Origin of the sequence: Streptomyces sp. NPDC001339, assembly GCF_042895955.1 — a bacterium.
In the GTDB taxonomy this organism is placed as follows: domain Bacteria; phylum Actinomycetota; class Actinomycetes; order Streptomycetales; family Streptomycetaceae; genus Streptomyces.
In genome coordinates this window covers 1-56,622 of the sequence record NZ_JBIAWT010000008.1, presented here as the reverse complement: position 1 = coordinate 56,622, position 56,622 = coordinate 1, and the positions used below count along the sequence as shown (strand labels likewise).

At 68.2% G+C, this 56,622-nt stretch carries 54 protein-coding genes, 1 tRNA gene, 1 other RNA gene and 1 pseudogene (1 of these 57 only partly in view); 40 read left to right on the top strand and 17 right to left on the bottom strand.

The window, feature by feature from the left end; translation table 11 throughout:
• Together ACFY12_RS23935 and ACFY12_RS23930 are read left to right on the top strand one after the other, a co-directional pair.
• On the top strand, nt 1-689 hold the 3' portion of the coding sequence (locus ACFY12_RS23935) for a restriction endonuclease subunit S (RefSeq protein ID WP_390717923.1). 769 nt of this gene lie to the left of the window's left edge; the window shows 689 of its 1,458 coding nt (coding positions 770-1,458); its start codon lies beyond the left edge, outside the window; its stop codon occupies nt 687-689.
• The gene (locus ACFY12_RS23930; protein WP_390717922.1) at nt 686-2,254 is read left to right on the top strand and encodes an N-6 DNA methylase; all 1,569 of its coding nucleotides are present in this window, start codon (nt 686-688) and stop codon (nt 2,252-2,254) included. The genes ACFY12_RS23935 and ACFY12_RS23930 overlap by 4 nt, the downstream gene beginning before the upstream one ends.
• Nucleotides 2,255-2,261: 7 nt before the next feature.
• Here the strand turns inward: ACFY12_RS23930 and ACFY12_RS23925 are convergent, their stop codons facing one another.
• Both ACFY12_RS23925 and ACFY12_RS23920 read right to left on the bottom strand, forming a co-directional pair.
• Nucleotides 2,262-2,444, bottom strand: a complete 183-nt coding sequence (locus ACFY12_RS23925; RefSeq protein ID WP_390717921.1) for a DUF397 domain-containing protein — start codon at nt 2,442-2,444, stop codon at nt 2,262-2,264.
• Nucleotides 2,441-3,259, bottom strand: a complete 819-nt coding sequence (locus tag ACFY12_RS23920) for a helix-turn-helix domain-containing protein (protein ID WP_390717920.1) — start codon at nt 3,257-3,259, stop codon at nt 2,441-2,443. The genes ACFY12_RS23925 and ACFY12_RS23920 overlap by 4 nt, the downstream gene beginning before the upstream one ends.
• 82 nt (nt 3,260-3,341) lie before the next feature.
• Here ACFY12_RS23920 and ACFY12_RS23915 point away from each other — a divergent pair, with 82 nt between their 5' ends.
• From ACFY12_RS23915 to ACFY12_RS23905, 3 genes are all read left to right on the top strand, one after another.
• Nucleotides 3,342-3,800, top strand: a complete 459-nt coding sequence (locus ACFY12_RS23915) for a hypothetical protein (protein WP_390717919.1) — start codon at nt 3,342-3,344, stop codon at nt 3,798-3,800.
• Between the two features lie 89 nt (nt 3,801-3,889).
• Nucleotides 3,890-4,540 (top strand): hypothetical protein, encoded by a 651-nt coding sequence (locus tag ACFY12_RS23910; protein WP_390717918.1) that lies wholly within the window; start codon nt 3,890-3,892, stop codon nt 4,538-4,540.
• Nucleotides 4,541-4,580: 40 nt separating this feature from the next.
• Entirely contained in the window at nt 4,581-6,641 is a 2,061-nt protein-coding gene (locus ACFY12_RS23905) for an AIPR family protein (protein ID WP_390717917.1), read from the top strand.
• A 100-nt stretch (nt 6,642-6,741) separates the two neighbouring features.
• Here the strand turns inward: ACFY12_RS23905 and ACFY12_RS23900 are convergent, their stop codons facing one another.
• The 5 genes from ACFY12_RS23900 to ffs all read right to left on the bottom strand — a co-directional run bounded on the left by ACFY12_RS23900 (nt 6,742) and on the right by ffs (nt 11,358).
• Nucleotides 6,742-7,419, bottom strand: coding sequence for a DUF5063 domain-containing protein (locus tag ACFY12_RS23900; protein ID WP_390717916.1), 678 nt, complete (start codon nt 7,417-7,419; stop codon nt 6,742-6,744).
• The gene (gene recR, locus ACFY12_RS23895) at nt 7,412-8,011 is read right to left on the bottom strand and encodes a recombination mediator RecR (RefSeq protein WP_066931316.1); all 600 of its coding nucleotides are present in this window, start codon (nt 8,009-8,011) and stop codon (nt 7,412-7,414) included. The genes ACFY12_RS23900 and recR overlap by 8 nt, the downstream gene beginning before the upstream one ends.
• A gap of 51 nt (nt 8,012-8,062) precedes the next feature.
• On the bottom strand, nt 8,063-8,413 hold the full coding sequence (locus tag ACFY12_RS23890) for a YbaB/EbfC family nucleoid-associated protein (protein WP_093484352.1): 351 nt from the start codon (nt 8,411-8,413) through the stop codon (nt 8,063-8,065).
• A 231-nt stretch (nt 8,414-8,644) separates the two neighbouring features.
• Nucleotides 8,645-11,191 carry a DNA polymerase III subunit gamma and tau gene (locus tag ACFY12_RS23885; RefSeq protein WP_390717915.1) on the bottom strand — a complete coding sequence of 849 codons (2,547 nt, stop codon included), beginning with the start codon at nt 11,189-11,191 and terminating at the stop codon, nt 8,645-8,647.
• A 68-nt stretch (nt 11,192-11,259) separates the two neighbouring features.
• An RNA gene (ffs, locus tag ACFY12_RS23880) (signal recognition particle sRNA small type) lies at nt 11,260-11,358 on the bottom strand.
• Between the two features lie 164 nt (nt 11,359-11,522).
• On the opposite strand from ffs, the gene ACFY12_RS23875 reads away from it, so the two are divergent.
• The 4 genes from ACFY12_RS23875 to ACFY12_RS23860 all read left to right on the top strand — a co-directional run bounded on the left by ACFY12_RS23875 (nt 11,523) and on the right by ACFY12_RS23860 (nt 17,855).
• A tRNA-Ser gene (locus tag ACFY12_RS23875) sits at nt 11,523-11,607 on the top strand.
• A 379-nt stretch (nt 11,608-11,986) separates the two neighbouring features.
• Nucleotides 11,987-13,558, top strand: coding sequence for an N-6 DNA methylase (locus tag ACFY12_RS23870; protein ID WP_390717914.1), 1,572 nt, complete (start codon nt 11,987-11,989; stop codon nt 13,556-13,558).
• A gap of 88 nt (nt 13,559-13,646) precedes the next feature.
• Nucleotides 13,647-14,777: a restriction endonuclease subunit S gene (locus ACFY12_RS23865; RefSeq protein WP_390717913.1), complete on the top strand. Its 1,131-nt coding sequence runs from the start codon at nt 13,647-13,649 to the stop codon at nt 14,775-14,777.
• 3 nt (nt 14,778-14,780) lie between these two features.
• Complete coding sequence (locus tag ACFY12_RS23860; protein ID WP_390717912.1) at nt 14,781-17,855, top strand: type I restriction endonuclease subunit R; 3,075 nt, start codon at nt 14,781-14,783, stop codon at nt 17,853-17,855.
• An 81-nt stretch (nt 17,856-17,936) separates the two neighbouring features.
• On the opposite strand, the gene ACFY12_RS23855 is transcribed toward ACFY12_RS23860, so the two are convergent.
• From ACFY12_RS23855 to ACFY12_RS23845, 3 genes are all read right to left on the bottom strand, one after another.
• Nucleotides 17,937-19,709, bottom strand: a complete 1,773-nt coding sequence (locus ACFY12_RS23855; RefSeq protein ID WP_390717911.1) for a tyrosine-type recombinase/integrase — start codon at nt 19,707-19,709, stop codon at nt 17,937-17,939.
• Between the two features lie 10 nt (nt 19,710-19,719).
• On the bottom strand, nt 19,720-20,040 hold the full coding sequence (locus ACFY12_RS23850; RefSeq protein ID WP_390717910.1) for a helix-turn-helix domain-containing protein: 321 nt from the start codon (nt 20,038-20,040) through the stop codon (nt 19,720-19,722).
• A 149-nt stretch (nt 20,041-20,189) separates the two neighbouring features.
• Nucleotides 20,190-20,741: a helix-turn-helix transcriptional regulator gene (locus ACFY12_RS23845; RefSeq protein WP_390717909.1), complete on the bottom strand. Its 552-nt coding sequence runs from the start codon at nt 20,739-20,741 to the stop codon at nt 20,190-20,192.
• A 274-nt stretch (nt 20,742-21,015) separates the two neighbouring features.
• On the opposite strand from ACFY12_RS23845, the gene ACFY12_RS23840 reads away from it, so the two are divergent.
• The 8 genes and pseudogenes from ACFY12_RS23840 to ACFY12_RS23805 all read left to right on the top strand — a co-directional run bounded on the left by ACFY12_RS23840 (nt 21,016) and on the right by ACFY12_RS23805 (nt 28,669).
• Nucleotides 21,016-22,551, top strand: a complete 1,536-nt coding sequence (locus tag ACFY12_RS23840; RefSeq protein ID WP_390717908.1) for a DnaB-like helicase N-terminal domain-containing protein — start codon at nt 21,016-21,018, stop codon at nt 22,549-22,551.
• Nucleotides 22,552-22,799: 248 nt separating this feature from the next.
• On the top strand, nt 22,800-24,044 hold the full coding sequence (locus ACFY12_RS23835; protein ID WP_390717907.1) for a hypothetical protein: 1,245 nt from the start codon (nt 22,800-22,802) through the stop codon (nt 24,042-24,044).
• 52 nt (nt 24,045-24,096) lie between these two features.
• Entirely contained in the window at nt 24,097-24,531 is a 435-nt protein-coding gene (locus tag ACFY12_RS23830; protein ID WP_390717906.1) for a hypothetical protein, read from the top strand.
• A 41-nt stretch (nt 24,532-24,572) separates the two neighbouring features.
• The gene (locus ACFY12_RS23825; protein WP_390717905.1) at nt 24,573-25,244 is read left to right on the top strand and encodes a MobC family plasmid mobilization relaxosome protein; all 672 of its coding nucleotides are present in this window, start codon (nt 24,573-24,575) and stop codon (nt 25,242-25,244) included.
• Entirely contained in the window at nt 25,241-26,941 is a 1,701-nt protein-coding gene (locus ACFY12_RS23820) for a relaxase/mobilization nuclease domain-containing protein (RefSeq protein ID WP_390717904.1), read from the top strand. Before ACFY12_RS23825 ends, ACFY12_RS23820 begins: the two co-directional genes overlap by 4 nt.
• A gap of 295 nt (nt 26,942-27,236) precedes the next feature.
• On the top strand, nt 27,237-27,632 hold the full coding sequence (locus tag ACFY12_RS23815) for a hypothetical protein (protein WP_390718223.1): 396 nt from the start codon (nt 27,237-27,239) through the stop codon (nt 27,630-27,632).
• Nucleotides 27,633-27,672: 40 nt separating this feature from the next.
• Nucleotides 27,673-27,747: pseudogene (locus tag ACFY12_RS23810) on the top strand (relaxase); the annotation flags it as partial.
• A 319-nt stretch (nt 27,748-28,066) separates the two neighbouring features.
• Nucleotides 28,067-28,669: a hypothetical protein gene (locus ACFY12_RS23805; RefSeq protein ID WP_390717903.1), complete on the top strand. Its 603-nt coding sequence runs from the start codon at nt 28,067-28,069 to the stop codon at nt 28,667-28,669.
• A gap of 17 nt (nt 28,670-28,686) precedes the next feature.
• On the opposite strand, the gene ACFY12_RS23800 is transcribed toward ACFY12_RS23805, so the two are convergent.
• The 3 genes from ACFY12_RS23800 to ACFY12_RS23790 all read right to left on the bottom strand — a co-directional run bounded on the left by ACFY12_RS23800 (nt 28,687) and on the right by ACFY12_RS23790 (nt 30,791).
• Nucleotides 28,687-29,370, bottom strand: a complete 684-nt coding sequence (locus ACFY12_RS23800) for a hypothetical protein (protein WP_390717902.1) — start codon at nt 29,368-29,370, stop codon at nt 28,687-28,689.
• A gap of 89 nt (nt 29,371-29,459) precedes the next feature.
• Nucleotides 29,460-29,906: a hypothetical protein gene (locus ACFY12_RS23795; RefSeq protein ID WP_390717901.1), complete on the bottom strand. Its 447-nt coding sequence runs from the start codon at nt 29,904-29,906 to the stop codon at nt 29,460-29,462.
• A 93-nt stretch (nt 29,907-29,999) separates the two neighbouring features.
• Entirely contained in the window at nt 30,000-30,791 is a 792-nt protein-coding gene (locus ACFY12_RS23790; protein ID WP_390717900.1) for a DUF317 domain-containing protein, read from the bottom strand.
• A 246-nt stretch (nt 30,792-31,037) separates the two neighbouring features.
• Here ACFY12_RS23790 and ACFY12_RS23785 point away from each other — a divergent pair, with 246 nt between their 5' ends.
• Nucleotides 31,038-31,610 carry a hypothetical protein gene (locus tag ACFY12_RS23785; RefSeq protein ID WP_390717899.1) on the top strand — a complete coding sequence of 191 codons (573 nt, stop codon included), beginning with the start codon at nt 31,038-31,040 and terminating at the stop codon, nt 31,608-31,610.
• 93 nt (nt 31,611-31,703) lie between these two features.
• Nucleotides 31,704-32,009 (top strand): hypothetical protein, encoded by a 306-nt coding sequence (locus tag ACFY12_RS23780; RefSeq protein ID WP_390717898.1) that lies wholly within the window; start codon nt 31,704-31,706, stop codon nt 32,007-32,009.
• Between the two features lie 350 nt (nt 32,010-32,359).
• Here ACFY12_RS23780 and ACFY12_RS23775 read toward each other — a convergent pair whose 3' ends face one another.
• Nucleotides 32,360-33,316, bottom strand: coding sequence for a helix-turn-helix domain-containing protein (locus tag ACFY12_RS23775; RefSeq protein ID WP_390717897.1), 957 nt, complete (start codon nt 33,314-33,316; stop codon nt 32,360-32,362).
• Between the two features lie 398 nt (nt 33,317-33,714).
• Here ACFY12_RS23775 and ACFY12_RS23770 point away from each other — a divergent pair, with 398 nt between their 5' ends.
• The 12 genes from ACFY12_RS23770 (at nt 33,715) to ACFY12_RS23715 (ending at nt 45,744) form a co-directional block, all read left to right on the top strand.
• Nucleotides 33,715-34,032 (top strand): WXG100 family type VII secretion target, encoded by a 318-nt coding sequence (locus ACFY12_RS23770; RefSeq protein WP_390717896.1) that lies wholly within the window; start codon nt 33,715-33,717, stop codon nt 34,030-34,032.
• Nucleotides 34,032-35,342 carry a hypothetical protein gene (locus ACFY12_RS23765; RefSeq protein ID WP_390717895.1) on the top strand — a complete coding sequence of 437 codons (1,311 nt, stop codon included), beginning with the start codon at nt 34,032-34,034 and terminating at the stop codon, nt 35,340-35,342. The genes ACFY12_RS23770 and ACFY12_RS23765 overlap by 1 nt, the downstream gene beginning before the upstream one ends.
• A gap of 23 nt (nt 35,343-35,365) precedes the next feature.
• Entirely contained in the window at nt 35,366-35,749 is a 384-nt protein-coding gene (locus ACFY12_RS23760; RefSeq protein WP_390717894.1) for a hypothetical protein, read from the top strand.
• A gap of 308 nt (nt 35,750-36,057) precedes the next feature.
• The gene (locus tag ACFY12_RS23755; protein WP_390717893.1) at nt 36,058-36,720 is read left to right on the top strand and encodes an HAD-IA family hydrolase; all 663 of its coding nucleotides are present in this window, start codon (nt 36,058-36,060) and stop codon (nt 36,718-36,720) included.
• A gap of 108 nt (nt 36,721-36,828) precedes the next feature.
• Entirely contained in the window at nt 36,829-38,031 is a 1,203-nt protein-coding gene (locus ACFY12_RS23750) for a helix-turn-helix domain-containing protein (protein WP_390717892.1), read from the top strand.
• A gap of 181 nt (nt 38,032-38,212) precedes the next feature.
• A complete protein-coding gene (locus ACFY12_RS23745) occupies nt 38,213-38,656 on the top strand; it encodes a hypothetical protein (RefSeq protein ID WP_390717891.1) in 444 nt (147 codons plus the stop codon).
• 335 nt (nt 38,657-38,991) lie between these two features.
• Nucleotides 38,992-39,894: a phosphotransferase gene (locus ACFY12_RS23740; RefSeq protein ID WP_390717890.1), complete on the top strand. Its 903-nt coding sequence runs from the start codon at nt 38,992-38,994 to the stop codon at nt 39,892-39,894.
• Between the two features lie 34 nt (nt 39,895-39,928).
• Nucleotides 39,929-40,924 carry a nucleotidyltransferase domain-containing protein gene (locus ACFY12_RS23735; RefSeq protein WP_390717889.1) on the top strand — a complete coding sequence of 332 codons (996 nt, stop codon included), beginning with the start codon at nt 39,929-39,931 and terminating at the stop codon, nt 40,922-40,924.
• A 13-nt stretch (nt 40,925-40,937) separates the two neighbouring features.
• Entirely contained in the window at nt 40,938-41,612 is a 675-nt protein-coding gene (locus ACFY12_RS23730) for a histidine phosphatase family protein (protein WP_390717888.1), read from the top strand.
• A 9-nt stretch (nt 41,613-41,621) separates the two neighbouring features.
• Nucleotides 41,622-42,785, top strand: coding sequence for a hypothetical protein (locus tag ACFY12_RS23725; protein ID WP_390717887.1), 1,164 nt, complete (start codon nt 41,622-41,624; stop codon nt 42,783-42,785).
• A gap of 69 nt (nt 42,786-42,854) precedes the next feature.
• Entirely contained in the window at nt 42,855-43,808 is a 954-nt protein-coding gene (locus ACFY12_RS23720; RefSeq protein ID WP_390717886.1) for a hypothetical protein, read from the top strand.
• A gap of 238 nt (nt 43,809-44,046) precedes the next feature.
• Nucleotides 44,047-45,744, top strand: a complete 1,698-nt coding sequence (locus ACFY12_RS23715) for a PE-PGRS family protein (protein WP_390717885.1) — start codon at nt 44,047-44,049, stop codon at nt 45,742-45,744.
• Here the strand turns inward: ACFY12_RS23715 and ACFY12_RS23710 are convergent.
• Nucleotides 45,674-46,516, bottom strand: coding sequence for a PE-PGRS family protein (locus ACFY12_RS23710; protein WP_390717884.1), 843 nt, complete (start codon nt 46,514-46,516; stop codon nt 45,674-45,676). The genes ACFY12_RS23715 and ACFY12_RS23710 overlap by 71 nt on opposite strands.
• 303 nt (nt 46,517-46,819) lie before the next feature.
• Here ACFY12_RS23710 and ACFY12_RS23705 point away from each other — a divergent pair, with 303 nt between their 5' ends.
• The 7 genes from ACFY12_RS23705 to ACFY12_RS23675 all read left to right on the top strand — a co-directional run bounded on the left by ACFY12_RS23705 (nt 46,820) and on the right by ACFY12_RS23675 (nt 53,024).
• Nucleotides 46,820-47,467: a hypothetical protein gene (locus tag ACFY12_RS23705; RefSeq protein WP_390717883.1), complete on the top strand. Its 648-nt coding sequence runs from the start codon at nt 46,820-46,822 to the stop codon at nt 47,465-47,467.
• Nucleotides 47,468-48,301: 834 nt separating this feature from the next.
• Nucleotides 48,302-49,069, top strand: a complete 768-nt coding sequence (locus ACFY12_RS23700; RefSeq protein ID WP_390718213.1) for a MerR family transcriptional regulator — start codon at nt 48,302-48,304, stop codon at nt 49,067-49,069.
• 97 nt (nt 49,070-49,166) lie between these two features.
• The gene (locus tag ACFY12_RS23695) at nt 49,167-49,868 is read left to right on the top strand and encodes an SDR family NAD(P)-dependent oxidoreductase (protein ID WP_390717882.1); all 702 of its coding nucleotides are present in this window, start codon (nt 49,167-49,169) and stop codon (nt 49,866-49,868) included.
• Nucleotides 49,861-50,514: a hypothetical protein gene (locus tag ACFY12_RS23690; protein WP_390717881.1), complete on the top strand. Its 654-nt coding sequence runs from the start codon at nt 49,861-49,863 to the stop codon at nt 50,512-50,514. The genes ACFY12_RS23695 and ACFY12_RS23690 overlap by 8 nt, the downstream gene beginning before the upstream one ends.
• A 160-nt stretch (nt 50,515-50,674) precedes the next feature.
• A complete protein-coding gene (locus tag ACFY12_RS23685; protein ID WP_390717880.1) occupies nt 50,675-51,094 on the top strand; it encodes a hypothetical protein in 420 nt (139 codons plus the stop codon).
• Nucleotides 51,025-52,080: an NACHT domain-containing protein gene (locus tag ACFY12_RS23680; protein WP_390717879.1), complete on the top strand. Its 1,056-nt coding sequence runs from the start codon at nt 51,025-51,027 to the stop codon at nt 52,078-52,080. The genes ACFY12_RS23685 and ACFY12_RS23680 overlap by 70 nt, the downstream gene beginning before the upstream one ends.
• A 374-nt stretch (nt 52,081-52,454) precedes the next feature.
• A complete protein-coding gene (locus tag ACFY12_RS23675) occupies nt 52,455-53,024 on the top strand; it encodes a hypothetical protein (RefSeq protein ID WP_390717878.1) in 570 nt (189 codons plus the stop codon).
• A gap of 49 nt (nt 53,025-53,073) precedes the next feature.
• Here ACFY12_RS23675 and ACFY12_RS23670 read toward each other — a convergent pair whose 3' ends face one another.
• Complete coding sequence (locus tag ACFY12_RS23670; RefSeq protein ID WP_390718212.1) at nt 53,074-54,003, bottom strand: LysR family transcriptional regulator; 930 nt, start codon at nt 54,001-54,003, stop codon at nt 53,074-53,076.
• 326 nt (nt 54,004-54,329) lie between these two features.
• Between ACFY12_RS23670 and ACFY12_RS23665 the strand changes: the two genes are divergently transcribed.
• Together ACFY12_RS23665 and ACFY12_RS23660 are read left to right on the top strand one after the other, a co-directional pair.
• Nucleotides 54,330-55,253, top strand: coding sequence for a ketopantoate reductase family protein (locus ACFY12_RS23665; RefSeq protein ID WP_390717877.1), 924 nt, complete (start codon nt 54,330-54,332; stop codon nt 55,251-55,253).
• 233 nt (nt 55,254-55,486) lie between these two features.
• Entirely contained in the window at nt 55,487-56,323 is an 837-nt protein-coding gene (locus ACFY12_RS23660) for an alpha/beta fold hydrolase (protein ID WP_390717876.1), read from the top strand.
• A gap of 170 nt (nt 56,324-56,493) precedes the next feature.
• Here the strand turns inward: ACFY12_RS23660 and ACFY12_RS23655 are convergent.
• Nucleotides 56,494-56,622, bottom strand: a 129-nt coding sequence (locus ACFY12_RS23655) for an ATP-binding protein (protein ID WP_390718211.1), incomplete at its 5' end; no start/stop codon positions are given.

Below are 56,622 nucleotides of genomic sequence, written 5' to 3'. Positions count from 1 at the left end.
GATACACGGGCATCGCGCCCGACGCGTCCGAGTTGCAACCACATCTGCTGCGTCGCGGCGACCTTCTCTTCACCCGCTACAACGGAAATCCTGAGTACGTCGGAGCTTGCGCCACTGTCGAGACTCAACAGCCCTTGACCTACCCGGACAAACTCATCCGCGTGGTGGTGGACGAGCAACGTGCAATCCCCGACTACGTTGCTCTCGCATGCTCAGCCGGCCCGTCCCGTCACTACATCCGTCAGCGCGTGAAAACCACGGCGGGGCAGGCCGGGATCTCCGGGAGAGAGCTCAAATCCGTGCCTCTCTCGATCCCGAGCCTCGACGAACAGCAGCGACGCATTGCACGTTATCGAGGCAGGGCCGAAGCACTCGATGCCCTGGATCGCGAACTCGAAAAGGCCGAGCTGCGGTCACGACACCTCCGCCAGGCCCTGCTGAACCACGCCTTCGCGGGGCGGCTCGTCTTCCAGGACCCCGACGACGAACCCGCCTCCGCACTGCTGGCCCGGATCCAAGCCGAGCGGGCCGCACGCGCCGCGCAGGCGAAGCCCAAGCGGGCGCGGCGGGCCGTGCCGAGGGCTCGAAGCGGCGCGGCGGCGGCAACCGACGCGCCGCCGCCCGAGCCATCCGCCCCCCTCCCCCGCGCAGCCGCCGTCCAGCAGACCTTCGAGGTATTCGACCAGTGACCACCCCCGACACCACCGCAACAGAGAACGCCACCGTCACCCCTCAGGCGCATTCGCAAACCAACACCCTCGTCGCCAAGCTCTGGAACTACTGCAACGTCCTGCGCGACAACGGCCTGTCCACCATCGAATACGTCGAGCAGCTCTCCTATCTCCTTTTCCTGAAGATGGCGGACGAGCTTTCGGACGACCCCTTCAACCCCAAGCGCATCGTCCCCAAGGACTACGACTGGCAGTCGCTGGCCTCCAAGAAGGGCGTGGCCCTCGAAGTCCATTACCGCAACATCCTCCAGGAACTCGCCGCCAAGCCCGGCACCACCCTCGGCACCATCTTCGCCAAGGCCCAGAACCGCATCACCGAGCCCGCCCTCCTCGAAAAGCTGGTCGTCGACCTGATCGGCAATCAGGACTGGACGATCGATGGCACGGACCTCAAGGGCGACGCCTACGAAGGTCTGCTGGCCAAGGGAGCGGAGGACACCAAGACCGGGGCCGGGCAGTACTTCACCCCGCGCCCCCTGATCGACGCCATCGTGGACGCCGTCCAACCGCGCCCCGACGACACCATCGCCGACCCGGCCTGCGGCACCGGCGGCTTCCTCATCGCCGCCCACAGCTACATCCGCAACCACCACATGCGGGACCTCACCCATGAGCAGCGGGTCGCCCTCAGCGAGGGCAAGGGCATGATCTTCGGCAACGAGCTGGTCACCGGTACCGCCCGGCTCGCCGCCATGAACATGCTGCTACACGGCATCGGGGACAGCGACGGCCCCAGCCTCATCGACGTCGGCGACGCGCTCGCCGAGAAGCCCAAGCGGCACGCGTCCTTGGTGCTGGCCAATCCGCCCTTCGGCCGCAAGTCCGCGATCACCGTCATCGGCACCGATGGCACGGCGGAAAAGGAGGAGATCTCCTACGCCCGCGACGACTTCCGCGCCACCACCACCAACAAGCAGCTGAACTTCCTCCAGCACATCATGTCGCTGCTGGCGATCGACGGCCGTGGCGCGGTCGTCCTCCCCGACAACGTGCTCTTCGAGGGCGGCGCCGGGGAGAAGATCCGCACCCGGCTGCTCCAGGACTTCGATCTCCACACGATGCTGCGCCTGCCCACCGGCATCTTCTACGCGGGCGGCGTCAAGGCGAACGTCCTGTTCTTCGACAAGAAGACCCCGCGCGCCGACGGCAAGCCGCACACCACCAAAATGTGGGTCTACGACTTCCGCACCGGCCTGCACTTCACCCTCAAGCAGCGCCAGTTGCGCCGCGCCGACCTGGAGGAGTTCGTCCAGGCGTACAAGCCGGGCGAGCCGCTCGACGAGCGCGTGGAGTCCGAACGTTTCAAGGCGTTCGACTACGACGACCTGATCGCCCGCGACAAGGTCAACCTCGACATCAGCTGGATGAAGGACCCGGCCCTTGAGGACGCCGACAGCCTGCTGCCGCCCGAGGTCATCGCCCAGGAGATCGTCCAGGACCTCCAGGCCGCGCTGGACGACTTCAAGGCGATCGCCCAGGCCCTGGGCGGCGAGGTGACGGACGAGAGCCCTGCCGCCGAGTAGCCGAAGCTCAAGCCCTCGCCGCGAACGCCACGAAGTGCGCCCACTCCTCCGGGGAGAAGCTGAGCGTCGGGCCGCTCTTTTCCTTGGAGTCCCGGACGTGGACGGTGTCGGCGCAGGCGGCGACCTCGACGCAGGCGCCGCCCTCACCGCTGCTGTAGCTGGACTTGAACCAGGCCAGTTCGCTGTTCATTGCAGCTCTCCCAACATCTTCTCCAGCAGGCTCACGGACTCCTCGAGGTTGAGAGCCTGCGAACGCAGCATCGCATAGCGCAAGTTCAGGTCAGCCACGTCCTTCGAGTCGGAAATCAGCGCGCTGCCCTTGTGGGCTTCGCAGTACACCATTCGCTGCTGGTCCTGCGTCTCGATCACGTACACGGGGCCAGCCAGCCCCGCGTGCGTTTCCCGCTTGGTCGGCATGACCTGAATGTCCACGTTTCGCATCCGGGTCAGCTCTAGCAGATGCTCGACCTGGTGCCGTATCACCTCCCGACCGCCGATCTCCCGCTCCAGCGTGACCTGTTCCAGCACCGCGCTGATCGCCACCGCAGGGGTCCGGCGCAGCAACTCCTGACGCTCCAGCCGCGCGGCCACCCGCCGCTCGATCTCCTCGTCGCCCAACACCGGCCTGTCGTTCCGGAATACTTCCCGTGCGTACTCAGGCGTCTGGAACAGCCCCGGGATGACGTGGTTCTCGTACATCCCGAGCTGGGCGGCCTGCTCCTCGTACTTCCGATAGTCCTCGAACCAATCCGGATACTTCCGCCGCACGATGTACTTCGCCGCCTCCCGCAACAGCCCTCCCGCGTCGCAGACTTCCTCGGCCGCGTCGATGAGTTTCGGCGACGGCGCCCGCCTCCCCTGCTCCACCGCGCAGATCAAGTCGACCCCGTACCCGGCCGCATCGGCCAGCTCTTCCCGGCTCACCCCCACCCGCTGGCGCCAGCCCTTCAACTGACCGCCGAACATCCGCATCGTCCCGGACCTGGTTTCCCTGGTGCCCGCCATGCGCGTACAACTCCCCTACAGATAAGGCCCGTAGGCGTACCGTCGCTGAGCACGGTACGTCCGGATACGCATCGTGGTGGCCATGCACAACGAAAATCCCCCGTCCGGGCCCGAGTGGGTGCCGCTCGCCGGCCACTGCCTGCGCCGTACCGGCGTGTACTTCGACGCCGTACGGATTCACGGCGTGCGCGGCGAGGAGGTCACGACACGGCTGATCGACAAGGCCGGGCCGGAGGCCGCCGGGCCGATCGTGTGCGAGGTGACCGGCTTCCGCTGGATGTACTTCCTGCTGCCGACCGGTTCGGCGGCCGAGCGACGGTGGCCGCCGGGCGTCCAGCACTTCGGCACCCCTCGCACCGTGGCGTACATCGGCATTCCGGCGCTGGGCGGCAACACCTGGCCGCTGCGGTGGTACTCCGTGCCCAGCCCGGCCGCGCCGTTCGTCGACCCAGAGCTGCTGCACGAGACGGTGCGCGCGTGTCCTGTCCCTCCATTCGGCACAGAGGGGCCTTCAGGACAAGGACAACTTTCGGTCACATAGCCGTGCCCTCGCTTGCCCTTCCGTGTATCCCCCGCAAGTCTTGATCATCCGGCCCACGGGGGCGCATCACGGGACAGGGGAGGGTCCGGATGGCGATCGCGCGACCGCAGACGCGCCAGTTCGAGTCGTTCACGACCAACATGGAGTACGCGCGCCAACTGATCACCGCAGGTCAGAGCCTGCGTGGACTCCAGCCGGGCGCGCTGGACATCGGCGACCTCTACCGCGCGGCGTGGGTCCAGGCGGTCAGCGCCGTGGATCACTGGCTGCATGAGGAGCTCTTCCGGCGGGTGGCCGAGCTCGCCGCCGACCCCGGCGCCCGGCTGCCCGTACAGCTCCAGAAGTACCAGCTCCCGCTGTCCGTCATCGAAGAGGTACGGGCGGGGCAGGTCACGCTGACGGATGCCGTACTGGAGCGCGTAAGGAGTGAGTGGGCCACCAAGCCGCTGCACAACCCCAAGGAGATCGCCCGGGCGTACCGGCTGGTCACCGACGATAACCTGTGGAGCAGGGCCGCTGCTCAGATCAACGAGTGGTTCCAGTACCGCACCCACTACGACGCCGACGAGCTCAAGGAGAAATTCTCGGCAGTCGTCGCCCGCCGCAACAAGATCGCCCACGAGTCGGACCTGGAGGAGGGCCACCTGAAAAGGCGTCGTCCGATCACGGATGCCGACGCGACCGACGCCGTGGACTGGATCGAGCGGATTACCCTCGCCATCGCGACTGTGCTGGACTGAGCCGGCACTCGCACCGCACGAGGGGGGCGCTGAACGCCATATGAGGGACCTTCAGGTACGTCATCTGAAGACGACGCTGACGGATCAGTTCAAGGGACTGATCGATTTGACGGACCGCGCGGCCCAGGTGGCCGCGGACAAGGAGGGCACGTTCCTGACCCGGGCGCTCGCCGCGCTCGCGGTGCATGAGGTGACCGGCTGGGAGCGCAAGCAGGCGGCGGAGTGCGTCATCGACGGCTTCGACGACGAGGGCATCGACGCGATCGCCGTCGACGCCGAGGCTCCGCACGTGTGGATCATCCAGTCGAAGTGGAGCGGCGCCGGAAACGCCACGTTCGACCAGGATGCCTGGTTCGTTCTCGCCAGTGGCCTCAAGTACCTCGTCAAGGGGGAGTACCAGCGGTTCAACAGCCGGCTCCAGGCGATGGCGGCCGACCTCGACGAGGCGCTCAACAACCCCAAGGTGCAGGTCACGGTCGTCTTCGCGCTGGCCGGCGGTCAGGGTCTGTCACCGAACATCCAGCAGCGCTGTGCCGACCTGAAGGCCGAGTACAACGAGGACCAGGAGTTCCTGCGGTTCGAGACGCTGCTGCTGGCCGACTTCACCCGGACGATCCGGGCCGGTATCGACGAGCCCAACGTCGAACTCAGCGCCCGCATGTCCGACTTCCGTCCCCATGAAGGTCCCTTCATCGCCTACCACGGCACCGTCGCCGCGGACCAGGTCGCCACCTGGTACGCCGACCATCGGCACCGTCTGTTCAAGCGCAACATCCGGCACCCGCTCGGTCTGACCAAGATCAACGGGGAGATGGTCAACAGCGTCGTCCACAACCCCGAGCTCTTCTGGTACCTCCACAACGGCATCACCGTGCTCTGTGACCAGCTTGAGATCGGCCCGCGCGGCGATCTCAAGCTCCAGGGGGCCAGCGTGGTCAACGGGGCGCAGACCGTCGCCTCGCTCCACGAGGCCCATGAGCGCTCCCCCGAGGCCCTGGCCAAAGCCCGTATCAGCGTGCGGGTCATCCCGCTGAAGGACACGCCCCACGGCTTCGCCGAACGGGTCACCATCGCCACCAACACCCAGAACAGCGTGGTGCAGCAGGATTTCAGGGCACTGGACAAGATCCAGAAGAGGCTGCGCTACGACTTCGACGTCACCTTGGGCAAGACCTACGTCATCAAGCGCGGTGAGGAGCCCCCGGAGCGCGCGGACGGATGCCACATGAACGAGGCGGCCGTGGCGCTGGCGTGCGCGCACAAGGATGCACGGATGTCCTTCCGCGCCAACACCGAAAAGGGTCGTCGCCTGTGGGACAACGACACCTATCCGCAAATCTTCCGGACCCCGGACGCCCGCAGGGTCTGGCGGGCGGTCCAGCTGGTGCGCGAGGTGCGGAGGGCGCTCGTTGAGACGCAGGGCGAACGGGAAGGGCGCGCCGCACTGCTGGCGGAACAGGGGCCCGTGCTGATCGCACACCTCGTCTTCCAGAGTCAGCGCGACTGGCACTCACTCGACGACGCCGAATGGGAGCAGCTGCTCAAGCGAGGCCAGGAGATCACCGACGCCACGCTGCGCTGGGCCATGTATGCCGTCGACGACGCGATCGGCGCCAACAGCCAGATCAGCGCGATCTTCCGCTCCGATGTCCGCTATCAGACGGCGACCCAGGCGGCGCTGAGTGCGATGCTCGGCGGCCACTCCGCACCCCCGCTGGCGCTGGAATACCGTAATGCGGTACGTGAGTCTCGTGCCCGCCAGGCCAAGGCGGTCACGGTGATCCTTGAGGCGGAGGCGATCGAGGAGGGGACCGGACTGGAGTTCCGCCCGGTCACCGGCCCGGAGCGGGCAGCGCTGAGCGATTGGGTCGCGGAGGAGCCCCGCCGGGGTCGCGCCACCTGGGTCAGGCATCCGAGCAGACCGCTCCTGTGGGAGTGGGACGGTCAGCAGTACTCGCCGAGCGCCCTGGTACAGGAGATGTTCGCGCTGGCGCACAAGAAGGGGCCGAAGGCCGTGCAGGGCACGCGCCGCTGGTTCGTCCCCGAGGAAGGGTCACTGGTGGAAATCGCCGACCGGCTGCGCGTCGAGGCGGACTCCTGACGGAGCCGTGGGCCGTGGGGCACCAGCGCGTGCAGGTGCCCCAGCCCACAGGTGCCATGCGAGTGTCCGGCGTTCTCGGGTGTCGCTTCGCAGGCCCGGTTCACTTCCGGGCGGAGGGCCGCAGCCCCAGTGGCCCGGCGATCTCCGCCGCCATGACCCTTCCGGCCTCCTCCGCGAGCCGCTCCTCGTCCCCGTCACCGTCGATGCCGGTGTCGGTGTCCAGGCCGTCCAGCGCGGCCAGCGGCTGGTCGAGGCGTACGTGGGCGACCAGCGACTGCAGCGCGCGCAGGGTGGCGGAGGCGGTCGGCCCCCAGTTGGAGAGGTAGGAGAACTGCCACCACCACAGGGCCTCGACGACCCGGCCCGCCCGGTAGTGCGCCAGGCCGTGGCGCAGATCGGCGATGATGTTGGCCAGATCGTCGGAGATCCGGCAGGCGACCGGCTCGCTGCGCGGCACGTACGGGTCGAAGACCTCCGAGTAGACGTCCACGGGGTCGAGCAGGACCGCGAAGCGCTCACGCAGCTCGTCGACGTCCGGCTCCGGGCCGGTGTCCGGCTCGTACCGCTCGTCGGGAACGATGTCCTCGTGGGCGCCCAGCCGGCCGCCCGCGAGCAGCAGCTGGGAGACCTCCAGCAGCAGGAAGGGCACCGCGCTGTCCGGCTCGTCGCCCTTGGCGACCTCCGTGACCGCGACGATGAAGCTCTCGATCGAGTCGGAGATCGACACGGCGAAATCGTCCGGAGCCTGTGTCGCGTTGTGCAGCGTGGCGTCAGACATCGAGAAGTCTCCTCCCTTCGAAGGCCCGCCCGAGCGTGACCTCATCGGCATACTCCAGATCGCCTCCGACCGGCAGTCCGCTCGCCAGTCGTGTCACTCTCAGGCCCATCGGTTTGATCATGCGGGCCAGATACGTGGCCGTGGCCTCGCCCTCCAGATTCGGGTCGGTGGCCAGGATCAGCTCGGTGACGGTGCCGTCCGCGAGCCTGGCCAGCAGTTCCCGTATCCGCAGGTCGTCGGGGCCCACGCCCTCGATCGGGCTGATCGCCCCACCGAGCACGTGGTAGCGGCCGCGGAACTCGCGAGTCCGCTCGATCGCCACGACGTCCTTGGGCTCCTCCACGACACAGATGACCGCCGGATCACGCCGGGGATCCAGGCAGACCCGGCACTGCTCCTCCTGCGCCACATTGCCGCAGACGGTGCAGAACCGGACCTTCGCCTTGACCTCCATCAGCGCGTTCGCAAGCCGGCGGACATCGGTCGGCTCGGCCTGAAGGATGTGGAAGGCGATCCGCTGCGCGCTCTTGGGACCGACGCCGGGCAGCCTGCCCAGCTCGTCGATCAGGTCCTGGACCACGCCTTCATACACGGAACGTCTTCTCTCTCTTCTGCCGTGCTGCGTACGCTAGTTGGCTGCTCCTCAGAAGGGGAGACCGGGGATTCCACCGCCGCCCAGGCCCTGGGCGAGCGGACCGAGCTTCTGCTGCTGGAGCTGCTGGGCGCTGGCGTTGGCATCCCGGACGGCCGCCAGGACGAGGTCGGCGATCGTCTCGGCCGTCTCCTCCGCGGAGTCGGTGTCGACCGCCTTGGGGTCGATGACCAGGCCCGTGAGCTCACCGGAGCCGGTCACCGTCGCCTTGACCAGACCGCCGCCCGCGGAGCCCTCCACGGGCGTCTCCGCCAGCTCCTGCTGGGCGGCCGCGAGGTCCTGCTGCATCTTCTGGGCCTGCTGGAGCAGCTGCTGCATGTTGGGCTGACCACCGGGGATCACGACGGGACTCCTGCCGTACGACAACGATTGGTGCGGTAGCCCGAGCCTACGTGTTTCGCGGCCCCCGCGCCCTACGCCATAGGGAGGAGCAGGGTTTACGCCCGCCGTACACCCGGCCATACGCCCGCGTATCCCCACCTGCCACCGGGGACCGCACCGCACCGCATCGCACCACCCGCGGGGCGTCACTCACTGCTCACTGCTCACTGCTCACTGCTCACTGCTCACTGCTCACTCATTGTTGAACTCCTCCACCACCGTCGCGCCAAGCTCCCGGACGATCAGCTCGTGACCGCTGAGCGCCGAGTCGACGAGATCGGGGTCATCCTCGGCCGGCATGTCGTACTCGATCGACACCGGCGGGGGCTCGGGCGTGTACGAGGGCTCCGCCACCGGAGCGCCCTGCGTACCACCGCCCGCTGACGCGGATCCCGACGGCGCGACCGCTTCCCGCGCCATCCTCGCCCCCTGGCTGCCGCCGCCACCGGCTCCGCCGCCGCCCTGCCCGTACTGGCCGGACTGCCCGGACGCGCCACCGGGCTGCGGGGCTCCCGCGGGCCCGCCCTGCTGCGTCGACGCCTGCGGTACGGACGGCTGGGGCGCGACGGGCGCCCCGCCACCGAAGCCGCCACCGCCGCCACCGCCGAAGCCACCCCCGCCGCTACGGGGAGCACCCCCGGCCGGCGGGTTGGCGCCGCCCGACGGATCGACGATCGCCTCGACCCGCCACTGCACGTGGAACCGCTCCGCGAGCACGTCCTTGAGGACGTCCTCACTCCCGCCGTTGGCGAAGCTGTCGCGGGCCCCGGCATTGGGGAAGCCGATCTGCAACGTCGTGCCGTCGAACCCGGAGACCTGGGCGTTCTGGCTCAGCAGGATCCAGGTGAAGCGCCGGCGGGCCTTCACCGCCTCCAGGATCTCCGGCCACATCTGCCGCACCTGAGCCGCGCCCTGCGCCGCCCCAGGAGCCACCGCCGACTGCGGCGGCTGTTGCTGGACGGGCGCGGGACCACCGGCCGCCGGCTCGTCCTGCGCCGACGGCTGTACGGGCGCACCGGCCGCCGGTCCGGACGCCGCGGGCGCCCCGCCCTGCTGCCGCTGACCGCCCTGTCCCGGCGCCACAGCCGTCGGCCAGCCGCCGGGCTGCCGGGCCCCGGCACCGTCGCCTCCGCCGCCACCGGTGCCGTTCCCCCGGCCGACACCGCCGGGCCACGCCCCTGGCCGCGCACCCGCGCCCTCATCCGCCGCGGCACCCGCCGGAGCCGAAGCCGCAGGGGCGGAGGCGCCCGGAGCCCCCGGAGCGCCCGCACCCGGCGCCGAAGCCCCCGGAACCGCAGCACCGGCCGCCGAAGCACCTGAAGCCGCCGGAGCCTCCGCCGCACCCCGTACGTCCGCCGTACCCCGTACCTCCGTTGCCCCCCGCACCTCCGTCGTCCCCCGCACCGCGGCACGCGCGGCCGCCGGCCCGGACTGCCCCGCGGCCGGCATCGGCGGATGCGCCTCCGGCCCCGGCACGTACCCGGCCGCCGGCCCACCACCGGTCACCACAGGCGCCACACCAGCCCGCGCGTCACCCCCTGCACCGCCCGGGCCACCCGCCCCGCCCAGCAGCGCCGCGCTCGCGCCACGCTCCAGCCGGTCGAGCCGCGCCTGCACCGACCGCTCATCCCCGTACGCCGCGGGCAGCAGGACCCGCGCACAGATCAGCTCCAGCTGCAACCGGGGCGAGGTAGCCCCCCGCATCTCCGTCAGGCCCTCGTTCACCACATCCGCGGCCCGGCTCAGCTCCGCCGCACCGAACACGGAGGCCTGCGCGGCCATCCGCTCCACCACATCGGCGGGTGCGTCGATCAGCCCCTTCTCCGCCGCGTCCGGCACCGCGGCCAGGATCACCAGGTCCCGCAGCCGCTCCAGCAGATCGGCCACGAACCGCCGCGGATCGTTCCCGCCCTCGATGACCCGGTCGACGACCTCGAAGGCCGCCGCCCCGTCGCCCGCCGCGAACGCCTCCACCACGGCATCCAGCAGCGACCCGTCGGTGTACCCGAGCAGCGCGGTCGCCATGGCATATGTCACACCGTCGTCGCCCGCCCCCGCGAGCAACTGGTCCATCACCGACATCGAGTCCCGTACGGACCCGGCACCCGCGCGCACCACCAGCGGCAGCACACCCTCCTCAACAGGGATGTCCTCCCGCCCGCACACCTCCGCCAGGTACTCCCTCAGCGTCCCCGGCGGCACCAGCCGGAACGGATAGTGATGCGTCCGCGACCGAATGGTCCCGATGACCTTCTCGGGCTCGGTCGTCGCGAAGATGAACTTCAGATGCTCCGGCGGCTCCTCGACGACCTTCAGCAGGGCGTTGAAGCCCGCCGAGGTCACCATGTGCGCCTCATCGATGATGTAGATCTTGTACCGGCTGCTCGCCGGTCCGAAGAACGCCTTCTCCCGCAGCTCACGGGCGTCGTCCACACCACCATGCGACGCCGCGTCGATCTCGATCACATCGATCGAACCGCGCCCGTTCCTCGCCAGATCCACACACGACTGGCACTTCCCGCAGGGAGTGGGAGTGGGACCTTCCTCACAGTTCAGGCACCGCGCCAGGATCCGCGCACTGGTCGTCTTGCCGCAGCCGCGCGGGCCGCTGAACAGATACGCATGATTGACCCGGTTGTTCCGCAACGCCTGCTGCAGCGGATCGGTCACGTGCTCTTGCCCGATGACCTCGGCGAAGGTCTCGGGTCGATAGCGGCGGTACAGCGCAAGGGACGACACGCATACGACGATATCGGCCCCCACCGACAACCGGCCCCGCCCGCAGCTCACGAGCCCACCAGCCCGCAAACGCAAGCGCCCCTCACGCACCCGCCAGAGCCGACCTACCCTTGCTGCCTTCCGGCCCTGGGGGAGTTCAGTCAGATAGCGCCACGTGAGGGGCTGCGCACCACACTAGCGGATCCCCCGCCCAACCAACGAACCCATCTCCCTCCACCCCCACCCACGCCCCTCCCCAGCACCCCCACCACCCCCTCCCCCGGATCACGACCAACCCCCTCCCCCGGATCATGTTCGCGAGCACTCCCCAACGTCTTGTATTGTTTGCGGCGGAGGATTCGCCTAGTGGCCTAGGGCGCACGCTTGGAAAGCGTGTTGGGGGCAACCCCTCACGAGTTCGAATCTCGTATCCTCCGCACCGCCCATCAGGGCAGACGAAGGTCCCGACCGCTCAGCGGCCGGGACCTTCGTCGTTGTGTGGTCTCAGTTTTGGTCTCAGTTGTGCAGGGCGGACAGCCGTGGACTCCCACGGACAGGCTCCGGCTGCTCTCTGCCAACGATCAGGGCAACTGGGGTCGTGATCGTCGACCGCATCGAGACCAAGATCCTCCTGGGTGACCAACACGAGGCTCCGCGGCAACCTGCGGGGCCGCACCAGCCCACGCCGGCTTCTTGAACCGGCCAGCAGCGAGGCCGACCACAGCCTCACTGTCAGAGGGACAAAATAGGATGCCCAGCGGAAGCTCCACGGCCCTGAGATCGCCACCCGGACACGAGCAAGGACACCCCCAACTGATGGCAGTGACCCAGCAGGAGATCGAGAACAGGTTGTGGGACGCCGCCGACGAGCTGCGCGTAGCGATGCCCGAAGCGCAGTACTCCTCGGTCGTCTTCCCTCTGATGTTCTGGAAGTACCTGTCGGATACCTGGGAGCACCAGCACCAGAAATTTCTGGCTGAGAACGAGGACCTCGACCTCTCCGCTGAGGAATCGCGCGAGGTCGAGTACAGCATGTACCAGTCGTTCGACATCCCGTTCATCCACCCTGGGACCGTCCAGAAGCAACGCGCCTCTTGGTCGTCCATCCTCGCCACCGTCACTCGGCCCGGCCTGGGCCAGCGGGTCCGCGCCTCCCTGCAAGCCATCGAGACGGCCAACCCTGACAAGTTCTCCCGCCTGTTCGGTTCCATGACCTGGACGTCCGAAGCGGTGCTGCCGGGGGAGGTGCTGGCGTCGGTCATGCGGGCGATGGACCGCACCCCCAAGATGCACGAGGGCAACATGTCCCACGACGTGCTCGGCGGGGCGTACGAGTACCTGCTGAAGCGCTTCTCCGACGGTTCCGGCACCCGCGCTGGGCAGTTCTTCACCCCGCGCGAGGTCGTCGAGCTGATCATCGAACTGCTGACCCCCAAGAACAACGAGTCGGTGTACGACCCGACCTGTGGGTCAGGCGGCATGCTCATTGCCGCCGCGAGCCTCCTGAAGTCCCACGGCGGGCGGGGGTACTCACTCAGCCTGAACGGGCAGGAGGCGGTAACGGACACCGCCGGCGTGGCGCGCATGAACCTCTTCATGCACAACCTGACCGAGTTCAAGGTCGAGGTTGGCGACACCCTGAAGGATCCGCGCTTCAAGAAGCCCGACGGGTCCGTCAAACAGTTCGACGTGATCGTCGCCAACCCGCCCTACAGCCTGAAGTGGAAGCCCTGGAGCAACGACCCACGCGCCATCGGAGGGGTCGCCCCGCAGTCGTCAGCGGACTGGGCATTCGTGCAGCACATGATCGCCAGCATGGATCCGAAGAAGGGCCGCGCCGGCGTCGTCCTGCCCAACGGTGTCCTCTTCCGCAGTGGCCAGGAGGGGGCGATCCGTCAGCGAGTCGTCGACAAGGACTTGCTTGAAGCCGTGATCGGGCTGCCCCCGAACCTCTTTTACAACACCACGATCCCTACCTGCATCCTCGTGTTCCGTGCCGCTGGCACCAAGACCGACGATCGCACAGACGGGGTGCTGTTCATCGATGCCTCCAAGCGATTCATCAAGGGCAAGAACCGCAACGTCCTCGCTGAGGCTGACATCCGCAACACCGTGTCCGCCTTCAACGCGACCTTCGACGCAGACGGGGCCCCGAACGGCATGGACAGAGACAGTGGGCTTGCCGCTCGATTCGTGCCTCTGTCCGAGATCGCGGCGAATGGATACGACCTCAACATCAGTCGCTACATCAGGCGTGTCTCGGCCGAGCAGGCAGACCTGCCCACGCTGATCGAGGCGTACAGCCTTGCCCGAGCCAACCGCCAGAAGACCGAGCAGCGCATGCTGGCCATCCTCTCGGAGGCCGGGATTGAGGGCTTCGATGAGTAACCCGACGATCAGTGACGCAGTAGCTGGCCCGCAGGAGGGGTGGGTTCGGGCACCTCTATCTCGGTTTCTCACTCCGAACATCACGGTCGTGGATGTGGACCCGGACCAGACCTATCCAACCGTGGGAGTCCTGAACAGGGGGCGAGGGCTGCTCTACCGCGATCCCGTCACGGGAAGCTCTACGGCATACAAGAAGCTCAACCGGATCGGCGCCGGCCAGCTCGTTTATAGCCGACTCAAGGCATTCGAAGGCGCGATCACAGTTACCCCCGAAGACCTGCCAGAGTCGTTCGCGTCCCAGGAGTTCCCTACATTCGGCTTCGCTTCCGACGCAGACCCCGGCTTCTTCCGCACTCTCACCACAACGCAGAAGATGTGGGACGCACTCCAAGGTGCCTCGAAGGGAATGGGTGGCAGACGAGAGCGAGTGAAGCCAGCAGACTTTCTCAACATCGTCATGGACATCCCGCCTCTGCCTGTGCAGAAGCGGATAGTCGAGGTCATCGGCGTGGTAGACGAGCAGGTCGCGGCGCTCGAGGCGGAGGCCGACAGCCTCCTTCGAGTCCGAAACTCTGCTCTGGGAGAGATGCTCTCCCGTGGCGGTGACGGTTGGGTGTCTGCTCCGTTGTCGGAAGCTGGAACGCTCACCCGAGGCCGCCGTTTCGTGAAGAGCGACTACGCGGAGTCCGGCCTTGGATGTATCCACTACGGCCAGATCTACACCGACTTCGGGGCATCGGCTACACGTACAGTGACATACCTGCCCGAGAGCTTCCGCAGCTCGATGCGTTTGGCCCAGCCCGGCGATGTAGTGATCGCTGGGACGAGTGAGAACGTCGAAGACGTGGGCAAGGCCGTTGCTTGGTTGGGTGACGACGATGTGGCTGTCCATGACGACTGCTTCATCTTCCGCCATGACCTTGACTCGAAGTTCGTGTCGTACTTCTTCGCCTCTCCGCTCTTCCAGCACCGTAAGCGCCAATTCACCAGCGTTACGAAGGTGGTTCGCATTTCCGCCGCGAACCTCAAGAAGATCGTCATGCCCGTACCCCCTCGTGAGGAGCAGGAGCGCATCTCACGCATGACCGGTGCGGTGGACTCACAGGTCGCCGCCCTACGCGCCGAGGCGGAACGTCTCCGCCGGGCGCGGGGGGTGCTGCTCTCGAGGCTGCTGAATCGCTCCATCGACATCAAGTCCGCCGAGCTATTGGAGGTCTGAGCCATGGCTAAGGGCGTTCGGGAACGCGAGTTCCAGAACCTGATGATCCAGTGGTCTCTTCCCATGGGGTGGGGCTACACCGCGGGCAGGTCACTGTCGCGCGAGACGACACAGACCGTGGTTGCCGACCAATTGCGGGACGCCATCGTGCGACTCAACCCTGGCCTGATCAACGGGTACGACGTGGACGCAGTGGTCGAGGAGATCACAGCCACGGTCAACGCCGTCGACGGCGGACTGGTGCGAGCCAACGAGCAGGTGTTACAAATCCTGCGCGGCCACAAACAGTTCCGGAACTCCAACGGCGAGTGGCACGCGCTGAAGGTCATCGACTTCGAGAGGCCGACTGCCAACGCCCTGGTCGTGTCGGACGAGGTGACCATAACCGTCCCCGGCAAGACCTCCCGCCGGTTCGACCTCGTGTACTGGGTCAACGGCCTGCCGCTCGTCGTGGTCGAGGTGAAGTCACCGACCTCGAAGTCCGGTTGGGCTGATGCCGCCCGCGAGATCAACGACGTGTACGCCACGGAGTACCCGTGGTTCTTCACCCCCAATGTCTTCTCCGTCGCCTCCGACGGACTGAAGCTGCGATTCGGTGCCGCTGGCGCTCCCCTGAACAAGTGGCAGCCGTTCCGGTCTACCGACGACGCCGAAGACCTGTCTGGGCAGGCCGACGTAAAGCGCTCAGTGGAGCTGCTGCTCAATCCGGCCACGATCCTGGACATGCTCGCCAACTTCGCCCTCTTCGACACCTCTGGGGGCGGCGCAGACGTGAAGTACCTGCCCCGCTACCCGCAGATGGAAGCCGCGCACCTGATTCACGAGCGGGTTCTGGAAGGCGGCTCGAAGGGCCTGGTCTGGCACCACCAGGGCTCCGGGAAGACCCTGCTGATGGTGTTCGCCGCCTCCCTACTGCTGGCTGACATGCGCACCGAATCACCCACGATCATCCTGCTGTCGGACCGGACCCAGCTCGTTCGGCAGACTTCCGGGGTGTACACCTCCGCCATGGGGGATGCCTACTTCCACCAGCCCGCCACCAGCAGGGAATTGCGTTCCCTGCTGGCCGACGATACGCGCGGCGTCATCTCCACGACCGTGCACAAGTTCAAGGACGCCGGCAAGGACCTGTCGACCCGGGACAACGTCATCGTGCTGGTCGACGAGGCGCACCGCACCCAGTCCGCCAAGTCCCAGTCCCTCGCGGGACAGATGCGCGCAGCCTTGCCGAAGGCGAAGTTCTTCGGCATGACCGGCACACCCATCAAGAACTTGGCCACCGACACCTTCGCCCTCTTCGGCGAGGAGACCGACCCGAACAGGGTGATGCACCGGTACTCCGTTACCCGGTCTCTGAGGGACGAGGCAACCGTCCCGGTCATGCTGGACCCGCACCCGATCTCCTTCGAGATGAACGACAAGGCGCTGCAGGCCGAATTCGACCAGTTCGCCGATGACTTCGACCTCGACGATCCCGACCGTGAGGCCCTGTCCCGCAAGTTCGGACGCCTCACCTCGGTGTTCGCGAACCAGGAGCGGATCGACACGGTCTGCCAGCACATCGTGGACCATTACCTTTCCGGCGCCTACCGCAACGGGCTCAAGGCCCAAGTCGTCGCTTACAACCGCGAACTGGCCGTCGCCTACACGGACAAGATCAACGAATTGCTCGCCGGCTACGAGGCATCGCAGGTGCTCGCGGAGGTCGGGAAGCATGAGCGGATCACCGCTGAGGTGAACATCTCCGTCTCAGAGTCCAAAGACGAAGAGCCAGAGATGAAGCCATACTTCCTCTCGGAGACGGATGAGGAGGAGCAGAAGCGGCGTTTCCTCACGCCGGACCACCCGCTGTGCTTCCTCGTGGTGACCGCGAAGCTGATGACGGGCTTCGACGCCCCCAACGAGGGCGTCCTCTACCTGGACAAGCCTCTGAAGGCACACAACCTGTTCCAGACGATCACCCGCCCCAACCGCACCTGGGTGTCCCCGACCGGGTTCGTGAAGACCGATGGCGTGGTCGTGGACTACATCGGCCTGGCCGAAGAGGTTCAGCGGGCCGTGGTCGACCCCACCTCGCAGGTGACCGGTAAGGGCGGCGGGTTCATCACCGACCTGACCGAACTGGTCGCCGAGTTCCGCACCACCTTCGCCCGTATCGAAGACCTCTTCGTCGACGTGGACGGCGTAGACTTTACGGTCCACGGATACGAGTCCGTACGGGCCATCAACGCCTTCCTGGACGGCAGCCCCGATGCCGCCGAGCAGTTCAGCAAGGACTACCGGCTCCTGGCGCGCCTGTTCCCCCTGATCAGCACCGATAAGCGCGTCGCTAAGTACCGGGACGGCTTCGCGCTGTTCGGATCCGTTTACACGACCCTGTTCAAGAAGTCTTCCGACGAAGAGCGGAAGGAACGGCTGGCGGAACTCGGGCCGATGGTCCTGGAGATCATCAATGCCCACGTCCATTCCTTCTCCGTGGTCGCCGCTCGGGAGGAAGCGCTCGTCCTGGATGCTCAGGGCATCACCATCCTCAAGGAGCTGCTGGCTCTCGTCCGTCCCAAGCCCGGCAAGGATGACGAGAGCAAGAAGCCTCCGTCGGCGAAGGAGATCTTGGACAACATCAAGGCCGCGCTCGACAGGGGCGTTGAACCGGGCTCCGCAAAGTACACCGCCCTCGCTGAGCGCATTAAGCAGCTGCGGGACCGGATCATCCAGAACGCTCAGGACTCTCTGGACTTCCTGTCCGAAGCTCTTCGTGTCGCCCGCGCCATCGTGGACGCCGAGAAGCACCCTGACGAGGCCGTCGTCGTCCTGGACGACGACCACATAGGAGTCCTCTCCCGCATCATCCGTGACCACGCTCCGGCCGGCCTGACCATCACGGAGCGGAACTTGGCGGAGGAGATCGACAAGGTCGTCAAGCAAACCCTTGCCAAGTCGTGGGACAACGCCGACGCCCGTAACCGAGGCGTCCGCCGCGCCACCGCCGCGGTCTTCCGCCGGTACGTGTTGAAGCCGGTGGGCGAGCCGTACAACTCCACTGTTGCCTACATCGAGGCCCACTACCTCGTTGACTGACGGATACGCAGAGGCCCGGCAGCCTATATGTGCCGGGCCTCGTCGCTGAGCACTGCCTCCTGGGACGCTGCTGCCAGTGCGTCAGCAGCTGTCGACGTCCCCGTACCTTTCCGGGTTCCTCGCCCGGTCCACAGCCTGCGCACGAGCTTCTTCGAAGGCAGCTGCGACGGCGTCTCGGTCCGTGCCGCAGACTTGTGCTTCGACCTCCTGGCCGGGACGACGGGTGGTGTGCCAGCGCACCGGCAGGTCCGTGTAGAGGTCGGTCTCGAACTCCCAGGCCACCACAGACCATTGGGCGTCGCGACCGATGTTGAGTCGAGCGCCTCCGGGCAGGAACACGGCGTGGGCGTGGTGGACGGTCCGGCGGTCGGGCTCCTCGTCGCGAATGGCGCGCGCGCCGCCTGGGCCCTTGTCCTCCCACTTCTTCCGGTCCCATTCCTCCACCTCTGCCGAGTTGTTGGGGTGGTCGGCGCCCCACTGTGAGGCCACCGTGTCCGCGTGTTCGCGGTGCAGGAATGGGATGCAGCGTTCGCCGAGTCGGGCGACGTACACCGTCGGGTCCGCCGGTGCAGGGCTCGGGCCGGGCACGGGGCCTCCAGTGGCTGATGGGCGCTCCGAGGGCGTCGTTCCCCAGATCAGGGCGCCGACCTTGGCGGCGGTCTGCTGGAGCACCTGGCCGGTGAGGTGCTGGTAGCGGCGTCGCATGCGGGCGGACTTGCCGGGCTCCCAGCCCATGATGCGGTCGACCACGGCTTCGGGGACGCCGAGGATCAGCAGCACGGTGGCGGCGGTGTGGCGGGCGTCGTGGAGGCGGCCCTCGCGGACACCGGCCGCCTTGAGCAGGCCCTTCCACCTGTGGTGATCGGTGTTGGGGTTGAGCGGCTCACCGGTCGGCGAGGTGAACACGTACCCCTTCTCTACCCACAGGTCACGGGCCAGGGCTCGCTCGCGCGCCTGCGCCTCCTTGTGCCGGCGCAGCAGCGTCAGCAGCTGCTCGGGAATGCCGATCGTGCGCTTGCCGGCGCGGGTCTTGGTGTCCTTTGTCTCGCGCCGGGTGTTGATCTTCTGCGGGCAGTAGCCGGGCTTGCGTCCGCACTTGTCGCCGCAGCCGTGCTTGTAGCGGGGCCGCAGGCGGTTTCGGCGTACGAGGAGCACGCCCGCCTCGAAGTCGACGTCCTCCCACCTGAGGCCAAGGACCTCGCCCTGGCGCAGGCCGAGCGCGAGGGCGATGACCCAGCGGGCGGTGTTGCGGTGCTTGCCCGCTTCGATGAGGAGGCGCTGGACCTCCTCGACCGAGTACGGCTCGACCTCCTCCTCTTCGACCTTGGGGGCCTTGGCGATAGAGGCCGGGTTGATGCTGAGGTGGCGGCGACGTACGGCCTCGTTGAGCGCCGTATTGACCGTGCGGTGAGCCTGGTGAGCCGTTCCGGCGGCGCTGCCGTTGGCCTGCATCTTCTGGTAGAAGCGCTCCAGGTGTTCGGGCTCCAGCTTCTCCAGACGGTGGGCGCCCAGACCGGGTATGAGGTGGTGATAGACCGCCACGCGGTAGCCGTCGATGGTGTTCTCGCCGACGTTGGGTGCTGCGATGCTCTCCACCCAGTGGGTCAGCCAGGTCTTGACTGTCCAGGTCTGCCCGGCCTTACGGACACCGGTGGAGTCGCGCTGCTTCTCCAAGTCGCGTACGACCTTGGTGACCTCGGCGCGGGTCTTGCGGCTGACGTGGCGGCGGTCCGGGGTGCCGTCGTCCTTGACCCCGACGGTGACGCGGCCGTGCCAGCGGCCGTCCTTGCCGAGGTAGATGGAGGAGGCGCCGTTCGGCTGGCGGGACGTCTGGGGCTTTCGGGGCTGTGCCATGTACGCCCCCTCAGGCCGCGGTGTCGAAGTCGGCGGCCTTCGGGCGCCGGTCTCCGGCTTGCATGCGCCTCGCGAGGAACTCGCTGACCGCTTCGGCAGGGATGCGGCGCAGGCTGCCGATCTTCACCGAGGCGATCTCTCCAGTGGCGATGTACTCATACAGCTTCGTGCGGCCGATGCCGATGCGGCGGGCGGCCTCGGCGACGGTGAGGCCGACCAGGGTGGGATCGCCTGCGGAGTCGCCGCTCTGCGCTATGAGCGCGCAGAGGGCGTCCTCGGGGACGCCGAGGGCGTGGGCGATCTGGGAAACGGGCAGGGGGAACTGCGGCAAGAGGAACTCCTCCCCGGCGCACGCGGTCGCGGGGGCGGCAACCCCCGTTGACCAGGCCGGTGGTGATGTCAGGGATGGGCGGTGTTGGGTTCTGCACCGTCGGGGCATTCCTCGGCGTTCGCAGCACCGAGGACGGCCGTAACGGGGATTCAGGTCAGCGGAGGGGGCAGCTTGCCCTGCTTTCTGAGCTCGGAAAAGGCGGGGTGGGTGCGCTTGGCCCAGGCTTCGTCCTCTGCGGCTTGGTGGGCCCGAAGCAGCTCCTCGATCTCGTCACTCTGCTCTGGGTGGTCGTCCGTGTAGGCGAATAGCGCCAGTCGGGCTTCGCGTACCTCCTGGTACAACCGGTCCAGCGCGTCCTTCTGGGCGAGGTACTCCTTCGACCTCTCCGTGAAGAGGCGGATGAGCTGCCGGGCAGCCACACTGATCTTGAGCGGAGGCCCGGTGAGGTCCGACATGGAGATCTCGAACACCTCGCAGAAGCCGAGCGCCTCGTCGAGGTTGACCCGGCGTCGCGGCTTTCCGCTCTCGATGCGCCAGATGGCTGACTGATTGATCGGATGCCCGATCTCGGCCATCTTCTCGGCGAGGGTGACGGTGCTCCAGCCACGGGCTTCGCGCTCCAGCTTGATGCGCGCAGCAACGTTGTCCTCCGGCTCCGGGCGGCCAGGGCCGGCGCGCGACGCACCTTCCTCGCTGCTCACTCACACCTCCCTTCGGCGACAGCAGGGAGCGCTGTGGCCAGGGTCAAGAGTGAACCGGATTGCAGAGCGAAATGCAACTCATTGCATTGCCGAAATTCTTGGGTATGGTGGTCGTCCACCTCCGAACGGAGGCGGACGCCAAGACGCAGAAAGCCCCCGGTGCTGCGAACACCAGGGGCCAAAGCGAAGTCCTCGACATGACCGCCCATCCCTGAACGATCCAACCGGCCGACCGAGGTTGCCGCCTCATATGGCCTGCCGGGTAAGGAGCTCCATGGCCCAGAGTAGGGCCCCGCGACAAAAGAATCCATCCGGTCACGGCACCACCGAGGCCGGCGGGTACGCCGGTCTCGGTGGTGAGCCTCCGCACGCCGTGGATGCCGAGCGTGCCGTCCTGGGCGCGTGCATGTTCCACCGCGACGCGGTGGACGAGGTGCGCGGTGTGCTGGATGGTGCCGACTTCTACCGGCCCGCACACGAGACGGTGTGGCGCGCTCTCCTCGCGCTGCACGCCGATGACGCGCCCACAGATCCGATCGCGCTGACCGAGTACCTCGCCGGAACCGGGGAACTCAGCCGGATCGGTGGTGCCACCTACCTGCACCAGCTCGTCGGCGCCGCGACCACGACCGGCAGCGCCGCCTATTACGCCAGCATCGTCCGGCGCAAAGCGGACCTGCGACGCCTGCGCGAGAACGCGGTGCGCCAGTACCAGCGCACCGGGGAGCCGGGGGCCGATCCGGACGAGATACGCAGCGCTGCCGAGGCCGACCTGCGCACCGAGCGCGAACGCGCCCTCGCTTCCGGCACCGGGCGACTGTCCCGTTACCTGACCAACGGCTGGGACTTCGTCACCAAGGCCGCCGACACCCAGCCGATCTGGGGCACCCGGGAGCAGACCGCCTGGGCCTCCGGCGAGAGCCTGATGATCGTCGGCCCACCCGGGGTCGGCAAGACAACCCTCGCCCACCAGGTCATCCTCGCCCGCATCGGCCTCAAGGACTCGGTCCTCGGTATGCCGGTCGTCCCGGGCAAGCGGGTGCTGTACCTGGCCATCGACCGGCCCACCCAGATCGCCCGGGCCCTCGCCCGCGGAGTCAGCGACGAGCACGAGGCCGCGCTACGCGACCGGCTCGCCGTCTGGCAGGGCCCGCTGCCCGCCACGCTCGACAAGGAGCCCGACCTCCTCGCCGACCTCGCCGCCGCTCACCAAGCCGACACTCTGGTGATCGACAGCCTCAAAGACGCCGTCAGCACCATGGTCGACGACGCCCTCGCGGTTGCGTACAACAACGCCCGCGGACGCGCCCTCCAAAACGGCGTCGAGGTCCTGGAGCTCCACCACCAGCGCAAATCCGGCGCCGACAGCCCCAAGGCCCAACGCCCTGCCCTGGACCAGGTCTACGGCTCCACCTGGCTGACCTCCGGCACCGGCAGCGTGCTGTTCATCAACGGCAAACCCGGCGACCTGGCCGTCACCATCCACCACCTCAAGCTCGCGACCGGCGAGATCGGCCCGCTCCAGGTCATCCACGACCACGAGCACGGCACCAGCACCGTCGACCCCACGCTCGATCCGGTCACGCTCCTGCGTGCAGCGAGCGGCGGACTGACCGTACGCGAAATGGCCGAGGTGCTCGCCGGTGAGCCGGAGCCGGGCCGCGCCGACATCGAGAAGGCACGGCGCCACCTGGAACGGCTCGTCAGGGCCGGACTAGCCACCAAGGCCGAAGGCGCCGCAGGCGGCAACGGCGGCGGTCAGCAGACGCGCTACCACGCCTCCGCACGCCACATCGGCGTCGTGTCCTGACCCCTGCGCCAGGGCCAGGACCGTACACGCACCCGTACACGCACCCCCCTGCGCGTACACGGCCCGAATAGCGGCCGGAGCGTTCACGGCCATGACGAATCCCCTGGTCAGACGGTCACGCGACCGTGCACGCCGTACACGCGCCCAGGCGTTCACGCGCGAGACCCCCCTTAGAGGGGGGCTCGCGTGTACGCCCCCGCCGTGAACGCCGCCCCTCCCCTCTGCCTCACCTCCTGGAGACCACCCGCATGTCCCCCATCTCCCCTGCTCTGGCTGCGCTGCTGCTCGTGCCCGTCGGGCTGCTCGGCGGATGGCTGATCCCGCGAAGCCGACGCCGCCACGACGGTCAGGGGAAGCGCCGAACCTCGGCCGTACCGGTCGCCGCCCTGGCCGCGGTCGGCTGTACCGCCTACAGCGCCGACACCGGCTGGCGGTTCGCGGCCGACTACTTGGACATGGGCAGCACGATCGAGCGCGCCGCGATGTTCGCGACCGCCGAGCTGGCCCTGTTCGCCACCGCGCTCATGGCTCGGCAGAACCTCCACAGCGACAAGAGGGAACCGGGCCTGCCAGGCATCCTGGTCTGGGTCATCACCGGGGTGCAGATCATTCCCGCCTATGCCGAGTCGGGTCCCGTCGGCGGCACGGTCCGTGCCCTGATCGGTCCGGTCATGGCTGCCATGCTCTGGCACTTGGCCATGGGCATCGAACTGCGCCACCGCACGCCCCGGGCCACCTCCCGCAGCCTCACCGCGGTCCTCGCGCGCCAGGCCCGCGAGCGGCTTCTGGCCCACCTCGGCATCGCCGACGATGACGCCGATGCCGCACAGCTCATCCGCGAGCGTGCCCTGAGCCGCGCCGTCACGCTGATCCTCCGCATCGAGGCAATGACCGAGAAGAAGCGGACCGGACGGCAAGGCCAGCGCGCGACTCGGTGCCTGCACAACGCTCTGGAGCGGGCCGGTGTCGACAGCGACCCCCTCCAGGACGAGCTGCTGCTGCGCAAACTCGGCACCCGCCAACAGGCCACCCAACTGGCCTCGCTCCCGCTGCCCGAACGGTGGGAGACGCCCGGTGCCCGAGTCGGCCAGTCCCGCATTGCCGTGGCGAAGCGGGCAAAGCCCGAGTGCCCGGAGGCTATGCCGAATCCGGGCAATGAAGGCGTACACCAGTCGGATCGCCCAGAATCCGTCGTCTGCCCTCAATCCGATACTGAGGCAGGCGCGGTGGCGAATACGGGCACAGACACGGATGCCGATCCGGGCGAGAAGCCGGAGCCGAGGCGCCCGGGTCGCAAGCCCGACCTGCCGCGGGATGCTCTCAGCGCGTACGCGGAGCGCATCTACCGCGAGACGGGGCGCCTCTCGCGTGACTCCCTCAAGGCAGTCGTTCGTGCCGACGGCCACCACGTCGGTACCGACCTTGCCCAGAGCGTCGTCAACGCGGTCAAGGCCGAGCGCCAGGACTCAGCCCGTGCAGGCCACCCCCACTGAACGCTGCCCTCCCGCAACCTCCAACTACCCATCGCTGAAAGGCCCGTCTGCCATGCCCCGTTCGACCGTGTCCGCCTGGACCTGCAACTACGACGCCTGCCCGATCTGCACCGCTCCGGAGCGCGACGAGATGAGCATGCTGCGTTGCGCCATCCTCACCCTGCTGGAACAGGGCCGATGGATGGCCTGCGACGAGATCCCCCTGCCCGAGATCCTGTCCGCCGGCGGCGACTACCTGAGCCGTCTCAGGGGCGCGGTCGGTGACGGGATCCCGGCGCCCGCCGCCGAGCACTGGGCCTGGCTCAAGGCCGAGTTGCGCCTGGCTGTCGCCCGCGCCGCCGGGCTGGATGCCGTCAGCACGCTCGATCCGCGCATCGACGACGTCCTGACCACCGCCGCCCGCCTCCCTGAGCGGCGTCTGGTGGATCTGCTCGACCTCGCCGCCGAGCAGTTCACCAAGCTCCACACGCAACCGCGCTCAGCCTGAACCCACCGACCCCTGTAACCCCGACACAAGGACATCCCGTCGTGCGCGACCAGCACCCCGAACTCTCTACGCCCCAAGAGCAGACGATCGCCGCACCCGTCACACGCGCAGCAAGCAATGGCGTCGGACCGTCCACGGGCCGGTCCGACGCGGGCTCCTCCGCCCCGGGGGTGGCGGAGGAGGCACTCCGGCACGAGGGCGCGCCGGAGCAGGAGGGGGTGGGTGACGCTGATGACGCCGAGCAACTGTCATCTGCCGTTGTGCGTGCTGCCGATGATGCCGCGCTCTACCGTGTCGCCCGTCGCCGCGAAGCCAGCAGCTGTGGCCGGCGCGAAGACCGTGTCGACGCCCGCTACAGCGAGGATGAGAAAGCCAGGATCCTGGCCAAGGCGAAGTCGCTGGAGATCACCGGCGCGCACCTGGTCGGCGCGGTCGTCATGGCCTTCGTCAACGGCGAGGAGCACCTGCCCAACCAGCGCACGGTCTACGACGACGTGATCGACGAGTTCGCAGCCTTGCGCACGCAGATCGCCCGGATCGGCAACAACGTCAACCAGATCGCCCGCCGCCTCAACTCCGAGGGTGACCCCCACCCTGTGGACGCCGCGATACTCGCCCGGACGGAGGGGCTACTGGGCACTGCCCGGGACGCGGTGCGGGCCGTGGACGAGGCCGCGTTCCGGGCGGCCGAGCAGAAGACGGGCCGGGCGTGATCGCGAACATCGTCAAGCCGGGCAGCAACACCCGCGGTGTCCTGATCTACCTGTTCGACAAGGGCCGTGCCAACGAGCACACCGACCAGCACATCGTCGCCTCCTGGGACGGCTTCGCCCCCGACCCCGGCCCGAAGGGCAGCCCCGGCCACAAGGAGCGGATGAACCAGCTTGTCCAGGCCCTCGACCTGCGCGTGCAGCAGGCCGGCGACCAGGCGCCGGAGGGTCACGTGTGGCACTGCTCGCTGCGCGCCGCTCCCGAGGACCGCACCCTGACCGACGCCGAGTGGGCCACCATCGCCCGCCGCGTCCTGGACGCCACCGGCATCGCCCCCGACGGTGATCCGGACGGCTGCCGCTGGGTCGCCGTGCGCCACGCGGACGACCACATCCACATCGTCGCCACCAAGATGCGCGGGGACCTGCGCCCGCCGCGCAACTGGAACGACTACCACCGCGCCATGACCGAACTCACCAAGATCGAGACAGACTTCGGCCTCCACCAGGTCAACCGCGACAAAGACGCCTGGCCCGCCGCCAAGCGCCCCACCCGCGCGGAGACGGAGAAGGCAGCCCGCAACGGACACAGCCGCGCCGTACGCGAACAGCTGCGCCTCACGGTGCGCACGGCGCTCTCCCACGCCCACAGCGTGGAGGGGTTCCTGGGCCTGCTGGCCGATGCGGGCCTGCAGGTCGAAACCCGCACCCTGCCCTCCGGCGACATCAACGGCTACAAGGTCGCACTGCCCGGCGACACCAACGCCGACGGCAAACCCATCTGGTACTCCGGCACCAGTCTCGCCACCGACCTGTCCCTGCCCAAGATCCAAGAACGCCTCGCCGCCACCGAACCCACAGCACCGCAGCCGACAGGCCGGCCCCGGCTGAACCCGTGGCATCAGGCCACCGCCGCCATCGAACGCATCCCCCACCACCTCGCCCAGGACGACCCCACACCCGCCTCGGCACATCTGGTGGCGTTCGGAGAGATCCTCTACGCCCTGCCCGCCCTCGCCCCCACCCACATCCGCGCTGAGCTGCGCAAGGCGGCCTTCGCCTTCGAGTACGCGGTCAACACCCGTGCCCGCGTGGACCACCAGCACGCCCGCGCGCTGCGCGGCGCTCTGAAGACCATCCGTACCCACCCTGCCGACGACGGCCTCGTGGCCATGCTCATGGACGCCGCCATCCTCACGGTCATGGCCGTGCGCCGCCAGAGCGCTCTGCACCACCACGACCAGCAGGTCGCCGCGGCCCAGCAGACCCTGCTCCACCTCCAGGCCGCGTACGGGCGGGCCGCACCGGCCCCGCTGGCGCGACTCGCCGAGCGCAAGCCGCCCGCCGACGTCACGCGCCGCTACGTCGAGCACCTGCGCAAGGCCGTGCCTGCCTACGCTGAGCAGATCCTCGACGAGGCCGCCTGGGGCGCACTGGCGGCCGTGCTCGCGGACGCCCAGGGCAAGGGGCACGACCCCGCCACCCTGCTCCGACAAGCAGCCGGGCAACGCCCGCTGGACGATGCCCGCTCACCGGCGGAAGTCCTCACCTGGCGCATTCAGCGCCTCGGCGAACGCCACGCACCCAGCCCCCGCGCCCGTGCCGCACAAGCCCGCAGCGCTGTACAGCGCCCCGTTCCTACGGTCCATCCGGCAGCGGCCGTCCCCGCTCCAAAGGCGTCGCCTGCACGACGACGGTGATCAGTTCCGCGTGGGCCGCTGGGGGGAGTAGTTCGAGCGCATCCTCGCCAGGCGCATCAAACGGACCTCGCAGCGGCTCATGACGCCCCACGCCACTCCCCTCGGTGCCGGCTCGTCAGCCGAGAGCGCGTACGCCGGCCTCCGTCCGGCGCCCCGGCACAAAGTCCCTTGCCCCTCCTAGCCCATACCTCCCCGGACCAAGGCGCATCCCATGCCCCGAGCACCACCCGCCGACACCATGCCGAACCACCCACCAGCACCAGCCGATCACACGACACCGCACAAGGAGTAGCCCATGCCCGAACTCTCCGTACGCCCCGACGTCGTCGTCCTCCTCACCGACGTCGACGCCTCCCGCCGCGACTCCGATCACCTGTACCGCCGTGGCGGGAGCCCATTCACCGCTGCCGAACACGACCTCATCTACACCTGCACCCCGGAAGAGATAGACGCCGCGAACGCCCAGAAGCGGCTTGAGAACGACTTGGTGCGCGAACGCCAGGCGATGCAGGAAGCCCTCGTCAACCTGTTCACGAAGTACGTCGACCAGCTCCCCGACGGCACCCTGTGCAGCGCCGGCGAGGTCTACGCCCTCATGGCCGACGAGGACTACGCAGAGTGCGCGCGCCTGGTCGAGGCCCTCCGCGCGCGAGACCCCTTCCGATACCGCACCGAACACGGACAGGACTGACAGCCACACGTCGACGGAGGCACATCAGAACTCCGCTCACCGGGAACTGGACACCGCCGGCTCCGTCAGCGATGTCCTCGTCTGGCGCCTGCGCCGCACCGCAGACCTCCCCGGATACATCCCGGCTCCGGAAGGCACCCGGGCCAACCTCGCCGACGATCAGCTGGTCGCCGCACAGCAGATGCCGACGCCGTCACCACCAGGCGCACCTCGGCGCTGATCGCGGCAAGAACGCCGATCCCCCTGGTGGAGCTCGGCTAGTAGGCGGCATATAGCTGACGGGCCCGACCATGAAAGGTCGGGCCCGTCAGCAGTCTTTGCTCAACGGCTTCCGCTGGCCGCGCCCCACGCTCCCTCGACGGGCTCAACGCCGTTGTCAGTGGCTGCTGTCAGGCTGAGCACCACTCGCCCGAGGCCGTCGTCAGGAGGACAGTATGAGTACCGCCGATCTTGGTCCGCTCATCATCACGCGCCGCAGCGGCAGTGAGCCGATACGGGCCAACGGCGAAACCATGGGCAGGCTCGGCGAGTTCTGGAGCTGGGCATGCTCTGACCTGGCCAACAACACCATGCGCGGCATCCTGGCCGAGTACCTCGTGGCCACGGCACTGGGCGCCGCCACCGGTACCCGCACTGAATGGGACACCGTCGACATCCTTACGCCCGAAGAGTGGCGCGTCGAGGTGAAGTCGACGGCCTACCTGCAGTCGTGGGCGCAGTCCAAGCCATCGGAGGTCTCGTTCAACATCGAACCGACCTCCGGCTGGTGCCCACAGACCAACACCGTCTTGCCCGACAAACTGCGTCGCTCAGACGTGTACGTCTTCTGCCTGCTGCACCACCATGACAAGCAGACCCTCAACCCCTTGGACCTCGACCAATGGACCTTCTACGTTCTACCCACCCGTGTCCTGGACGAGCGGTGCCCTAGCCAGAAGAGCATCAGGCCGTCCAGCCTCAAGCGCCTCAACCCGCTGGAGACCGACTTCACCGGCCTACAGAAGGCAGTCGCCACGTGCGCCGAAGGCACACGATAGTTCCAGGGGAGGTGGGCTCAGCCCGCGCGGTGTGCCTTGTCGACGGCCTTCGCCACGTGGGCGTCGACAAGTCCGGGGCTGCCCGAGACTACGACGACCACAGTCCCGGTACGCACAGCTGTCTGCTTGACGACGCTGCTGCGGCGGCCAACGGTGAAGGTCAGCAGCTGACTCCACCCCTCGTCACCCAACCGTGGGGCGGGCGCATTCTGGGTCGTGACCGTGACGGGGGTGCTGCCGACCAGTACCTGGTAGGTGCGACAGGAGGTCATCGCCTCGAAGATCCGGCCCACGCCCGTCGAGAGTTTGTCCTCGGTGTCGCTGTACAGCTCCTCGGACACGTCCGAGCCGCTGCCGCCCGTATAGGTGAAGGACGCCTTCGCCCTGCGGGGGAAGGCGAGGCTGCCACCGGCTGCTGCTTCGCCTCCGAGCTTCTCCAGCGCGGGACAGTCGGTCACGGTGACGTCGTCGTGCCGCTGGGGCTGCCCCGGCTTGCGGGCATATCCCTCACCCACGTCGCTCTCGTCCAGAAGCCGCTTGCTCAACGCGGCCGAGGACAACGGCTCAGACACCGGGGCATTCCCGCTGTCTGAGCGCATGGCAGCCGACGGCGCCGGATGCGTGACGGGGGTGCTCCCGACGGAGCAGCCGGTCAGGGCGAAGAAGCTCAGGCTGAGGACGGTCGTGGTGCGAAGACGCAAGTGAAACCCCAAGGTTGGTGTGGAGCGGACGGTCTGACCGGGCCGGCCCTCTGGGCGCCGGCGATGGGCAGGGGAAGGGGGCGTGGGGTTCAGTGGCCGAGGTGGCGCAGCCCGTCTTCGAGGGTGGGGTGGTAGCGGTCGGCGGGCCCGGAGTGGCGGTTGTACCAGGCCGGATCCAGACGCGGTTCCTTGGTCTGGTGGCCGTCCCGGCAGCGCAGCCAGATCGAGCCGTCACGCATGTTGAAGACGATCCAGTCCCGATACGCGTCGCACTCGGGGCACTGGCGGACCTCGCCGTCAACGACGAGCGGCTGCTCCCAGCGCATCATGAAGCCGTCGACGTCCTGCAGGGACGGCGCTCTGAAGTCAGGCGGCAGGAAGTCGGTCGCCGCCGACTCCGGCACCGCCGGGGCCGTAGCGGCGGCCTGGCCAGGAGAGATGGGACAGGGCAGCTCGGCGAGCATCCTCAGCATCGCCTGGCCCGCACGCTGGGCCTCACGGAAGTCACGGTCGGCACGAGCACGTCGTCGGAACATGAAGACTCCATCTCAGTCATCTGACAGGTACAGGAACGGGCAGCTCAGGGAAATCAGCGACGAGCAGCACAAGCCGCTCCAGGCCGCGAGTCGTCAGCTGCGGCGGACGACCTGGAGCCGACCCTCGGCGCACTCAGGCACGGTGCGGCGGGGCACCGGGATGGGTGAGGCGAGTGAGGAGGCGAATGCGGCGACCAGGTCATGGGGGACGCTGGCGCTGAAGCTGGCGCACCACAGGTACGGGCCGCCGAGGACGGGTTCCGCCCACGCCTGCCAGCCCAGCAGGTCAGGGCGCGGGTCGGCGTCCTGGACGAGCGGAGGCTGCAGCTCCAAGGAGACGCTGCAGGAGAACCCCGGGTCCGTGGCGGCGGTTCGGGGGCGGTCCACGTCACGGATCCAGCCCCGGGCGCTGAGCGCGGTGACGACCTTCTCCGGCCCCTCGAATCCGGCGTCGGGCGCTTCGCGAGCGTCGATCGCAATGAGGAGGTCGCCGAGTGCCTCGTGTGGGACGCCAGCGGTGAAGTAGGCGTTCCAGTCTGCCGTCGCGGAGGCGGCATGCGGGCGGACGCTCAGCTGCCAGGCAACGGGCAGTCCGCCCAGCTCGAACGGATAGCTGGCGAGGATCCACTCGGCCCCGCACAGCTCATTCGGGCTCACATACAGCAGGGTATTGCGGGAGGTCGGCCACATGCGCCAGCCGAGGTCGACCAAGGTGTCGCCGATCCGCTCGGCGAGGGCGCCGTCGTCACCGGCCAGATGGCGCGGGGTGACCCAGTAAACCGGGCCCTGCGAATCGGGACGGAAGGGGTCGCTGGGGTAGTGCGGGTACAGGGGCGCCTCCGTGGGCTCGGGGTGGGTCTTCCGGCAGGCGTTGTACGTTGACATGCGTTGCCGCGACGCACCAGTCCCTGCGGGATCTTTCCCGTCTGCCCCCGGCGAACTCATGTCCGTTGACATCGAACCCAGTCGTTTTGCCATCGAACCGAGCCCTGCCGAATCCGGCATGCCCCGCCCGCAAAAAGCTGGCGACCTATAGACCACTACGTCGTAGCTATAGACAACCCAAACTCCAGTCCGTAACACTATAGCGATCGATAGAGACTACATAGAGTGCTGCGGGGAAAGGTTCTTGTGCGGATCACCATTGAAGGCGCGAGCGAGGAGTTCGAGCGCAAACTGCTCGACCTGCTCGCCGAGCATCGAGACGAACTGGCCGTCTCCGTCGACACCGCATGGGACGTCGACAGGGCGATGGTCTTCCTGAACACACTCAATGAAGACGCCCGCCTGTTCGTGCGCCTGGTCGTAGAGTCCGACGGCCATCTGGAGGCCGCCGTGCTGCGCGAGGCGTTCTCGCGCGGACTCCGCGGCCCCACCGTGGCCCTGACCTACGCCCTCAAGCGCGGCGTCAAGCACGGTTGGTGGCCCGATGGCACCGAGGCGCCGGTCACTGTGGTCTACGGCGGCGGCCCACAGGACGGATGGCGGCAGGCATCGGCCTACGAGATGTCCGGTGAGGATCTACCCGTCTTCCGCGCCGCCCTCGCCCACTACGACGCCACCACATCCCGGCCCCCTTGGGACGAGGAGGCACCGTCCGCGTTCGCCGTGCATCCAAGCTGGGCGGCCGACGCTGACGCACCGAGGGCGCTGTACGACGATCCGCCGACCGCACCCAACTTCCCGGACGGAGGAGCAAGATGAACGGGGGTTGCGCGGCTAACCCCCGCCTGCCCGATGGTCGGCGCGGCCCGTCGCAGTGGCGGGCCCTACCCGCCTCGCAGGAGTGATGCCGCCGTGTCCGCGCTCTTCGATAAGTTCCTGATTCCGACTGCAGTCGGTCTGGTCGTCACCGGTCTCGCCGCCGCAGCCGGCTGGCTCTACCGGCGTCGCCGGACCACCCCGACGCCTCCCCGCGTGCTGCGCCGCTTCAGTCTGCTGGGCACCACCGGCGCCGACGGCACCCCTCTGTACTACGAGACCACCCGGGCCCCCGGCAGCGTCGTCACCCGCCGGGTCGGCAGCCTGTCCCAACGCTTCGAGCTGACCGATGCCCCGCTCGGCGACGGCACGTACGCCGCCGAACCCCTCGACCACCTGTAGGACGACCAGAGCATGGAGCGTGTGTGACCGAGAGCGCCCTCGGGCAGGGCTGCCCACCAGCACTTTCACCGCACGCGATTAGGTTCATAACCACAGCCAGCCGAAACGGCTGCGTTCGCTGTCAAACGACTGGGCTGAATGACAGCGGACAACTCACACAGAGAGCGACGCCCGCACTCCGGCGGTTCCAACGAACGCACCTCTGAAGTGACGTACGAACGGATCGCATGCGTAGATCGCTTAGTGCGCCACCTCACGTGAGGTGGCGTCCACGCCAACCGCCTGAGAGACCCATCATGTTCTCCAGCGTGTTGAAGGGCGTTCGTGCCTGTCGTGGGTGAGACCGCCTCTCACCGCAGACCCCGGGCCGTGGCAGTTACCGGCCGAGCACGCAGCACCGTCCGCAGAGCCGCCACACGATCGGACACCGTCTCGGTGACTGGCACTGCCTCGGTGACAGGAAGTGCCGCCCCCGCGCAGACGGCGCAGATGCCGGTCTGCTGGCCACGGGGCAGAGGATCGCGGCACTCGGCGCACTCCACCAGCGGGGCAGCCGGGGCGGCGGCATCCCGCCAGCTACGAGGCGCCGGCAGCTTGCGCACCAAGCGATCCGCGACGAGCGCCCGTGCGCTGTGCACCACCGGGGGTAGCCCATCGGCCAGGAGTGAGCGGGCCTCCAACTCGGACACCCCGGCCTCCAGCCACCGGGCAGCCAGTGGTGCCAGGGCAAGTGCGTCGGCAGAGCTCAGCGCCAGCTTCGGCTCAACGCTGCCGAGACGGGACAGCAGCGCGGAACCACGCTCCGTGGCCTCAGACATGGGAGCAAGGGTGGTCTCGGTGGGAGCCGTTCCCTCCGCCCGCCCACCGGACGGCTCGGCGCCCGTCGGCCCCGGGGCAGGGTGGGTGGGTTCTTGCTCTGGGTTCTTGCTTTCCTTGGGGGACGCTCCCGCCTTCCCGGCCTCCGCCTCGCCGGTTCCCGCCGGTGCGGGAAGCGGTGCCCCGCCGTCGGCTTGCGGCGTGTCGTAGACGTGAGTCTCGGTGCGGACCTGGCCGCTGCCTTCGTCCCGGACGGTGCGTCGTACGTAGTAGCCGTACTCGACCAGCTCGTCGAGGGCCTTGGCCACGCCACGTCGGCCAACACCGGGGTTCTTGTCGGCGAGGGTGCGGACGTCCTCGCGGGCGCCATCCGGGAGGGACACTAGGTAGGCAAGGAGGCCGCGGGCGGTGAAGCTGAGTCGGCGGTCCCGCAGGACCTCGTTGCCCAGGACGGTGAAGTAGCGCGTGCGCGCGCTACGATTGATGCGCATCGAAGACTAGTCCTCTTCGGTGTCGGGCCCCGGGGTGTGCTACCACCGCCGGGGTCACCTGCGTTTATGGGATTGTGGGTGCGTGAGCGTAGCTTGCGCTCGGCATCAATCGCCAGCTCTGGATAGGGAATTGATGACACGTTCGCCGTGAGCTGGTATCTGCTGGATGGCTGGTCAGGCCCTGCAACGGTCTGGCGATGGCGTCAGAAGTCGATCCTTCGATCACGTCCCCGATGCTCGCCCTGAACCTGCTCGCCGGACAGCGTTGAATCGTGGCTGAAATGTGCCCGCACCAGGTCCGTTGTCAGTGCCGTATGCCATCGTCACTACGTGGGAGCCGGAAGTCTGTCAGCGGCTCGCGATGGGTTACGAGTACACGGCCGAGGGGGAGGCACGGCATGGCTGGCGACGGCTTTGACATAGATACCGACCAACTCAAGTCCGCCGCTCCAACGTTCCACCGGGAGTCTGTCGCCCTGCAACGGGCGACGGCCAAGCTCCGACATGCGCTCGACGGGCTGGGGGAGCCGTGGGGTGGTGACGAGCAGGGCAAGAAGTTCGAGCACGCCTACGCCCCGCACCGGGCGCAGATCGAGAGGGCAGCTGCGGCCCTGGTCAAGGGCCTGTCCAGCGTCACCAAAGCCATGAACGACATGGCGGCCAACCACGATGAAGCAGACCGCTCGGCCAAGTCCGGCTTCGAGGGCGGTCAGTAATGGGTGCTGCCGACAAGGCCAAAGAGATCGTCCAGGACCTCACCGGCATGTGGTGGCCGGAGGGCGACGAGGACGAACTCCGGGAGGCCGCGCGAGCCTGGCGTACATACGCGGACGATGTCGAGGACTGCACAGCAGCCTGCCACAAGCGCGCCCAGGACGTGATCGATAACAACAAGGGACAGTCGATCGAGGCATTCGGCGAGTTCTGGCGCAAGTACCACGGCGGCGGCAAGGGCTACCTCGACGATGTGGCCACCGCCGCCCGCGACATGGCCAAGGCCCTGGACAAGTACGCCGATCAGGTCGCCGAGGCGAAGAAGAAGATCGAGCACGAGTTGGAAATCGCCGGCGCGGTCCTGGTCGCCGGTACGGCCCTGGCCCTCTTCACCGGCGGCATCAGCGAAGTCGCCGCCGTCGGCGCCACTGAGGCGATCGTCGCCGCGGCGAGTACGGCAGGCGTCGCCGTCTCTGCCACCGTCGCCGAGATCGCTGGAACTGTCCTGGCTACCGCCGCCATCGGCGGGATCGAAGCCATCACCGTGGACGTGGTCGTCGCTCAGGGCGGCCGGAACCTACTCGGTGACCAACACGGAATCAATCTGAAGGAAGCGAGCTCCGCGGGTACGAGCGGCATGCTCTTCGGCGGAGCATTCGGTGCCGGCGCAGGTACCGCATCTCGCGTGGGTAGGGCGTGGGGCGCCAGAGGCGCTCAGGGCGTCCAAGAGATCGAGCTGGCCGGGCTCACCAACCTGCGCGTGCCCAAGACGTCGGCAGAGATGAGCCGACATTACACGGCGCGAATGGATCCTGAGTCAACGATCCCCGCGCCACCAAAAACGCCTGGCGATGCCCATCTCGCCGCTGGGGACCCCGTCTACTACCGCAATGGCAGCACCGGCATCGGATACGACAAGGCAACGCTTACGAATCTCGACCTCGTGAAGCCAAAGCCCGGCTACCACGATGTGGTGATTCACGGCAATGACCGCGGGTTCTTCGAGCCGGGTCGAGTCAACGCACATGACAAGAGCTTCTCAGGGGGTGACACACACCCTGTTCAGATCGCTGAGGCCATCCGGAATAATCCCAGTTATGACGGGGGGCCGGTGAGACTCGTCTCGTGCCACAGCGGCACGAACGGTGCAGGCGTGGACTCTGTGTCCGCGGCTCAGCAGGTGGCGAACGAACTCGGCGTTCCTGTGATGGCGCCAACCAACAAGGTCGGTGTGATGCCGGACCTCGGCACCCAGCAACCCACCATCTACCTTGATGGATACTGGCGTACCTTCCTTCCTGTAGCTAACTAGGCCAGAACAAGGAGCAAGTCGTAGTGAGGATTCTCGGACATTTCGAGGAGTTTTGGCCGGAGCGTGCAGGGATCCCGGACGGAAAGATCAAGGACTTTGCACGCGAGACCGGCGAGCCGGACGAGGCCCGCATTCTCGCCTACCTAGAGAACGGCAAAGACCTGTTCCTGGCGATGGGGGCTGTCGGGGATGTCCTTGGTTCTGACCAGCGAATCCTCAGCGGCGAGTCTATCGCTACCGACGGCGAGTGGGTCTGGAGGGCAGATCTTGCGTTCTACGTGCGGAACTATCACATCCAGCTACCGGAAGATTTCCTAACTCGTGTTCGCGGGCATGGGTATCGCGTCCCCGACGTACCCAAAGGGCAATTGATCAATCTGGCCAGCGAATTGCCTGAAGTTATGTGACGGTGAGATTCCATGAGAAATCACGAAGGAGCCCTTCACCTGCCGTGAAGGGCTCCTTCGCCACGTCAGTGAACCTTCTCCTACGCCTCACAGATTTCGCCGGCACACGTCCGCGCTCGCTGACCGTGCACCCGCTCTTCTTTGCCCAGACCTGATCGCGACGAGCGCCCCGGTGTAGGCGATGACGAGCCGGCTGTGGCGGTGCCGACGGGCGGTGAGCCAGGTCGGAGGTCAGAACGTCTCACCGTCCCACGCTCACCCCACGCGGTAGCGTCCTTCGACAGGCCCATGGAGAGGGAGCACGCAGCATGCCGCAGCCCACGGACACCGCCAACCGCCAAGCCCAGCGCGGGCTCATCCTGGACTTCGCCGGGGTTCTGACAGCAGACCCGCGCCCCACACACCGCGCGTGGTGCGAGTCGGAAGGGCTGCACCCCGAGGCGTGGCGTGCCACCCTCAATGACAACCCTGAAGGCCGACGGCTGTACGCCGCGCTGGAGATCGGCGAGATCGGGCAGGCCGAGTGGAACGAGCGAACCGCGGCCCTGCTCGGTGCTGATGTGGCGCCGGAGAACCTGATGGGACGCGCATGGGCCGGAGTACCCGCAGCTCGGCGTATGGCCGCACTTGCGCGTGCTGCCAAAGACGCCGGGTACCGGCTCGCGCTCCTGTCGAACAGTTTCGGCCTGGATCCGTTCGACCCGTACGAGCATGCCGGTGCCTGGAACCTGTTCGATGTGCACGTCATCTCTGAGACGGCTGGCATTGCAAAGCCGGATCCGGCGATCTACCAGCTGACGCTGGATCGTCTCGGCCTCCCGCCGCAGGCATGCGTGTTCGTTGACGACCATCCCGTAAACCTCCCGCCTGCCGAGGCATTGGGCATCACCACCGTCCTCGCGACTCACGAGGCCGCCACAGTGGCCGAGCTGGAGGGGCTGCTGGGGGTGAGCGCCGCCCTACCCGCATAGCGATATGTTCCAGCCGATCGTCATCTCCTGCTGTCTCTATGGGTGTTCGCAATCGGGCGACAGCGGGTACGGTCCACGCCTGGCCTGTCAGGATGAGGAGTGGCTGTCATGCAATGGTCGGAGTACAGCACCGCCGAGCGACTCAAGACTCTCCGCGGCGGCATGACACAGGAGCAGTTAGCGGAAGCGGCCGCCGTATCCGTCGGTGTCGTGCGGAAGCTGGAACGCGGCGGGACCGCCTCCCTCCCCTCTCTGCTCTCCATCGCCTCCACCCTCGGAACCGACATCGCCGTACTCCTCGGCCAGCAGGCGCCCCGCCGCTCTATGGACCGCGACGAGCGAGCCGCCCTGCGCACCCTGTCGGCCGCCACCCACGATGCCGCCATCGGCATTCCCGCCAGCACCGAACCGGGCACCGTCGAAGAACTCCGCGCTGTGGTCCAGCGTGCCGACGCCGCCTACTGGGCAGGCCGGTACACCGAGCTCGGCGCACTGCTCGGTGCCCTGCTCCCCGAGGCCCGCGCCCGATACGACGCCGCGGACGCCGACGAGCGGGAAGCCGCGGCCGGCGTACTGGCCGATGTCTTCCAGACCGCGGGGATGGCCGCGAACGTCTGGGGCTCGCGAGACCTCGCCTACGCAGCACTCACCTACGGCCGTCAGATCGCTGTGCAGGCCGGGGACGACCTTCGTGACGCCCACCTCGCCGCCACCACAGCATGGGTCAACCTCCGCGACGGGCGAACCACGCAGGGGTTCGCGCTCGCTACCGCCCAGGCAGGCCGGATCGAACCGAAGATGTCCGAGCACGACCCCGACCGGCTATCGGTGTACGGGCAGCTCGTGACGAACGCCGCCGTGTCCGCATCCCGGGGTGGCGCCTCGGCGGACACCGCCCGCGAATATCTCTCCCAAGCGCATGCGGTCGGCGCTCGCCTCGGCGCCGAGCACGCCCGTGGTCTGCATGCCCAGCCTTTCGGACCTCTGTACGCCGCCACGCAGGCCATGAGCATCGCCGTCGCCCTCGGCGACACCGCCAGGGCCCTTCGGCTCATGGATACGGTCCGGCTGGACGACACCGTGCCCCTTGCTACCCGGGCCCGCTACGGCCTCGACGTGGCCTTGACCCATGTGGAGTGCCGACGGTGGGAGCAGGCTGCCGACACCCTCGAAGCCGTCTGCGCCATGGCCCCGGGATGGGTGCGCCACCAGATGTTGCCCGGCGTGATCATCTCCCGCCTGGCTGGTGTGTCCGTCGGCCGCCTCCGCGGAATCGCCCAGGCAGCCGGCGTTCCCCTCGGAGTCCGCTGACCGCCACGAGCCATGGCAGCTTGAGCTGCCGCTGCCAGCGCGACTGCCACGCCCCGTAGCACCCCGGTGGCGTGGACCGAACCCCGCAGCACGTGGCGTAGCAGTCCCCTGTCCGATGACCTCGCGGCGCCGCCATGGGCCGTGTCTGTCCCGGGCACGTCGTTGGCGGAACGCTGAGGGCATGCCGAAAACCCCGTCCGACGGCTTCGGCCATGTACCCGTCGCCGTCTACTCCTGTGCCGCCGAGACGGCGGTAGCGCGCGACGCCGAACGTCGCGCCCGCCACTACGCCGACGCGCGCCACTGGCACGTAGCCGGCGTGTGGTCCGACAACGACCCGAGCATTCCCTTGGATGCCCGAACGGGCTGGTCCGCAGTGACGGGCGCGCTGTCCTCCGGCCTCATCCGTGGCATCGTCGTCGGAGGCGCATCCCACATCGCCGCCGATCCCGCGCAGTTCGCGTCCCTCGGTGTCCTGATCCGCGACCGTGGCGGCTTCCTGGCTGAGGCGATACCCGGCTTCTCCCGCCGAACCCCTGGGCAGCACGAGCGTCGCCGGATCCTGTTCGAAGCGTCGTCCGGCTGGTTGCCGTGGGGGTGCCTCGTGCCCTGGGGCGCCTCGTGATCCGGGCTCGGGTGAGCGTGGTGAGCGGCCGCCATCGCTCCAGTGCAGCGAACGGCGATCCCATCGGGCGGCTGTGCGTTGCTATGTGGCTCACGGGCCACATAGCAACTGCATTGACGCTCGGCACTCTTATCGTCGACCAGACGGGGACGGCCGAACGCTCGGCCGGAATTCCTCCCTCTCCGACTGCCGACGACCAGTTCCTGGGCTTGCAGCCGAGAGGAGGACGATGACCGACATCCCGCCTGGTGTCGCCACGAGTTCCGTGTCGGCTCCGCGCATCCAGGCGTTCATGCTGCAACAGGCCGAAGCCCACTCGACGGAAGGACGGATAGATGAGCGACTGGGAGTTCGTCAAGAACAGGACAGCAACGCAGGGCGCAGTATGGAGGTCGACTGACCGCCTCCTTTACAAACGAACCGGGGGCGAGGATCTGCAGAAAGAGATCGATTTCCAGCGGCTCGCCGCCGGCCTCGGTTACCCCGTTCCGGAGATCGTCGACAGCGGCGCGGAGGGTGAAGGCTACTTCGTCATCGAGCGGTCACTCGGCACCGCCTCACTACACGATGAAGCCCTCGCCGACGCTCAGCGAAATGGCGCAGTCCGCGACGAGTTGATCGACAAAGCTGCCACCGTTGCCTCCGGGCTCCTGCGAGCCCAGGCGTCCCACCCCCTGCCCACAGCCGCCTGGTTCGAGAAGGCCGCCTTCACCGCCAACGTATTCGAAGAGAACCCGGACCTCGACATCCCGCAGGTCCATGAGTCTGTCAAGCAAGCCCTCGACCGGATGGCGGCGCTGCCCATGGTTCACGGGCACCTCGACTACGGGCTCCCGAACGTCCTGGCGAGAGGCGTCATCGACTGGCAGCACCACGGCCCCGTCCCTCTCGGCTACGACGTCTACCCCGCACTCGACATCGTGGCCTTCAAGGGGGGCGGCAAGGGCTACAGCGTCACGCCCGCGCAGCGCACGGCCTACAGCAGCGCCCTCGACGAGACCACCATCGACCTGATCGGCCGGCCAGTGAGCGAGCACCTGGGCGACTTCCTGCTCGTCAAGTGCTTCTTCTTCCTTGCCCTCATGCGGCCCACCGACCCTGCACGGCACGACAAGCACATCAAGTGGCAGTACCGCCGCACCCTCTTCGCGATGGGACTTGATCAGTATGAGTCGTCCAGCACCATCGACACCAACAGCTTCCCCACCCTGGCGCAGTTCGCAGACGAGCACCGGTAGGCCGGTCCCCGCCGTCCGCGACCGCGACTACCTGATGGACCACCACGGGGTCGTCTTCAAGGTCATCGGCGACAGCCATCCGGGCAGCCACTACCTCGGCTACGTGAAGTACCACCCCGACGAGAAGGGCGACCGGCGCCTGTTCGGCCAGACCTACCGGCAGAACAGCGTGGTGTCGAAATCCTTCGGCATCCTCGCCAACCGCCCCGAGTGCTACGTCTACTCCGACACCCTCGGCTGCGTCATCACCGGCATCCCACGCGACGACATCGCCGTCCACTACTCCTGCCGTCACGCCCTCGTGGCTATCCACGAGGAACCCGGACCCATCGCCGACAACCCCGCAGGCAAGGACCTCCTCGCGATCACCGAGTGGATCACCGCGAACGACGCCCAAGGGCTGATCGGCATTACCGGGTCCTTCCTGGTCGGCTGCTACAACGAACGCTCCGACATCGACCTCGTCTGCTACGGCCCCGAGGGCTACGAGGCAGCGCAGGAGCTGTTCCAGCAAGAGCTGCTCATCAGGCCGTACGACGGGGACGACCTCACCCGCCTCTACATCCGCCGCGCCAAGTACATGGAGGGCAGCTCCTTCGACACCCTCATCAAGCAGGAGCGTCGCAAGTTCCAAGGTCTCACCGCCAACGTCGGCGCGCACATCAACTGCGAGCCCATCCGCGCCGACCGCGACAAGACCTTCTCCCGGATCTCCTCCAAGGAGATCGGCGAGGTCTCGCTCCTGGCCGAGATCACCGACCACACCGAGGGCCTGACCACTCCGGCGGTCTACGAGATCAAGGTCAAAACCATCCTCAGCGCCACCGTCGACGAGCCCGACTCCTTCGCCCGCCGGATCACCCACATGCGCTCGTACCTCGGCGCCTACACCGGCGCCTTCCGCTCGGGAGACACCGTCCACCTGTCCGGCAAGCTCGTCCACACCCAGGACGGCGAGCGCAGCGGCTTCGGCATCGAGCTCACACCGTGGACCGTCAGCGGTTCCTATGTCGCCAATCTCGCCGGATAGGAGCCGGCCATCCATGACCTTGTTGATCATCCGGCACGCCGAATCGGTGGAGAACGCCGACAAGTACAACGGCTTCTACCAGGACCCCCGCCCCTACAGCGGAGCCGCCGCCCACGGCATCTCCCTCAACCTCGTCGGCCTCACACCGCGCGGTTTCCGCCAGGCCCAATGGCTGGCGGAAACCCTCCCCAACCTGATCCACCATGCACCCGCCGTCTACACCTCCACCTACCGCAGAGCGATCGACACCGCCGCCATCGCCCTGCTCGCTCTCCCCGACGGCTGGCCGCGGCGGACCCCTCTCTTGGACGAGCAGCACTACGGCGACGCCACGTACATGACCAAGCGCGAGCTGTACGACACCTACCCCGATCTCGCCGAGGACCGTCGGCTCCGCAAACACATCTGGACCGCTCCCGGTGGTGGCGAATCCCTGGCCGAGGGCGTCACCAGGCGCGCCGCCGACTTCGCCGCGCTCGCCCGCGATGCCCTGTCCACCCCCTGCACGGTCGTCGCCTTCACCCATCAGACCACCGCCGTGGCACTCCGCTCCCTGCTGGAGGACGTGCCCCTGCCCGAACTCCTCGCCGAAGAGCGCAAAGGCAAGCTGCCCAACGCGGCCATCCTCCAGTACGAACTGCACGGCGACCGCTTCACCAAGACCTGCCAGCTCACTCCACCTGTCTAGGAGCAGCCCGTGCACCTCCTCTTCCTCAACGGCCCCGTGCAAAACGGCCCCTTCACATTCCATACCAAGCCGGGTAAGGCCGTCGGCATCCGCTTGGCCGCAGCCCTCAACGCCATCCTCGGCTCGCCGCCGGCACCCCATCTGTGGAACACGGTCACGCTCGACGGGGACTTACGCCACCGCTCAACAGAAGGCACGACCGTCCCCCGCCCCGCCTTCGAAGCGCTCCTGATAGCCGACAAGTACGCTCCGGAGCCCACGCCACCCGCAGGGACCATGACCGACGCCGACCCTGCCGTTGCCTCCCTTGCCCTGGAGATGATCGAGGACAATCTCCGTGCGGGCACCGTGCTGGTCAGCCGCGAGACCGTCCCCACCTGCCGTGCGTGCGACCACATGACCGGCCGAGGCACCCCTGCCTGCGCCGCATGCGGCAGCACCGACATCCAGGAGCGCACCGCACGGCACCTCGTCGCCAAACTCGCGGAGGACCGCCCGGTCCTCGACCGCACCGACATCCACTCCAGCCACCGCGCCCAGCCCAAGCACCTACGGAACACGGCGGCCAACACCCCCAGCCGGCTGATCATCTCCCGTACGCGCGATCACGGCATCGACCTGGCTCCCCTGAGCCTGCCCGGCTTGGTCCTGGACCCGCGGGTCGGCGTCCACACCACCGTCCTCGCCGCTGCCCGCCGGCACCAGGTAGACACGGCCGTCATGACCATCACCGAGAACGCCGCCAACCACATCGCGGCGCACGGCCAGCACTTCCGCGAGCACCAAGGCACCCGCCTGAAGTACGCCCTGCACGGCCACCTCCCGTACGGCCACACGGCCGATCTCCAGGCGGTCTACCGCGCCTACCGGGCCGCCAGCATCACCCAGCAGACCTTCGAGACGTGGTTCCTCCCGCTCTTCTCCCTCAAGGAGAAGAGCGGGACCCGCCCCGAGCAGCTGCCCCAGCTCTTCAAGCACTTCATGCGGGCCTGTCTGTCCAGCCCTTCCACCCCCGATCCATCCGAGGTCACCGCCATACGGGAGGCGGTTGCCGAAGGCCGCACCGACTGGCTCACCAGCAGGCGCCTGCTGGGCACGGTGCTCGCCATCCCTGGCTGGCACGGACCGACCGAGGCAGGCGAGCCCGACACAATAAGAAGTGCTGCCCTGTAGCAGCCGCCTGCACCGCGTCATCGGTACACGGCGGAGATCACCCGTTGTCCGCTCGACCGAAGGTTCCAAATGACGCAGAGCACAGCCTCCCGAGTCGGACGTTTCCGCCAAGGCCGGATGTCCGGCACGCGACCTGAGTCCTTGGCTACATGGCGTGTGACCACAGACGACGCCCACGTGGCTGACCGCGTCGCACGCCTTCTGGGAGGCCAGCCCCAACCGAACGAAAGCGGCGGAAACCATTCCGACGAGGTACTCACGGAACGAGAGTCCGTGCGCATCCTCATGGAAGGGCCCGACGCGGTGACGGCTCGCATGCTCCTCCATGACGGCAGAGGAGTCGTCCACGAGTGCGACGGCTCGCAGTTCCTTGCGCCGCCGCAGGTGAAAGGGCAGCCTTGCGGCTGCCCTCCCCTGCTGCAGGACCGCAAGGCGGTGGCGAGGAGCGGGCGCGGGCCGATGCCTTCCATCGACCTCGTGTTCCGCATTGCAGCAGACCCTTCGCTCGGCGAATTTCACTTCCAGACAAGTTCCTGGAACGCGGCAGAGCAGATCCCCCACCTGCTGGAAGAGCTCGAACGAGTAGAGGGTCCGGCAGTTTGTGACCTCACCCTCGAACTCGTCATCTTCACGACAAAAACCGGCACCTCGGTCTGCTACCGCAAACCCGTGGTCACCGTGCTCGGCGGCCCCGGCACCGTCCCCTCGGAGGCTCCACGACCCACGGCCTCCATGCCTGCTCCCGCGGTGCCTTCGGTTCCGCGCACTCCGGCCCGGCGCCCCGACCCGTCGCCCCCACCAGCCCCTGAGCCGCCCCACCCATTCGACCTGGACCCCAGGCTGGTCAACCGTGCCGCCCAAGCACTCGGCACCAGCGGCCACCGGGAAACCATCATCGCCGCACTCTCCCAGGCGGCGGAGACCCGGCAGCTGACCGCAGAGCTCGACCGGCTGCGCGACCATGTCAAACGCATCGCCGCCATCACGGGCCAAGCCCTCCAGGCCGGAGGCTCCTCGTCCTGACCTGCTCCATCCGGCTCACGAACAGCTCCGGCAACCTAAATACACTCTGGTCTCAGTGTCCGGGGTCGTCCGGGAACGACGCAGCAGCCGTCATGCGGCCGGAGTTGGGCAACGCCAACGACGAGCACCTTTCGAGCGGGGACCTGCCCGTCCGGTCGTGGAGACGCTCGGGCAGCAGAATGCGGGAACATCACCATTCTGGTTGTAGGCGCTCGGCGGGACCGGTACGACGGTCACCATGTACCGATGGTCGCCGCTCAACGATCGACAGCTGGCCTTGCTCACCCGCATCGGAGAGGGAACGGATCCTGTTACCTCTGAGAGCCCGGAACTCGCCGTCACCGCCCGTGCCCTCAAGAGCCGTGGCCTCATCACCATGCCCAAGCATGGTGGGAAGTGGCAGGCGGAGATCACCGATGACGGTCGCTTCTACCTGGAACACGGCCACCACCCGGACCGGCCCGAGCCAGCCCCGCGCAAGCAACGACCGGTAGCCGCCGAGCCGAAGTCGAAGGTTGCGGCACCTGCCCGCCGGCGGGCGGCGCCCCCACCTGAGCCGAAGCCGGCACCAACGCGTACCGCGAAGCCGCCACGGCAGTCGCCAGCGGAGGTCGGAGCGGCCTTAATCGCGGAGGTGCACAAGGCCGGTCGGTTCCTTCGGATCCCGGACCCGAGCGCCGAGGAGCGGGCTCGCTATCGCCGGGCGTTCGACGCAGCGCGGCAGTGTGCGCCGGAGGGCTACCACCTGAAGTACAGCGGGCGGGCGAAGGGAGACTTCTTCCTCGGCCTTCTCCGGGTGACGGGCGAGGACGACACCGAATGGAACCGGATCCGCCTGGCGCGCAGCCGAGTGATCACCGACGTCGAGGACGTGATCGCGGCAGTTACCGCGGACCATAGCGCCTTCGAGATCTCGGACGAGGTACTCCCGCGGGTGATCTCCCTTCTTCGGCTCCTCGCCGAGCAGGCCCTCGCACGGTATGGCGAGATCGCGGTGTCGAAGAAGCGCAGGCAACCGAGGCCGCTGCTCACAGTCCATGGCAGAACGTACGAGATCAGTTTCAGTGAGCGGCAGAAGCAGGTCCGGTACGTGCCCAAGCAACCGGGAAAACGAACGTACGACTGGCAGCGGGTCACCCCAGCGCACCGGTTCGAACCGTCCGGCGAACTGGAACTGCTCGTGAGCCAGGGCTCGGGCTACAGCAGCAGCTACCGCTACGGCTGGAAGAAGGAGTGGGTCGACACAGCCAAGAAACCGTTGGAGGACCAGATCGGCTCGATCTTCCGGGCGCTGAAGGCCCGCGCGGAGGAAGAGGAGCAGGCTCGGCTGGCGCGGGAGTCGGAACAGCAGCGTCTGCACGAGGAGCGGGAGCGGCAGGAGGAAGAGCGCCGCCTGCGAGAGGCCAAGGAAAAAGAAGAGCGCCGTCGGCGGGAGGCTGAGGCGGAGGAGCGTACACGGCAGGAGTGGGAAGCGGCGGTCAGCGTCGCGACGATCAAGGCAGTGGACGCCGTACGGGTCGACCGATTCGGCACCGCCCTGGCGCAGTGGCGGGCCGCCGGGGAGATGCGGGCCTTCTGCGCCGCGCTCGATGAGGCCGCCTCCGTCTCGGACGACGCCCACGAAGCCGGGCGGCTACGCGAGTGGTCGGCGTGGGGGAACGCGGAGGCCGACCGGCTCGACCCGACCGTGGCCGGCAGGGGCCTGACCGCCCACAGCCTCCACGCGGAGCCCACGGGCGACCAACTACGGCCCTTCCTCGATGGATGGCATCCTCAGCGGCCAGAGAAAGAGAAGCCTCCGAAGAAGGAGGAACCCAAGGCGGAAGCCGATCCGCCCAAGCCGGAGCCGGAGCGGTGGCACGGCTTCACCGACGAACGTCTGGGCCAAGGCTGGAGATATGGACCCCGAGGTCGCGCTCAATGGTGGAGGCGATGACACCGTGCCCGCGGTCGCGTAGGGCCTTCACCGACTTCTCCACGAGCTTCCCGAGCCGGACGACCTCGTCGCGCAAAGCGACCAGTTCGTCGTAGCGATCCGCCTTGTCCTGGCCGCACCACTCCCGGACGGTCCGCAGGACGGCCGCTTCCGCGTCCAGCTTGCGGTCGTCCCGGCGGCTGTAGGAGTACCAGGAGGAATGAGTGCGCTCCTGATCGACGGCCTGCTGCCTGCGGTCCACCTCGGGGAGGAGGTCGTCGGCAAGCCGGCCCGCCACGTGACGCGCGATCCGTTCAGTGACCGGCCACCCGGCCAGACACTGCCCCTCGCGATTCTCGTGGACCATCGGATCACCCCGAAGCTCCGCGGGGTCTATCCCGGCAAGCCTGGCGCCTTCGTCGAGGCGGCTCATCTCCAAGATCCCGGCGTCAGCAGCGCCGCGTCGCAGGCGCAGCTTGCTCTTCGGTCGGACGAATCCAAGAATGAACCGCGCCGCCTCGAAGTCGGCGCTGCCTCGGACGCCCCGCGACGCTTCGGCCAGCGCGAGCTCGCGCGCGTCGTCCGCGCGGAACGCCTCGACGTCCTCCCAGCGCGCCACGAGAGAACTCGGGTTGACCCACTCCTGCAGTCCCGCGTCATCACCTTCGAGAAACCGAACGTGGAGCCATCCAGACCTGCCGCTCCCACCCACCCGAACAATCTCAACCCGGCGAACCGCGGCGCCCAGCTCCTTCGGCCTGGCGCAGTAGGCCCAGTGCTCACCAATCTCCATGGGCCTATTCAGCCAGGTCTGTTCCTCCCATCGCCCAGCCATTGCCAAAAGAACAGGAGATGGAGAGCAGCGCCCCTGATGTTCCTCAGTCCAGAGGACCGCCGCCGACTAGCTTCCTAGTCCAAGGGCACCCGGCCAGGGCCGCCTCTCCGTCACAGTTGGCCACACGGTGCTCACGGCAGCAACCGTCCAAGCAGTCCAATGGCCAAGCCAGGATGTTCGCACCGGCCGCAACGTCGTGAGACGTGCATGCCGGGCGTCTCCCCCAGTAGTCAGCCCGTTCACCGAAGGATTCCGCTTTTGATGCCCGCGACACAGAGCTTCCCGATCGGATCGATCGTCCTGTACATGGGAAACCGCGCCAACGTCACCGGCTACACAGCCGACGGCGACGTCGAGATACGTATGCTCAACACGGGAAGCGAGCTCTCCGTCCCTCCAGACAGGCTGTCACCCCTGACGCCCTCTACCCCGCCGCGGCCCTCCCGGACCGGACTGGTCTTCGGCACCGGAGTAGCCGGTGTGTTCGCCCTGGCAATGATCTACGGGCTCTTCGACACCGACACCAGCGAGCCCAAATCGGCAGCCCCGCAGCCGTCGGTGGAAGCGTCCGTTCCCTCTTTGGAGGCAACGCCAACAACGGCGACAGACCCTCGCTCCGGTGACGCCACCCCTTCCGAGGCCCCCAGCTATGGGGCCGGAGTGCCCACGTGGGTCAAGCGCCTCCAGGGTGTGAAGGCGGCGTACATCCAGCCCGGCAACCCCGAAGAAGCGAACCCAGCCGACCGTCGCAACTCGATGCAGATCGAGTTCACCGGCGGCGACGCCGGCCAACACTGCACCGCAGCGAGGGGCCTGGCTGGGGCCCAGTACGGCATCATCGTCACCACCCCCACCGGCGTAGCGGTGGACTCAAACAACTGCCTCAGCGTGAACCTCGATACGCCCTGAGAGCCATGCTCCCGGTCTCAGTTCTGGTCTCATTCGTGTCCGTCCGGCCCCGTTCGAACGGGGCCACCCCCGATGCTCCGCCGCAGGTCAGGACACCCACGACCCCCGCCGGACCCCCGAACGAACATTTGGAAAGCGTGTTGGGGGCAACCCCTCACGAGTTCGAATCTCGTATCCTCCGCACCGCCCATCAGGGCAGACGAAGGTCCCGACCGCTCAGCGGCCGGGACCTTCGCCGTTCCGTGGTTGCAGATTTTGGTTGCAGTACACCGCAGGCGGCCTGGTGTGGACCTCGATGAGTTCCTCGGCAACAGCCTCCGCTCAGCCCGCGACCACAGTTGCGAGCGGCGCCTGCGCGAGAGCGCGGTGCGCCGGCACCAGCGCACCGGGAAGCCGGGCGTCGATCCGGACGAGATACGCAGCGCCGCCGAGGCCGACCTGCGCACCGAGCGCGCACGCGCCCTCGCTTCCGGCACCGGGCGGCTGTCCCGCTACCTGACCAACGGCTGGGACTTCGTCACCAAGGCCGCCGACACCCAGCCGATCTGGGGCACCCGGGAGCAGACCGCCTGGGCCTCCGGCGAGAGCCTGATGATCGTCGGCCCACCCGGGGTCGGCAAGACGACCCTCGCCCACCAGGTCATCCTCGCCCGCATCGGCCTCAAGGACGCCGTCAGCACACCTACTCGCGCCCGTCCTCGGCCACCAGCGAACCCCCGCAGAAAGGGGGTTCACGATCTGGAGGCAGGTTCCGGCTTGCGGCTTCCGCTGCGTCAACTTCTACGGTTCTTTCCGTGGGCCGGAGAGGCCGGCCCGGCGATGGGAGGCGGGGCAATGGCCTGGTCGATCGCGGATGTGGCCCGGATGTCCGGTGTGACGTCCCGGACGCTGCGGCATTACGACGAGATCGGCCTGCTGCCGCCGGCGTGGATCGGGAGCAACGGGCACCGCTACTACGAGGAGGCCAATCTGCTGCGGCTGCAGCAGATCCTGCTGATGCGGGAGCTGGACGTGGGGCTGCGCGAGATCCGGGCGGTCCTGGACAGCCAGGTCGACCAGGTGGCCGTGCTCCGCGCGCACCACCAGCGGCTGCTGGCGGAACGCGACCGGCTCGAGACGCTCGCCCGCACGGTCGGCCGCACCATCGCCGAACTCGAGGAAGGCAAGGACGACAACGACATGGTGAAGATCAACAGACCGGAGAACCTGTTCGAGGGGTTCGAGCCGTCCCGCTCCGAGGTCGAGGCCGAGGTGCGGGAGCGGTGGCCCGAGGCGTGGGAGCAGTCCCGGCAGGTCGTCGAGACGATGACCGCCGAGGACACGGAGCGGTGGCAGCAGGAGGTGACGGCGCAGATGATCCGCATCGCGGAGTTCATGGCGACCGGCACACCGGTTGCCGACCCTGCGGTGCAGACCGAGATGGACACCCACTACCAGGGCGTGTGCCGGTTCTGGACCCCGTGCGCGGCCGCGTACAAGGGACTGGGCCAGACCTATGTCGACGACCCCCAGATGCGGGCGAACTTCGACAAGATCGCCGACGGGCTGGCCGTCTACCAGCGCGATGCCATGGCCGTCTACGCCGACGCCCGACTGAGCTGACCGACGGCCCGGACTGCCAGGGGTTGCGGACCCGGCAGCAAGCGCCTCTCCCCCAAGCTCAAAACACTCGACCCGCCGAACAGGCCCCCTTCACGCTGTGGTTGATCCGGATCGCGTCGGCCCGATGGGCGTGGCCAGGGTGTTCGGCCGCCACGGCTTCCAAGTAGGGCTGATCGCCCGGAGCAAGGACACTCTGGACGTTCTGGTCGGCGAGCCGGCCGAGCTGGGCGTCACGGCTGCGGAGTTTCCAGCGGACATCCGTGACCGTGACGCGCTGGTTTCCGCGATCACCAGAGCCGGTCAGACTCTGGGACCGGTCGATGCCCTGGAGTACAGCCCCAGCCCGACCGGGCCGATCACCGGTGCCGGGGAGACCACGGTCGCGTCTGCCGTCGCGCAGTTCGAGTTGCACGTGCTGGGTGCGGTAACGGCCGTGGGACAGGTGCTGCCGCAGATGCGCGCCCGCGGCGAGGGGGCGCTGCTGCTGACCACCGGTGTGTCCTCCACGATCGCCGCGCCGTTCCTGGCCAACGTGGGTCTGGCGATGGCGAGCTTGCGCAACTGGGAACACGCCCTGCACGCCGAACTGCGCCCCCAGGGGATCCACGCGGCAACGGTGACGATCGCCTCCAGCATCGTTCCCGGCGATGAAGTGACGGACCTTGATGTCGTCGGATCCGGAGCAACTCCCCACCCTGCGCTCGCTCGCAGGCGGGGAGAGGCCCGGCGGGCAGAGGGCGGTGACGAGGCTCGAGTCGCATCCCATTCCGTACAAGGGCAGGAAGAACGACATGGATGACATCCGCGTACGACAGCTGATGGGCCTGTGCGGCATCGCCGCCGGCGTGCTCGCCGCAGTCGGTGTTCCGCTCTACTTTGTGTACTCCGGTGCACCACCGGCCTCGAACGTACTCACCAGGATCCTGCTGAACATCCTGACCTGTGGCGCGCTGCTGGTCTTCCTGACAGGGCTGCGCCATCTCATACGGAGCGCGGGCGCCGGTTTCGAATGGCTGGCGAGCCTGGTGTTCGGCTCCGGACTGGCCTACGTCACCGTCACCCTGGTCGCCACGTCGATCGAGGCGGGGACCGTGCTCGAACATCCCGACGGGACACTCGACCCGACTGTCGACGGCACGCTGGCCCACGCCAACATGCTCCTCCACGGGTCGATCGCCAGACTCCTGACCGCGATCATGCTGACGGCCGCCGGATACGCGATCCTGCGCAGCGGAGTGCTGCCACGCTGGACCGGACGCCTCGCCTATGCCGTCGCGATGGCCAACCTCGCGTTCGTGCCGTCCCTGTTCTTCGGGACGGACGCGGCCGACTTCTACAGCGCCGTCGGCTGGGGCAACACCGCCATGACCGCGGCACTGGTCGTCTACTGGGCCCTGGCCGTCGGCATCACAGTCATGACACGCTCATCCCGGCAACGCACCTGACTCGCCTCACGGCAGGAGGACGAGCTTCCTTCGTCGTCATTCCCAGTCATTCCCATCGCGCGACACCACCGCCATCTCGCCGCCGAGAGGGGACGGGCCCTTCCGCGGCCCGGCCCCTCGGCCGAGCATCGTCGCCACCGCTGCCGGAGATCCGCCATGCATGGGGCGGCTGGGCCTGTCCATGATCGGCGACGACGAGCACACCATGGCCATCACCAGACCCGTCTTCGACGGCCTCTACGAGTACTTCCAGCGCGCCACCCACTACTTCCAGCGCGCCACCCACGGCACTCAGTTCTTCACCGACGCGCCCGTGGCGGTGTTCCCCATCAGCTGGCAAGACACCGGCTCCGGCGTCTTCGCCGTGGATGGTCAGCTCGCCCTGACCGACCCCCGCCCTCACGGGAGTCGGGAGTACAGTGACGGGCCTCGCACGGGGCGTACGGCAGCGAGGGGGCACGTATGGCAGACGGCGAACCGCGCCGGTCCGGGAGCCCGCCGCCTCACAGCGTGCCGCGCGCGAGCGTGCAGAACGTCTTCCATGGCCGCGCCCGCCATGTCGTCCAGGTCGGCAGCGTGACCGAAAACATCGTCCTCACGGCAGGGCACACCCCACCCTGGCGCGCCGTCAGATGGCTGGCGGTCGCCGTGCTGCTCTCCGTTGCGGCCGGACTGCTCGGCTGGGCCGTGATGGACAACGCCCTGCCAAAGGCCCGGACGGGGCTGTCTGTCGGCGCCATGTGCTGCATGGCCGGGGTCGTGGCGGCGGCCCGTAACGGCGCTCGGGCGTGGCGCAGATACCGGCTGCACGACCGCGAGCTGCGGCTGTCCGCCGCGGCCGATGCACTGGCCGACGCCACCCGCCTCGCATGGGCGGCCGAGGAGGGCCGACGGAGCCTCTCCGACCCCCGTCCGCTGCCCGTGCGCTGGCGGCGCGCCGACCCTGCGCTGCACGACCCCTGGCCGCTCATCCGGGGCGATGACTGCACCCAACCCATCGCTCTGGACGGCGAGTTCGCGCAGATCGAGGAGATCTTCCGACGGGTTCCGTCCGGGCGGCTGGTGGTGCTCGGCGGCGCCGGTGCCGGAAAGACGGTGCTCGCCCTGCGTTTTCTGCTCGATCACCTCGACGGCCGCCGCCGGCACAACCCGGACGCCCCGGTTGCCGTGCTGCTCTCCCTCTCTTCCTGGGACCCGGGCCGGGACACCTTCGTCGCATGGGCAGCGGACCGCCTCGCCGCGGACCATCCGCACCTGGCGGAACCCGGCGCGGACGGCATCGGCGCCGCCACCGAGCTCCTCCGCAGCGGACGGCTGTTGCTCGTACTGGACGGCTTCGACGAACTTCCCGCTGCCACCCGGCCGATGGCCCTAACCGCCCTCAGCGAGATGCCCGGCCGGGTCACCGGCGGCCTCCTCCTCACCAGCCGCCGGGAGGAGTACGAGGCCGCCGTCGAGGAGGCCGGACCGCTCGCGGCGGCCGCCGCCGTAGAACTCCAGCCGCTCGACATCGAAGACTTGGCACGCTACCCCGCTGATGACAGCCCTGGCCCGCACGGCCTATAGCAAAGCCGATTCCGACCCCGGCGAACTCTTGGACCACGGGCACTTCCCCACCCGCGAGGCCCTTGAGGACCACCTCCTCGACCAGTTCCTTCCCGCCGTCTACGGCCGGTCCACCGCTACCCACGACGCCCCGCGGCAACGCTGGACCACCGAACAGGCCCGCACCTGGCTGTCCCGGCTTGCCACCCGGCTCACCCGGCAGGGCGTGCACGAGATCGCCTGGTGGCGGCTGGGCTGCCGCGCGCCGACAGTGGCCCGGCTGCTGCTGGAGGGGGCGGTGGCCCTCGCGCTGCCCACTGCGCTCGCCGGGTGGCTGGTGTTCGGCCGGCCGTCCCAAGGCGGAACTGCCGCCGCCTCTCGTCGGCCTGGCCGTCGTGGGCGTCGCGACGCTCTTCATGGCAGGAGTGAGCTTCACCGCGCCCGGCGCGCCGGGCCCGTACACGCGGGCGCTGACGCGGTGCCCGGCGCTCAGGGAGGGGGAATACAGGAGCAAGGAGCGCCTCACCGGCCTGAAGAGCGAATGCAAGAGGCTCACCGAGCGTCGGCGGATCACCGGGGACATCGGGCGCATCGGGGGCCTCGGGAGCGAGCCGGAGCAGCTCCCTTCCCCCGATCTGCCCTGCGAGCTGAAGGTGGAGGTGGACGTCGAGGTCAAGCGTCCGACGGATTCGCGGAGCGCGGTCGAGGCGGCCGCGGAGGACTTCAGCTTGTACCACTCCCTCGGGTACCGCCGTCTTCGCGGGATCGGGCAGGAAGCCTTCACGGGCGGGGACGACGCCTGGTCGCTCGTGATCGTCCGCGACGAGAATGTGCTGATCACCGTGAACTACGGGACCACCAATCTGAATTACTGCCCCGTCAGCGAGGACGACGCCCTCACCGAAGCGCGCTCCGCCCTGGAATCGGTAGCGGAGGTCAACCACCTTTCGCCCTCCGCTGGTTAGTGCTCCAGCACCAGTGCGCCAGGCGGGCTGGGCGCGGTGTACTTCCCGCTCACCGCCCCGGCAGCTGCTGTACCGATGGCTCCACGGCTGCCCCGCGCTGCTGTCCGACCAGGTCCGCGAAGGCGCGGGCGAGTGGAGTGAGCGCATCCCACCGGCGGACTGCCCAGCCGACCGGCAGGGGTGGCAGGTCGGGCAGGGGCAGGAACCTCAGCGGGGCGCCGGGCGCACCGGTGGAGTGCTGTCCGGGGAGGGCGGGGACGACCGCGTGGCCGACGCCGAGTTCGGCCAGCAGGATGGCGGTGTCCCAGTCGGCGACGCCGGTGTCCGAGATGAGGTCGATGCCCAGGCGGGCGAAGGCCGTATCCAGGTGGGTCCGGGAGGAGGAGTTCTCCGGAAGCCGTATGTGCCGGACGCCAGCGAGGTCGGCCGCCGTGAGCCGGGACCGGTGGGCGAGCGGATCGTCAGCCCGTACCGCCAGTACCCACGGCAGTTCCACGACGGGCCGCTGCTCGATGCCCCGCACCGGTCCGCCGATGGTGACCCAGGCCAGATCGACCGCGCCCTCGGCGAGCGCGTCGAAGCAACTGCGGCTGGAGGTCTCCGTCCGGAACTCCAGCACCGCCCCCGGATGGCGTTCGCGGAACGCCACGACGGCCTCGGACATGAAGTGGCGCACCGACGTGGCGCCCGTCGTCACCCGTACCGTTCCGGCTTCACCACGGGCGAGTTCGCCGAGCCGGCGCAGGGCCAGGTCCAGGCCCGCGATCCCTTCCGCGGCCGCCCGCTGAAGCACTCGCCCCTCCGGGGTGGGCACGACTCCGCGCGGCCGGCGTTCCAACAGCCGTACCCCGGTGTCCCGTTCCAGCCGCCTCACATGCTGGCTCACCGCGGACTGGGTGCAGGACAGGTCCCGGGCGACGGCGCTCAGGCTTCCCGCCTGGCAGACCGCCACGAAGACGCGCAGGTCATCGAAAGTCATAGGCACGCAGGCCACGGTAGGCCCGGCACCCTCCAAGCATTTCCTTGGGGATAGGTAAGAAACCCCGAGGATTGACTTGACCATTCGAGCTCCCGGAAGATCGTTCCGGGCCCAGGGCGGCAACCCGTCCCGTCCTCCTGCCGTGTCCGGACGGGCTGAGGCAGCGGGACGGGTGCCGACCCACGACCCGAGACGCCGGCTCACGACCCGAGACGCCGGCTCACGAGCTGAGACGTCGGGCCCACGAGTCGAGACGTCAGCCCACGAGCCGAGGTGCCGACCCACGAGCTGAGGCGCCGACCAACAAGCCGAGAGGACCCCTGCCCATGCCCCACACCGCACCGTTCAGCGGCGACTCCGCCCCCGTGCCGGCACGCCCGGCGGTAGCCGTGCTCGGCCCCGGCGGGGTCGGCGGCCTGCTCGCCGCGCTGCTCTCCCGTGCCGGGCACCGCGTGCTCTGCATCGCCGGCGAGGAGACCGTACGCGCCCTGCGTCACGACGGAATCCGCGTGCGCAGCGGGCCGTTCGGCGACTTCACCGCCGCGGTCGAGGCGGACACCGCCCTGCGCGAGCCCGTCGGTCTGTGCCTGGTGACGGTCAAGCACACCGCGCTCGATGCGGCGCTCGACCGCATCGCACCCCAACTCCTCGATGACGCCCTCGTTGTGCCCCTGCTCAACGGCATCGAGCACATGGACGTCCTGCGGGCACGCTACGGAGGGCGGCGAGTGGTGCCGGCCGTGATCCGCGTCGAGGCCGCCCGCACCGCACCAGGCGTCATCGAGCACGGCAGCCCGTTCGTCGAGATCGACCTGGCCGGTCCGCAGGAGCCACTCGCCCCGCTCACCGCGTTGCTCACGGCCGCCGGCGTGGACACCCGGGTACTGCCGGACGAGCACGCCGCCCTCTGGGCCAAGCTGGCCTTCCTGGCACCCTTCGCCCTCCTCACCACCCGCTACCGCCTCCCCATCGGCAGCATCCGGTCCGAGCGCCGCGAGGAACTGACGGCCCTGGTCGAGGAGACCACCGCGGTCAGCCGCGCCTACGGCGGACCGGCGGACGCTGCCCAGGTCATGGCTCGCTATGACGCCTTCCCGCCCGGCAGTAAGTCGTCGATGCAGCGCGACGCGGAGGCGGGCCGCCCGCTGGAACTCGACGCGATCGGCGGAGCTCTGCTCCGTGCGGCAGAACGACAGGGCATCCAGGTGCCGCTCACGACACGGCTGGTGACGGAACTCGCGGCCGGCTGAGCCGTAGGCACCAGTTCCTGTTCCTGTTCTCGTTCCTGTTCTCGTTCCTGTTCTCGTTCCTGTTCTCGTTCCTGTTCTCGTTCCCGTTCTCGTTCCTGGGCGCACTTACCCCTTGCGCCGGTAGCGCGCGCCTGCAATTATTTACTACGCCCGCGAACAGCGGGCGCAACGAAACCGGCCACGCCTGCACTCAGGGCTACGCCCACGCCCACGCCTGAAAGGTCACAACTGCCATGACGTACACGACCGTTCAGGTCCCGATCTCCGGCGGCGACAGCGCCGTCCGCTGTCTGGTCACCGGCTCCGGCCCGGGTCTGGTCCTGGTTCACGGCACCGGCGCCACCCCCGAGGCCAACTGGGGCCCCGTGATCGACGCCCTCAAGAATCGCTACACCCTCGTCGCACCGGCGCTGTCGGGCTCGGGCGAGACCACCGACACCGGTGCCCCGTTGACCGTCGACGATCTGGTCGCCCAGGTTCTGGGTGCCGCCGACGCCGCAGGCCTGGACACCTTCCATCTGGCCGGCCACTCCCTGGGGGCGACGGTCTCGGCCGCCGTCGCCGGGGCCCGGCCCGAGCGAGTGCGCTCCCTCTTCCTGCACGCGGGCTGGGCGGTGACCGACCCGTGGCAGGCATTCCAGTTCGACCTGTGGCAGCGGCTGCTGCATACGGACAAGGACCTGCTCTCCCGCATGCTCCAGCTCACCGCGTTCGGGGCCAACTCCCTGGCCGGGCGCACGAGCGACGACTTCCATCAAGGCGTGGCCGGCTTCAACGAGCTGATAGCGGCGGAGGGTATGGCCCGCCAGGCCGAGCTCAACACGCGGGTGGACATCACCGGTGCGCTGGCGCGGATCACGGCGCCCAGCCTGGTGGTGGCCGGCTCCCAGGATCTGGTCGTGCCGCCGCACCACCAAAAGGAGTTGGTGGCGGCCATCGACTCGGCGGAGTACGTGGAACTGGACGGCGGGCATGCGCTGCCCTTCGAGCAGCCCGAGGTGTTCGTACGGACCCTCGCGGACTTCGTGGACCGGAACGAGGCGGGTGCCAAGGCCCTGGCCGCCGCCTGAGCGTCCGGTGGCAGCGGGCGCGACGGGACCCGGGACGTACTGACGGGGCCTGGGACGTACCGGACGGGCTCGGGACGTACCGGATGGGGCTCGGGACGTACCTGAAAGGACCCGGGACGTACCTGGCGAGGGCTGACCGGACGCCCGCGCCTGCCGTGGTGGGCCGGCGGTCAGAGCGGGAGGACGACCCGCATCACCAGACCACCGCCCTCACGGGGCTCGGCCGCAATCGACCCGTCATGCGCACGCACCACCGAACGCACAATGGACAGCCCCAGACCCACACCCTTGTCACTACC

Bases quoted from the DNA above. Each gene is read 5' to 3' on its own strand.
- ACFY12_RS23840 (WP_390717908.1), top strand. From the start codon at position 21,016: ATGGCCCAGAGTAGGGCCCCGCGACAAAAGAATCCATCCGGTCACGGC.
- ACFY12_RS23710 (WP_390717884.1), bottom strand. From the start codon at position 46,516: ATGGAGATTGGTGAGCACTGGGCCTACTGCGCCAGGCCGAAGGAGCTG.
- ACFY12_RS23715 (WP_390717885.1), top strand. From the start codon at position 44,047: ATGTACCGATGGTCGCCGCTCAACGATCGACAGCTGGCCTTGCTCACC.
- ACFY12_RS23750 (WP_390717892.1), top strand. From the start codon at position 36,829: ATGCAATGGTCGGAGTACAGCACCGCCGAGCGACTCAAGACTCTCCGC.
- ACFY12_RS23690 (WP_390717881.1), top strand. From the start codon at position 49,861: ATGGATGACATCCGCGTACGACAGCTGATGGGCCTGTGCGGCATCGCC.
- ACFY12_RS23815 (WP_390718223.1), top strand. From the start codon at position 27,237: ATGCCCGAACTCTCCGTACGCCCCGACGTCGTCGTCCTCCTCACCGAC.
- ACFY12_RS23925 (WP_390717921.1), bottom strand. From the start codon at position 2,444: ATGAACAGCGAACTGGCCTGGTTCAAGTCCAGCTACAGCAGCGGTGAG.
- ACFY12_RS23730 (WP_390717888.1), top strand. From the start codon at position 40,938: ATGACCTTGTTGATCATCCGGCACGCCGAATCGGTGGAGAACGCCGAC.
- ACFY12_RS23855 (WP_390717911.1), bottom strand. From the start codon at position 19,709: ATGGCACAGCCCCGAAAGCCCCAGACGTCCCGCCAGCCGAACGGCGCC.
- ACFY12_RS23740 (WP_390717890.1), top strand. From the start codon at position 38,992: ATGAGCGACTGGGAGTTCGTCAAGAACAGGACAGCAACGCAGGGCGCA.
- ACFY12_RS23765 (WP_390717895.1), top strand. From the start codon at position 34,032: ATGGGTGCTGCCGACAAGGCCAAAGAGATCGTCCAGGACCTCACCGGC.
- ACFY12_RS23805 (WP_390717903.1), top strand. From the start codon at position 28,067: ATGAGTACCGCCGATCTTGGTCCGCTCATCATCACGCGCCGCAGCGGC.
- ACFY12_RS23795 (WP_390717901.1), bottom strand. From the start codon at position 29,906: ATGTTCCGACGACGTGCTCGTGCCGACCGTGACTTCCGTGAGGCCCAG.
- ACFY12_RS23835 (WP_390717907.1), top strand. From the start codon at position 22,800: ATGTCCCCCATCTCCCCTGCTCTGGCTGCGCTGCTGCTCGTGCCCGTC.
- ACFY12_RS23735 (WP_390717889.1), top strand. From the start codon at position 39,929: ATGGACCACCACGGGGTCGTCTTCAAGGTCATCGGCGACAGCCATCCG.
- ACFY12_RS23790 (WP_390717900.1), bottom strand. From the start codon at position 30,791: ATGTCAACGTACAACGCCTGCCGGAAGACCCACCCCGAGCCCACGGAG.
- ACFY12_RS23775 (WP_390717897.1), bottom strand. From the start codon at position 33,316: ATGCGCATCAATCGTAGCGCGCGCACGCGCTACTTCACCGTCCTGGGC.
- ACFY12_RS23900 (WP_390717916.1), bottom strand. From the start codon at position 7,419: ATGTCTGACGCCACGCTGCACAACGCGACACAGGCTCCGGACGATTTC.
- ACFY12_RS23905 (WP_390717917.1), top strand. From the start codon at position 4,581: ATGAGGGACCTTCAGGTACGTCATCTGAAGACGACGCTGACGGATCAG.
- ACFY12_RS23665 (WP_390717877.1), top strand. From the start codon at position 54,330: ATGCCCCACACCGCACCGTTCAGCGGCGACTCCGCCCCCGTGCCGGCA.
- ACFY12_RS23830 (WP_390717906.1), top strand. From the start codon at position 24,097: ATGCCCCGTTCGACCGTGTCCGCCTGGACCTGCAACTACGACGCCTGC.
- ACFY12_RS23705 (WP_390717883.1), top strand. From the start codon at position 46,820: ATGCCCGCGACACAGAGCTTCCCGATCGGATCGATCGTCCTGTACATG.
- ACFY12_RS23860 (WP_390717912.1), top strand. From the start codon at position 14,781: ATGGCTAAGGGCGTTCGGGAACGCGAGTTCCAGAACCTGATGATCCAG.
- ACFY12_RS23700 (WP_390718213.1), top strand. From the start codon at position 48,302: ATGGCCTGGTCGATCGCGGATGTGGCCCGGATGTCCGGTGTGACGTCC.
- ACFY12_RS23910 (WP_390717918.1), top strand. From the start codon at position 3,890: ATGGCGATCGCGCGACCGCAGACGCGCCAGTTCGAGTCGTTCACGACC.
- ACFY12_RS23660 (WP_390717876.1), top strand. From the start codon at position 55,487: ATGACGTACACGACCGTTCAGGTCCCGATCTCCGGCGGCGACAGCGCC.
- ACFY12_RS23870 (WP_390717914.1), top strand. From the start codon at position 11,987: ATGGCAGTGACCCAGCAGGAGATCGAGAACAGGTTGTGGGACGCCGCC.
- ACFY12_RS23720 (WP_390717886.1), top strand. From the start codon at position 42,855: ATGACGCAGAGCACAGCCTCCCGAGTCGGACGTTTCCGCCAAGGCCGG.
- ACFY12_RS23770 (WP_390717896.1), top strand. From the start codon at position 33,715: ATGGCTGGCGACGGCTTTGACATAGATACCGACCAACTCAAGTCCGCC.
- ACFY12_RS23755 (WP_390717893.1), top strand. From the start codon at position 36,058: ATGCCGCAGCCCACGGACACCGCCAACCGCCAAGCCCAGCGCGGGCTC.
- ACFY12_RS23915 (WP_390717919.1), top strand. From the start codon at position 3,342: ATGCACAACGAAAATCCCCCGTCCGGGCCCGAGTGGGTGCCGCTCGCC.
- ACFY12_RS23920 (WP_390717920.1), bottom strand. From the start codon at position 3,259: ATGGCGGGCACCAGGGAAACCAGGTCCGGGACGATGCGGATGTTCGGC.
- ACFY12_RS23685 (WP_390717880.1), top strand. From the start codon at position 50,675: ATGGGGCGGCTGGGCCTGTCCATGATCGGCGACGACGAGCACACCATG.
- ACFY12_RS23670 (WP_390718212.1), bottom strand. From the start codon at position 54,003: ATGACTTTCGATGACCTGCGCGTCTTCGTGGCGGTCTGCCAGGCGGGA.
- ACFY12_RS23745 (WP_390717891.1), top strand. From the start codon at position 38,213: ATGCCGAAAACCCCGTCCGACGGCTTCGGCCATGTACCCGTCGCCGTC.